Annotated in this window: 55 protein-coding genes and 2 pseudogenes (1 of these 57 running past the window's edge); 31 read left to right on the top strand and 26 right to left on the bottom strand. The window is 34.3% G+C overall.

Annotation, left to right across the window (positions count from 1 at the left end; translation table 11 throughout):
- The 4 genes from KO500_RS17015 to KO500_RS17005 all read left to right on the top strand — a co-directional run.
- A protein-coding gene (locus KO500_RS17015; protein ID WP_215957762.1) for a helix-turn-helix domain-containing protein crosses the window boundary here: on the top strand, positions 1–419 show its 3' portion. The gene continues 574 nt to the left of window position 1, outside the view; only the last 419 of its 993 coding nucleotides appear in the window; the start codon falls outside the window, past its left edge; its stop codon occupies positions 417–419.
- An 89-nt stretch (positions 420–508) separates the two neighbouring features.
- Positions 509–964, top strand: coding sequence for a MauE/DoxX family redox-associated membrane protein (locus KO500_RS17600; RefSeq protein ID WP_354668449.1), 456 nt, complete (start codon positions 509–511; stop codon positions 962–964).
- Positions 951–2,123 carry a hypothetical protein gene (locus tag KO500_RS17010; protein WP_215957761.1) on the top strand — a complete coding sequence of 391 codons (1,173 nt, stop codon included), beginning with the start codon at positions 951–953 and terminating at the stop codon, positions 2,121–2,123. Before KO500_RS17600 ends, KO500_RS17010 begins: the two co-directional genes overlap by 14 nt.
- Before the next feature lie 5 nt (positions 2,124–2,128).
- Complete coding sequence (locus KO500_RS17005) at positions 2,129–2,383, top strand: DUF6520 family protein (protein ID WP_215957760.1); 255 nt, start codon at positions 2,129–2,131, stop codon at positions 2,381–2,383.
- A 76-nt stretch (positions 2,384–2,459) separates the two neighbouring features.
- Here KO500_RS17005 and KO500_RS17000 read toward each other — a convergent pair whose 3' ends face one another.
- Genes KO500_RS17000 through KO500_RS16990 form a run of 3 tightly spaced genes read right to left on the bottom strand, consistent with a single transcriptional unit; the run spans position 2,460 to position 8,295 of the window.
- Positions 2,460–3,908 carry a TlpA family protein disulfide reductase gene (locus KO500_RS17000; protein ID WP_215957759.1) on the bottom strand — a complete coding sequence of 483 codons (1,449 nt, stop codon included), beginning with the start codon at positions 3,906–3,908 and terminating at the stop codon, positions 2,460–2,462.
- Positions 3,895–5,283, bottom strand: coding sequence for a RagB/SusD family nutrient uptake outer membrane protein (locus tag KO500_RS16995; protein WP_215957758.1), 1,389 nt, complete (start codon positions 5,281–5,283; stop codon positions 3,895–3,897). Before KO500_RS16995 ends, KO500_RS17000 begins: the two co-directional genes overlap by 14 nt.
- Positions 5,284–5,292: 9 nt before the next feature.
- Positions 5,293–8,295, bottom strand: a complete 3,003-nt coding sequence (locus KO500_RS16990; protein WP_215957757.1) for a SusC/RagA family TonB-linked outer membrane protein — start codon at positions 8,293–8,295, stop codon at positions 5,293–5,295.
- 805 nt (positions 8,296–9,100) lie between these two features.
- Between KO500_RS16990 and KO500_RS16985 the strand changes: the two genes are divergently transcribed.
- The 11 genes and pseudogenes from KO500_RS16985 (at position 9,101) to KO500_RS16940 (ending at position 22,264) form a co-directional block, all read left to right on the top strand.
- On the top strand, positions 9,101–9,388 hold the full coding sequence (locus KO500_RS16985; protein ID WP_215957756.1) for a helix-turn-helix domain-containing protein: 288 nt from the start codon (positions 9,101–9,103) through the stop codon (positions 9,386–9,388).
- Between the two features lie 714 nt (positions 9,389–10,102).
- On the top strand, positions 10,103–10,387 hold the full coding sequence (locus KO500_RS16980; RefSeq protein WP_215957755.1) for a helix-turn-helix domain-containing protein: 285 nt from the start codon (positions 10,103–10,105) through the stop codon (positions 10,385–10,387).
- 3 nt (positions 10,388–10,390) lie between these two features.
- Positions 10,391–11,143 (top strand): hypothetical protein, encoded by a 753-nt coding sequence (locus tag KO500_RS16975; RefSeq protein ID WP_215957754.1) that lies wholly within the window; start codon positions 10,391–10,393, stop codon positions 11,141–11,143.
- Positions 11,127–11,789, top strand: a complete 663-nt coding sequence (locus KO500_RS16970) for an ATPase (RefSeq protein ID WP_215957753.1) — start codon at positions 11,127–11,129, stop codon at positions 11,787–11,789. The genes KO500_RS16975 and KO500_RS16970 overlap by 17 nt, the downstream gene beginning before the upstream one ends.
- 55 nt (positions 11,790–11,844) lie before the next feature.
- A pseudogene (locus KO500_RS17460) lies at positions 11,845–11,982 on the top strand (ATPase); the annotation flags it as partial.
- Between the two features lie 162 nt (positions 11,983–12,144).
- The gene (locus KO500_RS16965; protein ID WP_215957752.1) at positions 12,145–14,241 is read left to right on the top strand and encodes an ATP-dependent nuclease; all 2,097 of its coding nucleotides are present in this window, start codon (positions 12,145–12,147) and stop codon (positions 14,239–14,241) included.
- Positions 14,242–16,032 (top strand): UvrD-helicase domain-containing protein, encoded by a 1,791-nt coding sequence (locus KO500_RS16960; protein WP_215957751.1) that lies wholly within the window; start codon positions 14,242–14,244, stop codon positions 16,030–16,032.
- 39 nt (positions 16,033–16,071) lie between these two features.
- On the top strand, positions 16,072–17,391 hold the full coding sequence (locus tag KO500_RS16955; RefSeq protein WP_215957750.1) for a hypothetical protein: 1,320 nt from the start codon (positions 16,072–16,074) through the stop codon (positions 17,389–17,391).
- Entirely contained in the window at positions 17,364–18,044 is a 681-nt protein-coding gene (locus KO500_RS16950; protein WP_215957749.1) for a hypothetical protein, read from the top strand. The genes KO500_RS16955 and KO500_RS16950 overlap by 28 nt, the downstream gene beginning before the upstream one ends.
- Entirely contained in the window at positions 18,034–21,333 is a 3,300-nt protein-coding gene (locus KO500_RS16945) for a hypothetical protein (RefSeq protein ID WP_215957748.1), read from the top strand. The genes KO500_RS16950 and KO500_RS16945 overlap by 11 nt, the downstream gene beginning before the upstream one ends.
- A complete protein-coding gene (locus KO500_RS16940) occupies positions 21,326–22,264 on the top strand; it encodes a hypothetical protein (protein WP_215957747.1) in 939 nt (312 codons plus the stop codon). The genes KO500_RS16945 and KO500_RS16940 overlap by 8 nt, the downstream gene beginning before the upstream one ends.
- A gap of 55 nt (positions 22,265–22,319) precedes the next feature.
- On the opposite strand, the gene KO500_RS16935 is transcribed toward KO500_RS16940, so the two are convergent.
- Positions 22,320–22,988, bottom strand: a complete 669-nt coding sequence (locus tag KO500_RS16935) for an N-acetylmuramoyl-L-alanine amidase family protein (RefSeq protein WP_215957746.1) — start codon at positions 22,986–22,988, stop codon at positions 22,320–22,322.
- A 189-nt stretch (positions 22,989–23,177) separates the two neighbouring features.
- On the opposite strand from KO500_RS16935, the gene KO500_RS16930 reads away from it, so the two are divergent.
- The 7 genes from KO500_RS16930 (at position 23,178) to KO500_RS16900 (ending at position 30,042) form a co-directional block, all read left to right on the top strand.
- Positions 23,178–23,465: a hypothetical protein gene (locus KO500_RS16930; RefSeq protein WP_215957745.1), complete on the top strand. Its 288-nt coding sequence runs from the start codon at positions 23,178–23,180 to the stop codon at positions 23,463–23,465.
- A gap of 302 nt (positions 23,466–23,767) precedes the next feature.
- Positions 23,768–26,173, top strand: coding sequence for a TraG family conjugative transposon ATPase (locus KO500_RS16925; protein ID WP_215957744.1), 2,406 nt, complete (start codon positions 23,768–23,770; stop codon positions 26,171–26,173).
- Between the two features lies 1 nt (position 26,174).
- Positions 26,175–26,762, top strand: coding sequence for a conjugal transfer protein (locus KO500_RS16920; RefSeq protein ID WP_215957743.1), 588 nt, complete (start codon positions 26,175–26,177; stop codon positions 26,760–26,762).
- Entirely contained in the window at positions 26,762–27,586 is an 825-nt protein-coding gene (locus KO500_RS16915) for a hypothetical protein (RefSeq protein ID WP_215957742.1), read from the top strand. The genes KO500_RS16920 and KO500_RS16915 overlap by 1 nt, the downstream gene beginning before the upstream one ends.
- Positions 27,587–27,606: 20 nt before the next feature.
- Positions 27,607–28,221: a conjugal transfer protein TraK gene (locus KO500_RS16910; protein WP_215957741.1), complete on the top strand. Its 615-nt coding sequence runs from the start codon at positions 27,607–27,609 to the stop codon at positions 28,219–28,221.
- A gap of 30 nt (positions 28,222–28,251) precedes the next feature.
- Positions 28,252–29,187 (top strand): conjugative transposon protein TraM, encoded by a 936-nt coding sequence (gene traM / locus KO500_RS16905; RefSeq protein WP_215957740.1) that lies wholly within the window; start codon positions 28,252–28,254, stop codon positions 29,185–29,187.
- Positions 29,188–29,202: 15 nt separating this feature from the next.
- On the top strand, positions 29,203–30,042 hold the full coding sequence (locus tag KO500_RS16900) for a DUF4138 domain-containing protein (RefSeq protein ID WP_215957739.1): 840 nt from the start codon (positions 29,203–29,205) through the stop codon (positions 30,040–30,042).
- Positions 30,043–30,345: 303 nt separating this feature from the next.
- Here the strand turns inward: KO500_RS16900 and map are convergent, their stop codons facing one another.
- The 19 genes and pseudogenes from map to KO500_RS16805 form a co-directional block, all read right to left on the bottom strand.
- Positions 30,346–31,110 (bottom strand): type I methionyl aminopeptidase, encoded by a 765-nt coding sequence (gene map, locus KO500_RS16895; protein ID WP_215957738.1) that lies wholly within the window; start codon positions 31,108–31,110, stop codon positions 30,346–30,348.
- A gap of 102 nt (positions 31,111–31,212) precedes the next feature.
- Positions 31,213–32,151, bottom strand: a complete 939-nt coding sequence (locus KO500_RS16890; protein ID WP_215957737.1) for a helix-turn-helix domain-containing protein — start codon at positions 32,149–32,151, stop codon at positions 31,213–31,215.
- A gap of 54 nt (positions 32,152–32,205) precedes the next feature.
- A complete protein-coding gene (locus KO500_RS16885) occupies positions 32,206–33,456 on the bottom strand; it encodes an MFS transporter (protein ID WP_215957736.1) in 1,251 nt (416 codons plus the stop codon).
- Positions 33,457–33,462: 6 nt separating this feature from the next.
- On the bottom strand, positions 33,463–34,293 hold the full coding sequence (locus KO500_RS16880) for an SDR family NAD(P)-dependent oxidoreductase (RefSeq protein ID WP_252732610.1): 831 nt from the start codon (positions 34,291–34,293) through the stop codon (positions 33,463–33,465).
- Between the two features lie 251 nt (positions 34,294–34,544).
- Complete coding sequence (locus KO500_RS16875) at positions 34,545–34,961, bottom strand: hypothetical protein (RefSeq protein ID WP_215957734.1); 417 nt, start codon at positions 34,959–34,961, stop codon at positions 34,545–34,547.
- A gap of 6 nt (positions 34,962–34,967) precedes the next feature.
- Positions 34,968–35,720, bottom strand: coding sequence for an SDR family oxidoreductase (locus tag KO500_RS16870; RefSeq protein ID WP_215957733.1), 753 nt, complete (start codon positions 35,718–35,720; stop codon positions 34,968–34,970).
- A 3-nt stretch (positions 35,721–35,723) separates the two neighbouring features.
- On the bottom strand, positions 35,724–36,194 hold the full coding sequence (locus KO500_RS16865) for a DUF1097 domain-containing protein (RefSeq protein WP_215957732.1): 471 nt from the start codon (positions 36,192–36,194) through the stop codon (positions 35,724–35,726).
- Between the two features lie 18 nt (positions 36,195–36,212).
- Positions 36,213–36,953, bottom strand: coding sequence for an SDR family oxidoreductase (locus tag KO500_RS16860; protein WP_215957731.1), 741 nt, complete (start codon positions 36,951–36,953; stop codon positions 36,213–36,215).
- A gap of 99 nt (positions 36,954–37,052) precedes the next feature.
- On the bottom strand, positions 37,053–37,967 hold the full coding sequence (locus tag KO500_RS16855) for a helix-turn-helix domain-containing protein (RefSeq protein WP_215957730.1): 915 nt from the start codon (positions 37,965–37,967) through the stop codon (positions 37,053–37,055).
- A gap of 171 nt (positions 37,968–38,138) precedes the next feature.
- Positions 38,139–39,389, bottom strand: a complete 1,251-nt coding sequence (locus tag KO500_RS16850; protein ID WP_215957729.1) for a type II toxin-antitoxin system HipA family toxin — start codon at positions 39,387–39,389, stop codon at positions 38,139–38,141.
- Positions 39,390–39,394: 5 nt separating this feature from the next.
- The gene (locus KO500_RS16845) at positions 39,395–39,682 is read right to left on the bottom strand and encodes a helix-turn-helix domain-containing protein (protein WP_215957728.1); all 288 of its coding nucleotides are present in this window, start codon (positions 39,680–39,682) and stop codon (positions 39,395–39,397) included.
- A gap of 367 nt (positions 39,683–40,049) precedes the next feature.
- Entirely contained in the window at positions 40,050–40,976 is a 927-nt protein-coding gene (locus KO500_RS16840; protein WP_252732608.1) for a helix-turn-helix domain-containing protein, read from the bottom strand.
- A 4-nt stretch (positions 40,977–40,980) separates the two neighbouring features.
- Positions 40,981–41,721 (bottom strand): SDR family oxidoreductase, encoded by a 741-nt coding sequence (locus tag KO500_RS16835; RefSeq protein WP_215957727.1) that lies wholly within the window; start codon positions 41,719–41,721, stop codon positions 40,981–40,983.
- Positions 41,722–41,939: 218 nt separating this feature from the next.
- Complete coding sequence (locus KO500_RS16830; RefSeq protein WP_215957726.1) at positions 41,940–43,520, bottom strand: type IV secretory system conjugative DNA transfer family protein; 1,581 nt, start codon at positions 43,518–43,520, stop codon at positions 41,940–41,942.
- A 5-nt stretch (positions 43,521–43,525) separates the two neighbouring features.
- Entirely contained in the window at positions 43,526–44,557 is a 1,032-nt protein-coding gene (mobB, locus tag KO500_RS16825) for a MobB family relaxase (protein ID WP_215957725.1), read from the bottom strand.
- Between the two features lie 11 nt (positions 44,558–44,568).
- Entirely contained in the window at positions 44,569–44,949 is a 381-nt protein-coding gene (locus KO500_RS16820) for a BfmA/BtgA family mobilization protein (protein ID WP_215957724.1), read from the bottom strand.
- A gap of 706 nt (positions 44,950–45,655) precedes the next feature.
- Complete coding sequence (locus tag KO500_RS17450; RefSeq protein WP_252732606.1) at positions 45,656–45,826, bottom strand: hypothetical protein; 171 nt, start codon at positions 45,824–45,826, stop codon at positions 45,656–45,658.
- Between the two features lie 302 nt (positions 45,827–46,128).
- Positions 46,129–46,482, bottom strand: a pseudogene (locus KO500_RS16810) (single-stranded DNA-binding protein).
- A 940-nt stretch (positions 46,483–47,422) separates the two neighbouring features.
- Positions 47,423–47,770, bottom strand: a complete 348-nt coding sequence (locus KO500_RS16805) for a hypothetical protein (protein WP_215957723.1) — start codon at positions 47,768–47,770, stop codon at positions 47,423–47,425.
- Between the two features lie 261 nt (positions 47,771–48,031).
- On the opposite strand from KO500_RS16805, the gene KO500_RS16800 reads away from it, so the two are divergent.
- From KO500_RS16800 to KO500_RS16780, 5 genes are all read left to right on the top strand, one after another.
- Positions 48,032–49,042, top strand: a complete 1,011-nt coding sequence (locus tag KO500_RS16800) for a tyrosine-type recombinase/integrase (protein WP_252732604.1) — start codon at positions 48,032–48,034, stop codon at positions 49,040–49,042.
- A 98-nt stretch (positions 49,043–49,140) separates the two neighbouring features.
- Positions 49,141–49,353: a hypothetical protein gene (locus KO500_RS16795; RefSeq protein ID WP_215957722.1), complete on the top strand. Its 213-nt coding sequence runs from the start codon at positions 49,141–49,143 to the stop codon at positions 49,351–49,353.
- Complete coding sequence (locus tag KO500_RS16790; RefSeq protein WP_215957721.1) at positions 49,346–50,188, top strand: hypothetical protein; 843 nt, start codon at positions 49,346–49,348, stop codon at positions 50,186–50,188. Before KO500_RS16795 ends, KO500_RS16790 begins: the two co-directional genes overlap by 8 nt.
- A 263-nt stretch (positions 50,189–50,451) precedes the next feature.
- Entirely contained in the window at positions 50,452–51,216 is a 765-nt protein-coding gene (locus KO500_RS16785) for a restriction endonuclease (protein WP_215957720.1), read from the top strand.
- A 213-nt stretch (positions 51,217–51,429) separates the two neighbouring features.
- Positions 51,430–51,807 (top strand): hypothetical protein, encoded by a 378-nt coding sequence (locus tag KO500_RS16780; RefSeq protein ID WP_215957719.1) that lies wholly within the window; start codon positions 51,430–51,432, stop codon positions 51,805–51,807.
- Between the two features lie 440 nt (positions 51,808–52,247).
- Here the strand turns inward: KO500_RS16780 and KO500_RS16775 are convergent, their stop codons facing one another.
- Together KO500_RS16775 and KO500_RS16770 are read right to left on the bottom strand one after the other, a co-directional pair.
- Entirely contained in the window at positions 52,248–52,889 is a 642-nt protein-coding gene (locus KO500_RS16775; RefSeq protein WP_252732602.1) for a TetR/AcrR family transcriptional regulator, read from the bottom strand.
- Between the two features lie 20 nt (positions 52,890–52,909).
- Positions 52,910–53,665, bottom strand: coding sequence for an SDR family NAD(P)-dependent oxidoreductase (locus tag KO500_RS16770; protein WP_215957718.1), 756 nt, complete (start codon positions 53,663–53,665; stop codon positions 52,910–52,912).
- Between the two features lie 328 nt (positions 53,666–53,993).
- Here KO500_RS16770 and KO500_RS16765 point away from each other — a divergent pair, with 328 nt between their 5' ends.
- The 4 genes from KO500_RS16765 (at position 53,994) to KO500_RS16750 (ending at position 57,127) form a co-directional block, all read left to right on the top strand.
- Positions 53,994–54,698, top strand: coding sequence for a hypothetical protein (locus tag KO500_RS16765; protein ID WP_215957717.1), 705 nt, complete (start codon positions 53,994–53,996; stop codon positions 54,696–54,698).
- Between the two features lie 172 nt (positions 54,699–54,870).
- Positions 54,871–55,425, top strand: a complete 555-nt coding sequence (locus KO500_RS16760; protein ID WP_215957716.1) for an NADPH-dependent FMN reductase — start codon at positions 54,871–54,873, stop codon at positions 55,423–55,425.
- A 183-nt stretch (positions 55,426–55,608) separates the two neighbouring features.
- Complete coding sequence (locus KO500_RS16755; RefSeq protein WP_215957715.1) at positions 55,609–56,112, top strand: hypothetical protein; 504 nt, start codon at positions 55,609–55,611, stop codon at positions 56,110–56,112.
- Positions 56,113–56,326: 214 nt separating this feature from the next.
- Positions 56,327–57,127: a hypothetical protein gene (locus KO500_RS16750; protein WP_215957714.1), complete on the top strand. Its 801-nt coding sequence runs from the start codon at positions 56,327–56,329 to the stop codon at positions 57,125–57,127.
- Positions 57,128–57,237: 110 nt separating this feature from the next.
- On the opposite strand, the gene KO500_RS16745 is transcribed toward KO500_RS16750, so the two are convergent.
- Positions 57,238–57,671, bottom strand: a 434-nt coding sequence (locus KO500_RS16745; RefSeq protein WP_215957713.1) for a transposase, incomplete at its 5' end; no start/stop codon positions are given.

The following is a 57,671-nucleotide window of genomic DNA, read 5'->3' as shown; positions in this document are numbered from 1 at the left end:
GTAGAAGAGGTCAAAAAGCGATAAGCAATGTTGCCAACAACCTTAAGCCAAAAGTGCATTTGAGTACTCAAGATATTTCAAAAATTCGTTCCGTACATCAATATCTTTTAACCCACCTAGAACAACAGACACCGTCACTTGTCGATTTGGCTCATATGGCAGGGACTAATGAACACAAGTTAAAAGTTGGTTTTAAAAAAATGTATGGAGAAACTGTTTTTCGTTTTCTATTACAAGAACGCTTACGCAGAGCTAGCATACTCATTCAACATTCCGACCTGCCATTAAAAGAAATTGCTTATTTAGTTGGCTTTAAGAGTATTCCCCATTTTAGCCGTTCTTTTAAGGAAAAATTCGGTTATACCCCGAGAAGTTTTAGGAAGGCTAATTTTTCAAACTCCTCTTCAAATTCAAAGTAGATACTCCTTTTAAGTCAATTTTCCCTCCTGATAAAATAATTATAAATCTCGAATTTTATAGCATTTAATATCAAACCCCATCAAATGCTATGAAAACTCAACAGAAATACCGCATCCTTTTCTTAAGTATTAGTTGCAACCTATTGATTTTATTATTTGTATATGCCGCAATAAGTAAGGTATTGGAATATTCCACTTTTAAACTCCAGCTAGGTCAATCTCCAATTTTAACTGCCCATAGTGATTGGTTGGTTTGGTTTGTTCCTCTTATTGAAATGCTCACCGTTATATGCTTGGTTCAATCTAATTTTCGAAAACTTGGCCTTTACGCCTCCCTTTCCCTAATGACATTTTTCACTACTTATATCATACTTATATTAGTTTTCAGCCCATATATTCCATGTTCTTGTGGAGGTATTCTAAGCACCATGGGATGGCATGCACACTTGGTTTTTAACAGTAGCTTTCTACTCTTAATTATTTACACAATTTACCTACATTCTTCTCTCCCTAATTTAAAACTAAAATCCAATGAAACTACCTAAAAAAACAAGTCAATTAATTGCATTAACTATAGTCCTTAGTAGTGGCATAATGCTCATTCTATTTGCGTACTCTGATCATATTATCCACAAACGGAACAGCTTTAAACGCTTGTTTCCTTCACATCCGATTCTATTTGCTCATCAATTGGATTTAAAACTTAATTCTTTTTATTTCGCAGGACATGGTAAACAATCCGTTTACCTCAGTAATCTTACGGCACCTTTATATCTAGTTCAAGCAGACTTACCCAATCTAGACACGACCGTTATTCGATTAAGAACCAACCTACCTAAAACTAATTTACTTCGTTCTCAAACAAAACTTGCCATTTTGCCTCCTAATTTTTACGTGTTGGATGGTGTCACCCCTAGAATTTTACAAGGAACATTGGACACCGGTATAGCCTCTTCCGTTCTAGAGCAACCTACTTATTTTAGCACAGCCACACCTGTAGATAAGCAAGAAATAGCAATTCGAGCGGTAAGCACTAAAACACACGAATATGAACTCGGAAAAATTACCCTAAATCCATACAAAACAACCTTGACTTCCGGTATTATAACCGCACAAAAAGAAGGTATTTTTAGTAAAGACGGAATACTGCATTTTAATCAACAACGGAAACAGCTGATTTATACGTACCGCTATCGCAATGAATATCTTATCGTCGATAATGAGCTATTAAAATGGAAAATTGGACACACTATTGATACCAATAAAATTGCCAAAATCGGCATAAACACCAGCAACGAAAAGACCCTTCAAAAAATGAATACACCACCTTTAGTGACCAACAAATTTAGCGCTACCTATGGAGATTACCTGTTTGTATGCTCCAATTTAATGGCGCAAAATGAAAAACGAGACCGTTTTAAAAACAATGATGTTATCGACGTGTATCATTTGGAAAAACAAACCTATGAATTCAGTTTCTATATTCCGAATTACATAGGCAACCCCGTCAATGACTTTACGGTTACCTCCATGGGTTTGGTCGCCTTACACCACCACTATATTGTGATTTATCAAATGGCACCTAAGCTTTTCCCCTTTATAACTAAGACAAAAAAGATTGAACATACTATGGCCATAGTACAGGAAGAAAGGGCTACAAACCTGTATAAAGAAAACAAGCCTTTAAGTTTAACTAAAAATTAAAAACAATGAGAAAAATGAAAATAGTATTTCCAGTAGCAATAATGGCATTAGCTACAGGATTAGCCCTCGCTTCGGCTAACACATCAGAAGAAGCTATTTCGGGAAAATTTATTCAACTTCCTGGTGAATGTAGAGCCGTTCCTGAGGCTGCATGCGGTAATGGCGATGCGATTTGCACCTATGAAGGACAACAAGTCTATGGGATTCAAAACGATGCTAATCCCACACAATGCACTTTTGAATTAAGAAAAAGTCTATAGAAATAAGTGCATTAAAAACTGGCAGGTCTTTCCTGCCAGTTTCATTTAACTAAAAAAACTAATGAGAAAAGTAATGTTAGTGGCTGTCCAAACTATCAATCTCAACTATGGGTAACGTCGCATCTGAAATCACCAAAACTTTAAATTCTTTTTTTGTTTTTTCAAGGGTAAAACCTTGCATGCTAAGAACTTTTTTAATCTCTTTAAAATTACTCAAATCAACATCTATAACGGGTACATCGATTGTTTTAGTCATTCCTGTTTCATTAATAATAGGTATTACCGAACCTAAATAAGGTGCCGTCATATGAAATATAGCGTTAAGGTATCTATTTACCGTAATGTTTCTGGCACCCATTCTCGTATGCCAATCCCCCAATACTTCAGCCTCTCCCCCATTCGAGGCCATTTGTGCTTTTGCCTCATCACTGAGCACAACACTCCAATAAGGGAGTACCCGGGTATCTACTCTTCCTTTATAACCAAAAAAGGTTTCAAGGTCATGTTGCATGATCGCCATTAAAGATTCTCGTTTGGTCAATCGTGGAGGAACTAACAAACTATACCAAAAATAATTTTTCCTAGGAATGGAATAACTAAAGTCTGTAAACTTCGTACTGTCCCTTAGCTCATAAATGGCCTGGTTATAGGTAGTATCGACATAACAATCCTCAAAATTATAGATCCTTCCCAAATACGCCAACTTATAGAAATCAAGTAAAGAACCTACTCCTTCCAATTTCCCAAAATAACTATACTGATCCACTGAAGAGGGCAGTATTGGCCCCGTAACAGATTCATTATTAAATGCGGCAATAAGCGAACGGTATAGAAAATCATCACTTTTACCCCCATTATTATCAACCAAAAAATCTTTATGGTAATCATAAGCATAGGGATGTTCTGATGCCTGCTTGAGTCCTTCAACAGATACATCTTCAGAGCGAAAAGGTCTTCCTTCTAAAAAAGCCGCTATCCAATTCTCATTTACACTAGAAGTTACCGCTTGCACCATACCTCGATCATCAATCCATACCACGGTTGGCGCATACCATGCTTTAAACTGTCGATATAAATCCATATCATAAACAGCTGGTAAAGACAGCTTCTTGACCAAAGTAGAACGCTCAAAAATAGCCCGCATCGTATCTTCTTCAACCTCGGGTATCACGTGCACTTTATCATTCACCCCTCCTATTGTAAAAATTTCCAATCGGTCCTCATATTTTTTCCTAAGAGCATCCATTGCATCAAATTGGGTATAGGAACCTGAACAATAGCGATGCCAAAACCAAAGGAGTACATGCTTTCCACGCAGATCCTTGGCTCCGATCTCTTTCACCTTGTAATGCTCTATATTTTTTAAATGAAATTCAGGAATAGGTTGTCCTATTCTGGGATACCCTCGCTCATCCGTTGTCTCCTGGCCATACCCTAGACTATAAAGAACCAAACTTATAAGGAAAAATAGTTGATGATTCTGTGTTAAAATACTTAATGTTTTAAATGGATTAGTAGCCTTCATTAGGTATTAAATTAGGGTTACTTAATATTTCTTGTTCTGGAATAGGAAATAAGCTATCACTACTTTGCCAGTTCTCCTTAAAACTCCCCAACACCTCATCAGCCTCCTGCCAACGATTTAAATCCATCCAACGATGTCCCCACTCCGTGAATAATTCTTTTCTTCGTGCTGTTTTAATAGCCGTCAAAATGGCGGCTCCAGACTCGGTAGCAATGGGTAAACCAGCTCGCAAACGTAGGGTATTCAAATCCTCTAAAGCACTTGTTCTATCTCCTGTATGATAGTTTGCTTCTGCCCGTATTAAATACAATTCTGCTAATCGAAGTACCACACTATATTCGGTAGCTTCACCTGTTGTAATTTGAACTTTGTATTTATAAGGGTAATAGAATGTCGCTGCATCACTTTCAAATGCACCAAACCAATTAGACTGACGTTTGTCCTCAACATCAAAAATACCGAAGAGGGTCTCATCTAAATACACTGGATTTATATAACTACTAATAGGCGACTCTGAAAGAATAAATAAATTTCCTTCATTCGTATAGCCATAATTAGGCTCTAAATGCCAGACAACTTCGGTACTGTTTTTTAAAAATACCTGATCCAATTCTTCTTCCAAAGCATATGTACTGTTATTGCTTATGACAGCTGATGCGAACAGAGCCGCTTTATCCCATTGCTCCGTATACAAATAGACCCTAGCGAGCAAGGCATATGCTACACTTTTATTACAGTATTGACGCGTATCTGTTCGGTAGGTTTCCTCTAGGCATCCAATCGCCTCTAAAAGATCTGTCTCCATTTGAGCAACCACCAATGCACTATCGGTGCGAGTAGCTAAGGCATTTTCTGTATAATCCGTACTTAAAATAAGGGGTATATCTCCATAAAGGTGCACCAAATAAAAATAACAAAATGTCCGAATAACTTGAAGTTCCCCCTGGTATTGCAAGGCCAATGTTTCGTTTACTACGGTCGTATTTTCTAAACCTTCTAAAGCGGCATTTGTTGCATAGATAATGCTGTACAAACTAGACCAAAGCGTATAATTCATTCCATTAGAAGTGAGAATTTCATTATCTCTAAATTGCCCTAAGGTGGGACTATAAGGGCTAGCGACTAATTCATCTGCCGCTAATCCTGCGAGTACCGTTACCGAGCTTTGGCTTCCCCCTGCAAAACTATTTAAGTTGGCCAATTGCTGATAAATACCATCGATGGCGGCTTCAGTCAACGTTGCACTTTCGAATATATCTTCACTAACGATACTCGAGTTTGAAGAATCGATGGCGACATATTCCTCACAGCCTGTTATCAACGTGCCGACTATTCCTAGGTAAAAAAGAAGTTGTAATTTATATAGTGTATTCATAGTTATTTTTTATAAGGTTAATTGCACTCCTAAAGTGAAAGTGCGAAGTGGAGGAAGCGTTGCTAAGCTTCCTGAGTTATTGGCAGGATTCCATCCTTTATCTTTAGTTCCAGTCCATAAATTTTGCCCATGGAAAAATATTCGACACTGTTGAATAAAAGCGTCCGATACTTTTCTCAGAGGCAGTTGATACGAAAGACTAGCCGTTTTAAGTCGTAGGTAAGAACTATCTATAATAGAAAGATCACTCTGAGCTATTCTACTATAAGGAGTATAACTATTGTAAGAAGAAAACTGTTGTACATCCGTAATATCTCCAGGGTTTTGCCATCGCTCTAACACCACTGGTGATTGATTTCCACCAATGATACCAAGCCTTCCTGGGGCAGTTTCAAAACTTACCAAATGATTTCTTCCCAGTTGCTTGACATATTCCAAAAGAAAATCAAAATGGAAGTTACCCCAATCAAACGTATTTTGAAATCCTCCATAATACTGCCTGTTCATATCTTTGGTGATGATTTTATCGTCAATAGAAAAAGAACCATCTTCATTCACATCCTTAACTTCGTAAAATCCCGTTTCTGAATTCACGCCCAAGCTTTCATATAAGCGTGTACTATTTAAAGAAGTTCCTACCTGATAGGTATTCGCATACGATGATTGTGCGATATTGGGAAAGTCGATAAGCTCATTTTTTGGTAATGATAAATTGAAACTTGTCCTCCATTCAAAATCATTTGTTTTTATATTTTGACTCGTAAATTCCAACTCCCATCCTCTATTTTCCACGGTAGCATTTTGATTCGCTTGTATGGAAGTAAACCCCGTTATTGCAGGCAAATAATAGCCTACCAATTGATTGGAACTGCGGTTGCGATACCAAGATGCATTCACCAGAATCCGATCTTTAAAAAAGCCTAAAGACATAGCCAGCTCTAGTTTTTTATTCACTTCCCAAGAATACGTAGGACTCCCCAACTGGGAAGGATATAAACCTCCATCAATTGTGGCTTCATAACTATTGTAGTACCCATAATCCGCAATCTGATCGCTTCCTGTAGTGCCATAACTTCCTCTCAATTTTCCAAAACTTACCAAAGGGAGGTGCTGCTTTAGAAATTTTGCTTCAGAAAATATCCATGCGACTCCTACAGCTCCAAAATTGGCGAAACGATTCTTTGGTGCAAAACGAGAAGAACCATCCCGACGTCCTGTTAGGTTGAGTAGATACTTTCCTTCCCAGTTTAAGCCTATTCTTCCGAATACAGCTTGGTATTTGTAGGGAATTTTTTCATCCACGCTAACATATACATTTTCAGCCATGGCTAGATTTCCGATCAAGTTTTCTTCTGCATAGCCATCGGAAGAACCTACCAAATGGGTATTTTCGGAATCTTGAAGGGTTATCCCTACCACGGCATCAAGACCTAATTTTTCTCTTTTCTGAGAAAATAGAAGCTGAGGCTCTAGTGTATAGGATTGTCGGGTAGTTACATCCCGGGAGGAACTATTGGTTACATATTGCCAAACTGTAGGGTTATAAGCGCTTAAGGGATCTATTCGTAAAGTTTCACTATTTAAACGTGTAAAACCCAAGTTGGTCTTTAGCTGAAAGCCTTTAAAAAATGAGTATGAAATACTAGCATTGGCCATTAAAGTATAGCTATCAATATTTTGCTTCCTACGCATATGGCTTAGTGGGTTGGTCCAGGTAGAATCTTCCCAATTTAAATCTCCCTCTGAGGTATATAATTCAGGGGCATTAGGTGCTAACATTACGGTAGTTTGAGGAATTTCTCCTCCATAAAACAAATCATTTGCATCCACGCCATATGTGGTTGAAAAATTCAAATGAAACTTTTGATCTTTGGAATGATGTCCTAAGTTTATAAACCCATTCGTTTTTTGATACCCAAAATCTCCAGGAAATACGGTTGTTTCTTTATAAAAAGCACCTCCCAACACAAAACTGGTTTGCCGGGACCCTCCAGAAAAGGAAAGCTGTGTGTTTGTAGTATATACCGTTTCTCCCATCAGTTCTTCTTGCCAGTTCACATCTCGACTAGAATCCCAAGCTACCAAATCAGGGGCATTACTCAAAGAGGGAACTACACCATCATTTTGTAAGGCTTCCGTACGCATTTCTATGTATTGATCGGTATGCAATACATCAATGGTGTTGGACAGCTGCCCAAGACCAGTATATAATTGCACTTCCATTTTTGTTTTTCCAGCTTTTCCTTTTTTTGTGGTAACCAATACTACCCCATTGGCACCTCTGGATCCATAAATAGCTGTAGCATCAGCATCTTTAAGAATTTCAATACTTTCAATTTGAGAGAGACCTAAAGTACTTAGCGGATCCATGCCGAGTGCTAAAAGTCCACTTCCACTAATTGGAGCAGAATTTATCGGTACACCGTCGATAATATACAAAGGATAATTCCCATCACTCCGCAAACTATTCTGTCCACGTATTTGAATTACGGGAGCACTCCCCGCTACACCTGTTGGTTTATTTACCACCACTCCTGCCATTCTGCCTTGAAGGGTTTCTAAAGGGCTTACCAAAGGTTGCAAGGCTATTTCCGCAGCAGTCACCTTCGTAATATTCCCTGTTTGTTCTCTTTCCTTCACCGTATAATATCCGGCATTAACCTCGACTTCGAGAAGTGCGGTAACTTCATGAAGTAATTGAACATCAATTACTTTTTGAGATCCTATTCGTATTTCCACGGGAGTATAACCTACATAAGAAAACACCAAAGTATCTTGAGGTAGAGCATCAATGCTATAATGTCCATCGAAGTCCGCTACAGTACCTTCTAAATTTCCTTTGATGAAAATAGTCACTTCCGGGAGTACACCTAGTTCATCTGTTACGGTACCTGAAATAAGTATTTTGTTTTGAGCAAGTTGTTGTTTGGTTTGAATAAAATTTGGAGCACTATATCCCAAAAGAGTATATAGTATAGTAAGTAAACATGCCTTTACATGATTTTTTTTCATAATTTTGAATTAAGTTAATTAGTATATTGACTTAAGGCTTCCTATACGCCGCTGTAAAAGTGTATTAGGAGGCTTTTTTAGTGCTACATTTTAGTTCTTCATAGGCTGGTTGTTTTAGGTTTTTTATAATTTAAATTTTGGCATTGCTTCTCTATTAGCGCTATTGACAGTATTCCAGTTGTTACTAGAAAGATCAAAAGGCTTTGAAAAGCATAAAATCAATACGCTTTTAAAGGGGATTTGTCCGGATACAAAAAAAAAGATTGAATCGTAAGTTGTGAGCTAAAAGAGTTTAACAAAATCCGGAAAAGGAATGGCGGTAATCTCACAACAAAATAGTTTATATCGGGTTCTTGGGTTTTTTCATGAAGAGAATATCAAACACTGTACACACCAACATAAAAAAATGCTGAACAGAATTTTGAAGTGCCAAAATACCCAATGTGTGTTTCATACCGCTTTGATTGAAAGAATCAAGTGCAACACTTCCTAAAACAAAACAACGCTAAGAACAAGATGAATAAACCTTTTGGAAATAAAAAAGGCATGGAACTCAGCTTATTGACCTTGAGGTACTGGTATACCTTGCAACAATAAGTGAGCCCACGCCAATAGACGTGAGCATCTTACTTATCCTCTCGTTGCAAAAATTACCAGTTTTCAAAGTCGAGATTCAAAGCGAATGCTTCTATTTTTTTCTTTTAGAAGAATCGCAAATTTAATATTACTAAAGCTAAAATAACAAAAAAAATTTAGTAAGCCAAATGGCTTACTGTTTTTTTAATCATTTTTACAAAATTGCACCATGTCCAGACTTTCAGATAATGATATCATTTTAGCAAATAAAATTGCAGACAGAATTAAAGCTTTACGTATCCAATGTACAGGAGACAAACAAGCTGATTTTGTGAAAAAATTTAATGTTGACAAACAAGATATTAGTCGTTGGGAGAATCATCTAAAAAAAGATAGAAAAACAGGTAAAATGAAAGGTAGAGGAATTACTATTTATACTATTCAAAATTTTTGTAATTTGATTGGAATAACTTTAGAAATATTTTTTAAAGATTCTTCTTTTGATAATGAAAATTAATAAAAAAATCACTCCTAAAAAATTTCAGAATTACCAGTAACTCTGCAAATAATCAACCTTATGTTATCAATTGCAATAGTTTTTTTATACCACTAATGCCAGAGATCTTTAATGAATGGCTATAAAAATATTGTAAATTATATTTTTTTTGTTCTAGTATTACTGGCCAAGGCATCTCTTCCGAACCTTTACCTAGCAAATTCACCATGGCTTTTTCCACCACTTTACCAGAAACAGCGCCAACAATTCTTGCTATTAGCTTAGAATTATTTTTAGTAATCCATTAATTATACATCTAGCAGCTTCTTTATTTAAAATCTCATTCATTATCTATATTAAAATAAGCATCTTACCCCTAATATTCTTTAAAATTTTTTATTTCAAAAACTTGCATAGGTTTTTGAAATAAAAAATTATAGTCATTATTTTAAGCAACCGTCTGACAATAGACCACACTACGAAGTACCTTCCCTATTCTTAATTCCGATGTATTATTTTAAATAATTCTTGCTATTCTAATGCTTTAACCCTGCTAAGCATAATCTAATCGTTTCAAATATTACCACTGTTAAATTTTAACCACATTACGAATCTACTACCGAATAAAAGCATTTAAAGCTTATCAAATTTGTAGAACGAAAGTCAAATCAGGTCAGGGACTATTAATTAAAAATATAAACCCAGATAGTCCCTTTCTATTAAATCCGTTCTATTATGCCAACAAGTATTATCACTACAGACGACCTTCGGGAATTCAAAATGGAATTGCTCGATGACATTAAAAAATTATTATCCAAACAAGCTACTGGAAAGTTGAAAAAATACCTCAAATCATCTGAGGTTATGGAATTGCTTCAAGTAAGTCCAGGGACTTTACAAAATCTTCGTATCAATGGAACATTGCCCTATACCAAAGTGGGGGGTATTATTTATTACGATGTCGAGGAAATTCAAAATGTAATGACTGCAAATCGCGTACAGCACGGTCTCAAAATGTAAATTATGAACTATATAAAGCTACTCAATGCGGCTTTTGAGAAGTTCTATTTTGATGACCGCCTGAATCCTACACATATTAGTCTGTATATGGCGTTGTTTCAGGAATGGAACAGTAGCCGTTTTACAGATGAATTTTATGTAAACCGTAGAGATTTAATGCGAGCTGCTAAAATAGGCTCAAAATCTACGTACCATCGCTGTGTCACAGATTTGGATTCGTGGCTTTACCTATGTTATTTCCCATCTAACAATCCATACAAAGGCAGTAAAATTAAGATGTCCATTATCGGTACAAGTGATGAACCGGATATGGGACGGTACAATCCCACATTAGAACAGCTTGCGGAACAGTACCATCCCATTCGTGAACCAGTTGTGGGACAGCACCATCCCATAAATGGACAAGTTATAGACCTACACCGTCCCATAGGTGGACAAGCATTGGTATCTAATACAAACAATACTAAACAAGAAAACTATACAAAACAGCCAAAGGGCAGGCAGGCGGTTATTTTATTTTTTGAAGAAAAAGGTTTTGATGCGGATGAAGGAAAAAAATTCTTTGGGCACTACGAAGCAAATAATTGGAAAACAAGTGATGGGCAAGCAATTAGAGATTGGCGAGCTCTAGCTACAAATTGGATGGATAGAACCGAATTATTTGACGAAAAAAACGAATCAAATAAAAAACAAGCGCCCCAAATCAAGGACAACTTGCGAACCACTAAAAACAAAGATTATGGACAACCCCTCTAAAATAACCGAAGGTGGCGTTGAATATTCGCTGGGTAAATTTGATGGCAAAAGTATACTCTATGACTTTCCAAAAATTTTGATTTATCTGAATGCTAAAGGAAAGCTACTTTTTGGTAAAAAATTCAAGATTTACGATGAAGACAAAGAGATTTTATTGAAGCTCTGTTCTTATTTTATAAAAGACAAAGAAAATTGCAAAACCTATGGAATTGATATTGACAAAGGCATTTTACTTTCTGGTCCCGTAGGATGTGGTAAAACCAGCCTGATGAAATTGCTACGCCATATTGTACCGATGCAACGACCTTACGAAATGATTCCTTGTCGGAATGTGACTTTCGGTTTCAACCATCTTGGTTTTAAAACTGTGGAAGAATACGGCAACACCAAATTCTACTGCTTTGATGATTTGGGCGTTGAACCTGCAGGACGGTTTTATGGTAAAGACCTGAATGTAATGGGCGAAGTACTCTTATCTCGATACGAGCTTTATCTACAAACCAAACATAAGATTAAAACCCACGCTACCACAAACCTAAATGCTGAAGAACTTGAAGAACGCTACGGAAATCGTGTTCGTAGCCGAATGCGAGAACTGTTTAATTTGATTGCTTTTGACAAAGGGGCTGGGGATAAGAGGAAATAAAGTGCTATTGTAAATTAAGTTTTGGCACAAACTCAATATTTTGCCAAAACTTAAAAAAATAAAACCCCACGCTCCCACAAACTTAAATGCTAAAGAATTAGAAGAACGCTAAGCAAACCGTGTTCGTAGCCGAATGCGAGAACTGTTTAATTTGATTGCTTTCGATAAAGAGAGTTTGGGTAAGAGAGTATAATCTTATAAGACAGATAATTAATTACGGAAAAGCGTAAGAAATTATGTTAAAATTTTAATATATTTAGGAACGATTACGCCAGAAATAGATTTATATAAAAGCTGATGGATTTTCATTGGCTTTTTTGTTGCTTTAATTTCAAAATAAAAGTTAAAAAACAAGATGAGAATTAAAAATATAAAAGTTAAATGCTTCAGACTCCTTGCTGATGTTTCTATTGACCTTGAAGATGACATAACTTTAATTGTAGGAAGAAACAATACAGGAAAAACTTCTTTACTTGAGGTTATTAAAATATTTACTTCAGGTGACGATTCTTTATCATTTGAAGATTTTTCTCAATCCACCTATACATTATTTAAAGAACTTTTTATTGAGTTTGAAAAAACATTAGTCGCTGGAATTTCAGAAGAGGAAAAGGAAAAAATAGAATTAGATATCGTAACACGTTTTCCGAAAATCCAATTTCAGATTGAATTTGTTTATGATAAAGCTAAAGATTCACTCATAGAACTAAGTGAGTTCATTACAGATTTAGATGATAAAAGAAATGATGGATGTGCACTCTTATCTTATGAATCACACAATACTTTAGGTTTAGTAAAAGCCTACATTAATAGAGAAGTAAAGGAAACAACTCTTATTGAGTATTTTAAAGAAAACCTAAACACTTTCTATAAATTAAGATGCTATGCTAAAGATGTGAAATCTGATTACTTACGCGAAATTGAAATTGGATATAAAGAAAAAATAAAGAAAGTAGTTTCTTTTGAGGATATCAAAGCACTAAGAATTTTAGATGATAAGAAAAGTGATAGTAATAAAACATTAGCACTAGGTTTTTCAAGGTATTATAATCAAAGAGACAAGACCGACAACAATGTAAAGGCGATAGAAAATTCCTTAAAAGATATTTCTAAAGAACTAAAAGAGAAATATAATGTAGTCTTACAAAAGATAATTGAAGACCTTAAAAAGTTTGGTGCTTCTACTCCAATTGCAATTCCTCCCATATCTATTGCATCTGAATTTGATTCTGAATCCGTAATAAAAAACAACATTAAGTATTATTATAAACAGGAAGAAATTGACTTACCAGAAAGTTATAATGGACTGGGTTATAGCAACCTCATTTATATGGTTCTAGAACTAGCCAGTTTTATCGAACGGTTTAGAAATGCAAAAGAAGAAAAGGTTTCTGAGTTCTTAGCTGTACTAGTAGAAGAACCTGAAGCGCATATGCACCCTCAAATGCAGCAGATATTTATTAGTCAAATAAAAGGAATTCTAAAAGACGCTGAAAAAGATAATATTTATGTCCAGTTAATAATTACTTCACATTCATCTCATATATTATCTGAAGCTGGTATTGATTCAGAAAAAGGATTTAAAAGAATTAGGTACTTCAATCGAATTAAAAAATATATAGAAGTACAAGACTTCAATACTTTAAATATTTCTAACGAAAAACAGACGGCTCGATTTTTAAAACAATATCTGACGCTGCATAAATCCGATTTATTCTTCTCTGACAAAGTGATTATTGTTGAAGGTACGACTGAAAGAATGTTAATGCCACAGATGATTAAAAAGTCAGCACCAGGCTTAGCAACTCAATATGTTTCCATTCTGGAGGTAGGAGGAGCTTATAGTCATAAGTTTAAAGAAATTCTAGAGTTTTTAAAATTAAAAACATTGGTAGTAACAGATATTGATTCAGTAGATGCAGCTACAGGAGAAAGATGTGAGGTAAATAACGGTATAAGTGGTGAGTTAACGTCTAATTATACATTAAAAGATTGGATTCCTAATAAGAAAACAATAGCCGAATTGGTAGCTGCAACTGAAGAAGAAAAAACCGATTCTAAAATAATTAGAGTAGCCTACCAAACTCAAGAGAATGGAATTACGGCAAGAAGTTTTGAAGAAGCTTTTATTAATTCAAATATTGAGTTACTGAAATCGACTTATACTGATGATGAAGGAAATTCAACAATTATTAAAAATCAGTTTAGTTTTTCTAGAGTAAAAAACGTAGATGATTTAATTAATAAGACTCCTTATCAATTAGCACCTATAAGCTCTAGTTCCAAAACAAATTTTGCTTTTGATATAATGTCATTCCCTGAAGAATTTGGTGAGTGGAATGTGCCATTGTATATTGATAGTGGACTTAAATGGCTAGAAAAGTCACTTGATAATAATATAAAAAAAGACAAAAATGATGATGTTGCAACCACTGAAATTTCAAAAGTATAGATGGAAGCAATAAATCAAATCAAAGAAAAAATAGAGACCCAAAGGAGTTATGTGTTAGAGGCTGGAGCAGGGTCAGGAAAAACCTATGCCCTTATACAAACCATAAACTATATATTGGAATTAAAGGGTAAATCGCTTCAATTAAAAAATCAAAAAATAGTCTGTATCACATATACTAATGTTGCTAAAAATGAAATTATAGAACGTCTAGAGAATAATCCATTGGTATTGGTTTCTACTATACATGAATTTCTCTGGGATTGTATTAAATCATACAACAAACAACTAATAATTGAATTTGATGCAATAAACACTATTTACCATGAAACCAAGCCTGATAAGTATAGTTTAATGCTTATTGAAAGGATTATCACTGTAGAGTATAATGACCGTGCTTATAGTGATTTTGAAAATGGAAAAGTAGGACATGACGATTTAATTAATTTAGCCAATAGGATGTTTTCTAATCACAATTTATTAACTACAATACTAGCATCTAAACATCCTTATATCTTAGTTGATGAATATCAAGATACAGCCCCAGAAACTATATATTCCTTACTAGATTTTTTGCTTCCAAGAAATAAAGAAAAAATAGTAATCGGTTTTTACGGAGACTCACATCAAAAAATTTATAATACGGGAATAGGTTCATTACATGCTTATGTAGACGCAAAAACAATTGATATCATAACCAAGTTGGAAAATTACAGAAGCTCACAAAGTGTAATAGGGTTGTTAAATAATGTAAGAACAAATATTAAACAGGTAATACCTGATGATATAAAAAAAATAGAAGGAAGTATTCAATTTATAAACTGTACTAATTATCCCGATAAGACTACAGGTCAAAAAGTAAAAGAATATGAGGACTCTTTAGTACCAATTAAGAATGCTAACTATGATACTTTAATAACTGAGCTAGAAAAAAAAGGGTGGAATTTTGGACCAGAAAGTGAAGACAAAATATTAATCATTGCAAATAGTAGGGTTGCCAAAAGAGGAGGATTTGGAAACCTATACAGTATTTATAGCAGGCGCTATGGTTTAGGCGGTAACGACGCACTATTAAAAAGGGAAAATCCAATTACAGCTTTTTTCGTAGGTTCTATGGACAAAAAAACATCTAACGAAAGGCGTACTGGAATAGAGCATTTGGTATCCTTCTTTGAAGAAAATAGTTATAGTGATATTGTTAATCTCTTAAAACGGAATGGAACACAATCTATAAATCTTAAAAAGCATCCAGACAAGAAGGTAATAACAGACAAGATTGAAGAACTTATTACTATTCGTAAATCAAAAACAGTAAAAGACGTTTTTGATTTTGCTATTGATAATAAACTAGCTATGCTTTCTACAGGAGTAATAAAGTTTTTAGACCGAATCAATACTCCTTTAGACAGTATAGAAGATGAACTTAAAATACGTATTGAAAAAGATATTATATTCCATAATGCTCTAATGGCAATGCCGTATTCTGAATTTATAAATCTATTTAAGCATACTCAAAATCAAAATGTGTTTTCAACAAAACATGGTACTAAGGGAGAGGAGTATCGTAATGTTTTAGTTGTTATAGATGATACAAGTTGGAAAGGGCAATATAATTTTGAGAATTACTTCAACGATACTGATGACAATATAGATAGAAAGGAAAGAACCAAAAACTTGTTTTATGTTTCTTGCTCTAGGGCAAAAGAGAATTTAGTGGTGCTTGCCTTATCTAAAATGGGAAATGAAGCTATGAGTACAATTCAAAATTGGTTTGGGAAAAATAATATAAAATGAATAGGTAACCCGATTAAGACAAAAACGATGCAATAGAAAATGAACAGTTTTAACCTATATAGAGAGGCCAAAAACCAATATGAAAAATTAATTCCAGAGAAAAACGATGGATTAATTCTTCTATCTCTATATGAAAAATATAAAGATAAAAATTTTACAGAAGAGAATATTTTATCAACGATTACTAAGGTTTTTAAAGACCAAGGTAATCCGGAATTAAGAACAGAATACAATAGAAACAACTCTATAATTCTAAGGTTTCAAGAGTCTTTTCTATGGCGAAATTCATCGAAAAAAACTTATCAATTCAAAAAATACGGATTGGAACTCTGTCAGAACATTGAGAAAAGACTTATTAAAAAATACAATCCAGCTAAGATTAAACGGTTTTTTGCTGAATTACATAAAAGCCTTACAGCAAACATTGATGAAGGTAGTGATTTTGAGGAATGGATTGTAGACCACTTTGATATAAGACTTCCGGAACTGACATCCCAAATAGAAATACTGGACCTCCAGGTAAATGAATCCGTAAAAGAGTTTAAAACAGGAATAAACCCTAATAATAAAGATGTATTAAATTCTTTAAAAGGAATTGAAATTCGGCTTGATATAATCAAAAAACAAGCTTCTGAGCTCAGAAATGCATTTCAAATATCTTATGATATTGATGACATCTTAATCGGGCTTCTAGAAAACAATCAAGAGCGAGATGATATTTCAAATATTCATAGAGTACAGAACTTTCACGAAAATTCTAGAAGCCAGCTAGAGCAGGTCAGTAAGAGGATTGATAAAATAAAACCGAGGATAAGAGAATTCATATATGATTTTAATAAAAAGAATTTTGATAGAAAAACTAATAGTTTCATTGACTTTCTACTCAAAGAATCTGTGGTTGTTAAGGACGGAAGTTCTAAAAGAATTCAGTTTCCCAGTAATCTTTTTGGATTGACCATAAAATCCGCAACTCATAACCCTACGTTCAATATTATACCGCTTAGGGAAATTAGCCATAAGCTACCTGTACCAGTAACAACAAGAACGGTAGATGTTAAAATGAGGAAAGAACTGCTAGAAAAGACGTTGAAATGGAAACACGATAAAGACAGAATTACATACTGGACTAAACTAGTATTTCAAGAATTAGAAGCAAAAGGCAACCTCGAATTTACACCTTATTTCTTTAAAATATTGAAAGAAGACCGACTTACAATTGCAGTCAAAACAGCACATAACATTATTAGAAGAAACACTACATACAGGAATAAATATCTAGTAGAAATCAAGAAAGAACCTGTACGCGACATTAAAAACAAAAATATATCCTTATGGCAGATGAAGCTTCAGAAAAGATAAATTTATATAGCTTTCTACATAATAAAAGGGCAAAAAGTATTTTTGCAAAACTCGACTATACACTTAGAGAAGGTATTCATATTCAAAGAGAATATCCAAGCAATGTAAACCTGTATAGATTCTTGAACGACTCAGATAATTATGAATCCCTTAAAGAGTATTACAAAGATTTTTTCAATTTGAATCTTATAAAAGAAGGCAACGACTTCAATAATTACTACTTCTTAAATTTCAATGAAGATGGTAAAGGTAATGTGCCTTCAGGCAACCGAGATTATTTAAAAAATGAATACATAATTATTGGAATGTTGTTTTTCAAAATGTTCAAACTAGATGGTAATATCGAGTTAGAAAGTGTTTCCGAATTTAAAGCTTTGTTATATGAGGAATATGAAGAGCAGAAAAATGCACTAAGGAAGCTCGTTAATGATAATTTCTCAGATAAAAGCACAGATTTAAGTGACCATAGATTTGAAGTTGTGATACAGAAATCATTTGAAAAATTCGGCGAATTAGGCTGGTTAATGTGGGACAGTGAAGATGAAAATGATAGATTTAAGATTATGCCATCTTTTGAACGTTTACGTTCAATGTACCAACCACAAATTGAATCTATTGATGATTTAATAAAACAAGTAAGGGATGCAGAATAATTATCCTCGTATTTACAGTCTATCAACAATAGGTATCAAGCAACATTATAATGCTGACTATCTTTTTCATCCCTATAGAACTGATTTCAGTGGCGAAAGCGGTAGCGGGAAAAGTATGATAGCGGATATGATTCAATTGATTCTAGTGGGCTCAAGCGAATTCAAATCGGCGACAGATGGAAATAAGTTAAGAGATGTCAAAGGGATGCTGATTTCTAATAAAGGGAAATCTTCTTCTAGAGGTTATATTTTTCTGAACATAGAAGTGAAGCCAAAAAATTACCTTGTAATAGGTGTTTATATTGAAGGCACTAGTAATGCAGCAGAAATGTTCATTATTCAAAATGGCTATGATTGGGGTGATTTGATTGCTCTAAATAGACCCATTTCAAATAAAGACCTTATTATAAATGATAAAGTAGATACCTTAAAAAATATTTGTGAGCAAGTCGAATTTGCTAGGATGAAATCCTTTAGACGCAAAAACTACCACCAAATCTTGTATGATAATAATCTCTTATCATTAGATTTAACAAAAGATGAAACCCTTAAAACATATGCTAACATTTTGAGGTCATTTTCTAGGGGTAAAGGTTTTAAGACGGAATCTGAAAATTTAAAGAAATTCCTATTTGGTGATGAAGAGCAAAGTGCCATAATGAATAAGTACAATGAGGAAGTCCATAATATAAGTAACGACTTCTTTGAGCATAAGAGATATTCTGATGAAATAGAACTTATAAATAGTAAACAAAACCTTCTGAAAACTGTCTTAGAAAAACAGAAAGAATATAAATCTATCTATACCGATTATCTAACTAAAAAGTTCAGCTACTGGAATGGTTTTAAGGACAAAACCGCAACTGAAAAGTCGGATATCAACAAGAAATTAGATAATAAGAACATTGAACTTGATTTCATTAACAACGAAATTTCAAGACTACAAATAGTTGACTTAAAAGAACTTATAACTATTAAGAATAAAGTTGTCAAATTAACTGACAAGGATAAAGATGATAACGATATAGCTAAACAATTTATAGATATAAGTCAGTCCATACGACAGATTGATGTTGCAGAAAAATGGCTTTCTTCCTACGATAATGAAATACAAAAGGTAAATGAATGGTTCAATGCTCAGTACGCCGAAAATAGTGATAAAATAGCCTTACAAGCCTTTATCAAATATCTTTCTAATCATAATATTATTGATGCTTTTAAGACATCCAACTGGCTAAATAATTATAAAAAAGAGATTGAGCAATTTCCTGTAAAAATCAAGGAATTGGAATTGGAAATAGCTGAACTAGAATCCTTATCAAGATTTTCAGACCTCAATAATCCTGAGTCATTGGTAAACTGGGCTATAGACAATTTAGAGTTCCCATTATCACATAATCACGAAAGTGTCTTGGTCTATTTTCAAAAGTATGGGAAGATAAAACCTTCACAGAATGAGCCGAACAGGTATGTGCCGTTTCCAGAACAGCTTTTTCAAAACATAGACTCGAATATTAAGGACAATAGCCAAGAAGGCTTTTGGTTTGACTTAGATGGTGTATTCGAGTTTATAACATATTCAGAACATCGTGTTCTCAATATAAAAGACCCAAAAAAGATTACCAAGTCATTATCCAAACTCAAAGAAGGTGTAGAAGCAAAACTATCTGAGCTTATCACTAAAAAGAATAACGAAGAATATCTTAAGAATACGCTATTCGAATATGGTAATCTAGAAAAGCAAATTGAACGTTTCAAAAGGCAAGACGGGTTATTAAATTTTGTAATTGATAAAAGTCTAAAAGACCTTACAGAAGAGTCATTTCAGCTTCACATAGCAGCATACAAAAGCAAAAACGACATCCTTGAAAAATACAAATCAATTCAGAAGGAATTTGAAGAATTTACAAATAAGGAAAATCTGTTACAAGGCTATAAAAAAAGGATAGAGCAATTTGAGAAAGATTATTTTGAAGATGACATCGATGTCAGCGCTGAACTTATAAAAGAAAGGATTGATGGTGAAGAAAGAAATTTGGCAAAACAAGAGGGATTTATAGACGAAAAGAAATTTGACAAAAAATCATTTCTCAAGTCTCAAACTAAAGAAATCAGCACTCAAAAAAAACTTATCGAATTAAAATATGAGTTTTCAGGCAATAAAAATGAGCTCAACGCTGAACTGGAAAAGAAAGAAGACCAACTTTGTTTAGCCAGCCAAGAAATTGAGCAAACCAAACTTTTAAACGAGCAGCTATTCAAAGGGACAATTCAATTTGAGGAAAACATTGAGGAAAAGACCAATCCAGATGATGGGGGACAAAATTCTTTGCAAAGTAAAGCTAACTCTGCCCAACAAGCGTACATCGAATATTTGAAGATAATAACCAAAGACCTTCCCTACGATGAAACTGCTTCGATAGGCCAATTAGCAAACCACCTCTTACCAACTGTATTTCCCTCATCAAAAGTAGATGAGGAGTTAATTTCAAATGATATTGTAGATAGATTAAATAAGCTAACACTTGATATTCAGGAAATTGGTTCTAGAAAAGTTGACATAATCGGTAGTGTTTTCAATGATGTTTATAATATCTATCGAGGATATTTAACTAAAATCAATAACATTAATGAGTACCTAAAAAAGGACAATAAAGAAATTACTGGTGGAAATAAAGCGTCGCTAACCTTTAAGAAGTCTATTCATTATCCAGAAAATTGGCTTAGTACTTTCAGAAAACAACTTCAAACTCAAATGAGTTATACTGGGCTGTTTAGTGACCTTCGTGATGAAATTGACATTAATAAAATGATGATTAAGGCATTTCAAAAATTGGGTGGAAGTTCTAAAGTTGAGCCTAAAGATTTGATGAACCCAACTTCTTATTTTGACTTAGTTTTTGAACTAAAACTTGAAAATGAAGACGTTAATTCTGGTAGTAATGGTCAAACATACGCGGCAAATGCCCTGTTATGCCTAGCTAGATTGTCTCTTATTGAAGAAAAAGGAAAAGGGGGCTTAAAAATTATGCCAATTGATGAGGCAGAAGGTTTGGGAAGTAATTATGATATGCTTCACGACTTAGCAAAGAAAGAGCAATATCAAATTATTACAATGGCTATTGAAACTGCAGGTGAAATTACCGATAACGGTCAATACATCTATATTATGAATGGAAATAATTTGGCAAATGTTAACAGCTTTGTACCACCGCTTGGGATATTTTCTGATGAAATAACGGAAGACATTGCGCAACACTACATACAATCCCTATCGGATAATGAATAAGAATGTTACTTGGAAAGAGCTGAAGGCTCTAGACGACATATACCGCCTTAAGAAATCTAGGGCTCTAATTCAAAGTCATCCATATATAAAACATCTTATATATGAGAAAGGTATTTTGGATTTAAAACCAGATAATATAAAGGTTATTGTTCCCACCGATAGATTTGAATCATTCTATGAAAAGGAATTCAAGAGAGCGTTTGAAGAATCAAAAAAGTTTCTTTTAAAAAATGATATTAAACCTACTGCTAATAAGGGCTTCACAATTGACGACATAAAAACTCTAATGTTTATTGCTGAGAATAAGGAAGAGCTCAGAAGTCACCCTACGACTATTGAGGATTTTTCCAATGAGTTTTTTGATATTTCTAAATATCTTAAAAACAGAAAAAGTGTACGAGATGCAGTATTCAAAATATTGAACATTGACAGGTTTTCTTTGGATATAAAAGAGAATCAATGGCGATTGGTTATCGATAATAAAAATCCAAAAGCAGTCATAATGTGCGAGAATAAGTCCTACTTAAAGCAACCTTGGATAGTTGAGGAAACACAAGTCAAGTTATGGTATGTTGGTGGGAACAATATTGCCATTATTGATGACATAGATGAATCTGACCTGTCAAAACCAATCTATTATTCGTGTGATTGGGATTTAGCTGGGCTACAAATTTTTATAAGAATTAAAGCTAAGCTCAAAAAAAGAAACACGGATATTCAGCTCTTATTCCCAAACGAACCCCATCAAAGAGTTAGCACTTATATTCCTTATCACAATAGCCATTGGGATTTATCAAAAACCCTCTCAGGACTTGAATTGGAAGGTTTTACTAAGAAAGAACTTATACTCATTAGGTCTCTAATTGAAACAGAAGAGTGGATTGAAGAAGAATCCTTTGATATAGTTGGAATGATAAAAGATGTTCTATAATTCCCTTTTTACAAAAAATGATTTATATATCTCTAAAATAATGAGCTTAATAATTTTAATGATTTTTGTTCCCAACTCTCTCATCACTTTTATATTTTTTGATTAAATTTTTCCATATCACTAGAGCTAAGACTTGATACGATTCTAGCTTTTGGTAATACTCACTTTCATCCCAATTACTCAAAAACCCCAATTCCAAAAGCACAGAAAGACAATAACCACCAGTTTCCCGCAACACCTGAAAATTCGAAAACTTCACACCTCTACTCTCAAAACCCAACTTCTTATTGAGCGTATATTGCAACTGAAAAGCTACCCAAGTAGACTCATCAGAATATTCTGAAGTAGCGTCACCCACATAAACTTCAATCCCTCTCGCATTCGGATTATCCGAATGGTTACAATGCAAGGACATAAATAAATCAGCATTCAAGGCTTTAGCCAATTTCGTTCTATCCGATAAAGAAATAAGCGTATCAGTATATCTAGTCAAATAAATATCCAAAGGGGTATCTAATTCATCATTTAGCTTTAAAATGGCATTAGCAATATTCATTACCACATCCTTTTCTTGGATGCCATTTATACCTATCGCACCTGCATCTTTTCCACCGTGTCCCACATCAATTACAATTCGTTTTTGAGCACTCGTTTCTTGACCAAAAATGATACATAGTTGCAGAAGCAAAAAGACAAAACTGACGTTTTTAAGTACTTTTTTCATTTTCAATTTTCAGGTTATCAACAACTTCCCTTTCAAAAATCATAGGATTTGATGCCAAATAATAGCAATTAAATTCAATTGATATCAAACAATATTTTATTCACAAATAATTGATTTTCAGTTATTTATAAACAAATATATGTAAATTTCACATAACGAAAACAACACAAAAATTTAAACTATTACGTTATGAAAAAATCAATCTATTTAGCGACCTTTTTGTCGTTGCTCTCCACATCACTTTTTGCACAAATTGGTGGTATCGAAGATTCTGTCAATGATGTCTCCGATACTATAAGAACAATTTTTCCAATCATTTTGGGGGTCATTTTTCTAGTTGGTTTCCTATTTAATGCAGGACACTTCTTTGGGGAAAACGCAGACCTTAAAAAAGGGATTACTCGCGTCCTTGTATTTGTTTTAATCGCAGGTGCGGTTGTTGGCATATTTACCTATCTGATTTCAATCGTAGTCTAACCTACCAAGAGAGATTTAATTACCAAGCTTTATGAAGCGATTTGAGGTTTATAGAAACATTAGAAAACGGGCTGTCATTTTTGGATTGCCCATTTCCTTATTTGCCTTAATGATGATGTCGGTACTCGCATCGTTAATGGTCATCATTTTCTCGTTCAGCTTTGCGATAATTATAGGTGTTGCCATTTTCAATGCAGCTTTATACATAGCCCTCACAAGGATTACCAATAACCCCCAACTGTTTCAGTTAGCAAAGGTCTTCCCTAAAATCATTAGTAACAAACGAAATTCAGGCATATATTATGAATAAGATTAACCTTTCGGCATATCAACCCATTGCAGATATTCAGGACCATATCATCTTTGCCAATAATGGTAATGTGGTGGTATGCTATGAAGGGAATCTACCAGAAATCTATTCGCTTTCTGAAAAGGATTTTGAGGATATACACGGTGCTTGGTTTCAAGCGCTGAAGTCTTTACCGATTGGTACAATAGTACATAAGCAAGATGTTTACCTGAAAAAATCCTATACTTCTGAACAACTTCCGAATACCACCTTTTTAGAAAAATCGACTCACAAGTATTTTAAAGGTCGTGGACACATAGAACATAAATGTTATTTGTTCTTCACCCTGACCAAAAACAAGGCGCTGAACAATCTAAAGTACGTCCATCCGTTCCGTAAAGTTTCAAAAGGAATCGTACAAGAATTAGACGACAACGTAAAAAGCTTCGTCAACTCGGTAAGCGATTCGGTTTCCTTCATCAATAATAGCCGAAAGATGGAATTCCTTCCCCTTAATGCAAAGGATATCCAACAGCTGACTAAGGACTATTTCAATGGCTTCAACGAAGGTTTTGATACCGATATTTTACTGAAAAAGAAAAGCGTCACTATTGGCGAAAACCATTTTGATGCCCTGGCCATCAATAGCGAACTGTGCTTTGGCGAAAGTGTACAGAGTAGCAAGACCAATGAGAAATTTACGTCAGACGATTTTGTGTTTCATCAAGGGTTTATTGATGGCTTAGGGCTTACGCTTAATGAAAACCACATCGTCAACCAGATTTTGTATTTAGATGACAAACAAAAGTGGCGCAAGCTGCTCGATAAGAAAGTTGAGGAACTGAACAAAAGTTCCAACTTTGGTTCTCAGAATAAGGTAGTCCTCAAGAAAATTCAGCATATCCTTGACCAAATCAATGCCGATGATAATGCACGAATTATTCGCGGACATCTCAATATTGTCTATTGGGCGAAGGAAGCCAAAGAGCTCGACAAAATAACATCAAAAATAAAGACTGAATTTAAGGAATTGGATATCATTCCCTATTATCCACGAGGCGAAGAACGGAAGAATTATATACTGAACAGTTACTGCTGTTTTTCGTCCAATTTTTCGAACAACGATGTATACGTTACTGATTTGAAACATGCCCTTTGCCTGTTCATTAACAACACCAATTACACCTCTGATTCCACGGGAATCATCTTTAACGACCGTGAACATAACATTCCAGTTTTAAAGGATGTTTGGGATGAGAAAAAGAAACGAATTAAAGCTCGGAACTTTGCCATTTTTGCACCTACTGGTGAAGGGAAATCCTTTTTGGCCAACAACATTCTACGTCAGTATTTTGAAAGTGGCGTTCGGTTGGTCATCATTGATTTGGGTGGCTCTTATACCAAATTCGCAAAACTCTATCCTAATCAATACACCGTGCTTCGCTATGAAAGCGGAAAGAATTTAGGCATCAATCCGTTTTACAGCAGTAATGAAAATGACCTCACTCCGGAACGTTTGGAAGACCTATCTGTTTTCTTATTTGAACTGTTTGCTTCAGATTTAAAAGTAACTAAAGCGCAATCGGTCTCGGTCAAAAAGATATTACGGCATTATTACAACAGCACTTCAGAAAATCACTCGTTGGATGGTTTTTACAGCTTTATAGAAAAGAATCAGAAAAACCTACTGGACACTTTAAAAATCCATCCCGATTACTTCAATATTACGAGCTTCTTGCACGTTATGTCCGAATATGTCGGCGATGGTCTATATAGCTTCTTATTTAAAGTCAGTAAAGACCAAACCTATAAAATCGAGGACAAACGCTTAATTGTTTTTGAACTGGATGAAGTCAAGGATAACAAGGAAATCTTATCCGTAATGTTGAAGCTGATTAAGGCCGCCATCCAAAGAACCATTTGGAAAAACAGAGCTGAAAAAGGTATCATTCTTTTCGATGAGTTTGCCAAACAATTAAAGTTCGATAACGTACTGGAAAGCGTAGAATTCTACTACCAAGCCATCCGTAAACAGAACGGTGCTATTGGGATTATACTTCAATCCATAAATCAACTTCCCAACAATTCAACCTCAGCAAGCATACTTGAAAATACACAGGTCATTTATAGTCTGAACAATGAAAAGGGCTATGATGAATTGGTCAAAAGACTTAATCTATCTAGTCACGATTTAAACCAATTAAAATCCATCAAGAACAATCTTTCCGGTCCACGGAAGTACACCGAAATGTTCATCAAAATAGGAAAGGAAAGCAACATTTTTAGGCTTGAAGTTCCAATGGAAGTGTATGCCGCCTACCTAACCGATGGACAAGAAAACGAGGCCATAATGGCCCTTTATAAAAAGACCAATGATATGGAATTGGCTATTAAAGAATTCACCTCTAAAACATATTAGTATGAACACAAAAATGAAAACAATTTTATTCGGGTTAATCTTAATGATTACTCTCTTATTGCCTGGCGGTGCTACCGCCCAGGGAATGCCTACGTATGACAATACCAATTTTATCAGTTTGGTAAAGCAGCTCGTAGAGTCTGGAAAGCAGACCGCTCAGATGATAAAGTCCGTACAGTTTTTGGAAGATGCAAAAGAAAGCATTGAGAAAGTATCAAGTGTGGTACAACAGCTAAAGGCTGTTGAGGAAATTGCACAAAGCAATCAACAGCTCATCACTATAATGCAAAGCGATTTACAGGATATTTTAAACTCGCCCTACATCAAATCAGAAGAAGTCATCCAGATTGCTTCATCTTTTGATGCCATAGTACAAAACTCATTGGACACCGTTGACTTTATGGGTGAAATTCTATCAAGCGATAATCTAAAAATGTCTGATGCTGAACGTGCTGAAATGCTAGAGGCAAAAGAACTAGAATCGAAACAAATGGTTTCCAATATCGAGACAAAAACGAAACGCTACAGGGATCTCATTTCTTTTAGAAAAATGCAGGATAAAGTCAATAACCGTGAAACAGATTACTAATGAGTTTTGGGCTTGAATATATAGATGCAGTCTTTCAAACGATAAAGGCAAGTGACTTTTCGCAATACACCATTGCTGGAATGAAAACGCTCGCCGTACTCCTCTTTTTGGTCAATATCCTGAAAAAATATAATGAAGGGGTTGCTGCTAAGGATGGCCATACTTGGGGATTGAGCCCAGGGGAATTGGCTAAGAACTTCGTCGTTGTTCTTCTGGTCATTTTTTCGACACAAGTTTTGGGCTTTTTTGATAGTCTCTTGGTTTCCATTGAAGGGCAATATCGGGGTACAGCACCTGCGTTATTACCTTTGCAAATGCAGGACATCCCTATTGAAGAGGACGTAAGTCTTTTTGATGCCGCCAGTGCAGCAATGACACTGTTGTATGAAGCCTTGGTCACACCACTTTACGGGTTTAAAATACTTGCATTTATCATTAGCCTTTTCCTCTGGATTTTGGATTTGTTCCTCTACCCGTTATTTCTTGCAGAACGCTATTTTTTATTGGGCATCATGCAAGCCTTTTTTCCATTGGTTATGAGTCTCGCGGTTTTTGAAAAATTCCGCTCGCTTGCCTACACATTTTTCAAATTGTATGCTGCGGTCTATATGCTGGTACCCGCTTTCTTTTTGGTCAATGTATTTGTAAATGCCCTCTATACTGAAATCAATACGAACTTCTGGACAAACCTATTCGGAACAGATGTTGGTCAGGGCTTCTTTGCACCTGTCGTGCAGCTTGGGTCGGTCGGTTTTATTGTTTTTTTAAAATTTAAATTATATAAACGTGCCACCTCGTTTACGCTCAGATTGTTTACTGCCTAAAGCAACTTAAAAATAGCACTATGAAAACACCCTATAAGAATATATACGCAGTCTTAAATTTGAACAGGTTTATTGTACTGGCAGTTGTCCTTTTTGCAATGCTATCCAGCACCTTTTCACTTTTTATGGCATTTACCACCAATAAAAATGCACTCAATAGTGCTTTTGCCATCAATACCGATGGCAGTATTATTCCGTTGAAGCTCGTTACACAAAAAGAAAATTTTAAGGTAGAAGCTTTGGCGCATTTAGAACTGTTCCACAAGTATTTCTATAACATTGATGCCAGTAATTATGAACGTAATCTGGAAAAGGCCCTTTGGTTGGGTAATAGTTCTGTGGACAATCTTTACCGTCAGAAAAAGGCGGATGGTGTCTATAACCGATTGCTACAATACTCACTAGTTCAGAAGGTGATCAGCATAGACTCACAAATCGAAGAACAACAGGATTCCTATGCCTTTAAAACGGTTACCGTCTTTGAAATCAATAGAGGTTCAATAATAGACACCTACGAACTTATTTCTAGTGGAAACCTAATTCCAGTTGATAGAAATTTCCCAAACAATCCACACGGATTGTTGATTACAAACTATTTCGAGAACACCTTAAAAAAATTAAACGATGAAAATTGAGCCGATAATCGGCATTTAAAAACCACGATTATGAAAGTAAAAAAAAACAAAATTGTCTTTGCAGCGGTATTGGTCGTGATTCTTCTATTCCTGATATCCTATGCCACGATGGTTATGGGCGATGACGAAAGTGAAAATGAAAACCTTGAACAAACCCTAGTTCCAGATTTGGAACAAAACCAAAAAGAGTATGATTCTAAACTGGATGCTCTTAATGACCTAAAAGAAGTGCGTGAAAATAATGCACCCAGCATCTACGATGAAAAACTGATTGATTCCTTGGGCTTTTACGACCCAGACCTACCCGAACAAGAAAAAGAACGCATTGTAGATAGTATTTATGAGGCTGGTAAAATTCAATATGCAGCTAGACCATACCAAAACATTGGACAAAGGAAAGTCGCTCAAAACAAAACGAAACAAAGTGAGGCCGCCGCTATTAAAAGAGCACAAAAAATTGAAGCCAAAGAATTAGGGCTAGAACATCAATTATTCTTTGCAGCTTCTCCTAAACCCAATGCCATTTCGAGTATGGGTAGTCCAGATGATAGTATCGCTGTCATCGTTGATGGCACCCAAATCGTAACGGCAAATACGAGATTGAGAATGCGCCTTACTAATCCGGTAATGATCAATGGTACGCTGCTGCCAAAGAATACACCTGTTTTTGGCTTTATTAGCTTTCAGCCCAATCGTGCGCTGATTGAAATTGAAAATATCAAGCATCATCCTACTAAGCTCAAAGCATTCGATTTGCAAGATGGTAGCGAAGGTATTTATGTCGAGAACAACTTTAGAGCGGAAGCAACCACCGAAGTTTTGGATGACGTTATTGGTGATATCAATATTCCTAGTGTACCACAAATAAGCGGAATTACACAAGTATTTCGGCGTTCTAACCGAAACGTAAAAGTGACCGTGCTAAACAACTACAGATTAACCCTAAAAGCCGATAATCGGCCATAATTAAAAGATTCTATTATGAAAACTTATATTATTAGTGCAGCTCTTATTGTTTGTTTCGCATGCGCGAAAGCAAATGCACAAACTACGCACGTACTCGATACGATTTATGCCAACGACACCAAAAACGTAGCGCTGTTTTTTCCAGAACCCATACGACAAGGGATAACCGGTTCGGATAATTTTGTCTTTACTTATAATCGTGAAAAAGAGCAGTATTTTGGATTGCTTCAGGCAACCCCTGGAAGGGAAAGTAACCTATTGGTAATCAACAGAAATGGCTTAGTTTTTTCCTATATTATAAGGTATAAAAAGCAGCTATCAAAGCTCAATTATTTCATCCCAGTATCAACCAGTATTGGAAATGAAAAGCCCATTGTCATCGATTCGATTCAAGCTAAATCTTCTGAAAAAAGTATTGCGAATAGAATGCGCTATTATAGAAAATTCTGTTCTTATCTTTTGAACAGTAACCAACGTATAGGTTCGATTAAAAAGCGAAGTCAAGATATTGTTTTGAGGGTTGAGAATATTGTTTTTGACAAAGAAGAGCTCTACTTCGTTATCCAGGTTAAGAATAATTCTACGTTGGATTACGATTTGAATTTCTTGAACCTTTCGATTGAAACAAGACAGAAAGGGAAAAAGAAATCTTTACAGCGTTTAGATCAAAAACCTATATACAAACACCAGCTGCCTTCAAAAATTGCAGAAGGTGAAATGATGCGATTCGTTTACGTATTGCCCAAGTTTTCATTAGCCAACGACCGTAGGGTACTTTTAGAAGTGAACGAGAAAGATGGCGAACGAAATATTATACTGAAAATATCACACAGCTTTATCAATAATCCAAATTAATACTATAATGTTTGACTCCGCATAGGATCTGTATCGCAATAATCCATCACCTTAAATTTTTAAGAACCTTCTACAATAAAATCACCCCACAAAAGTCATAGTGCTACCAAACATTCCTCTGGTGGAAAAATGAAAAACTGGTACTGCATTTACTTTTAATTTTTTCTACTCTGTGCTTTGGTTCCAGTGTAGTTGGTTACCATCGTTTGTACCGTTTTTTATACTATCTTATCAGCATCCAATGGGACTCTAAATTTAGGGCTGTCACTTTTTTCTAATTTTTTTAAGGTCTTACTGTGTTGTTTATTCCCATATTCCATTCGATCCTGTTAAAATAACAGGTTGCTTATCGGTTACTAAGATTGTATGTTCGTGTTGTGTTACATAACCTCCTTTATTGCCTACCAAGGTCCAACCATCTTTCAATTCTACCGCATTATTTGATTTTGTAGAAATAAATGTTTCTATGGCAACAGTGGTATTCTTTTTAAACCTTTTGCGGTTGGTTCTTACTCTATAATTTAAAATATTTTCAGGTTCTTCATGTAAACTTCTACCAACCCCATGACCTGCTAAATTTTTAATAACAGTATAGCCTGATTTCTTTGCCTCAGTTTCAATTAAGTAACCAACATCAGAAATTTTTACCCCTCCTTTTATACTACCAATGGCTTTTTTTAAAATTTCTTTGGAGGCGTTTACTAAAGGTTGATGATTATGTAAATCTTCCCCTATTACGAAAGAACCTCCATTGTCCGACCAAAACCCATTTAGTTCGGCAGAAACATCAATATTTATCAAATCTCCTTCATGTATTATTTTAGTTTCAGAAGGAATTCCGTGAGCTACCTCTTTATTTAAACAGATGCAAGTATATCCAGGAAAACCATACGTTTCGTAGGGAGCAGATTTCGCTCCAAAACTTTCTAAAATTTTACCACCATATTCATCTAACTCTTTAGTAGACATACCCACTTTAGCATACTCTCTCATTAGCTTTAGTGTTGTTCCAACAACTTTACTAATTTCTTTCATTCCGATTAATTCTGACTCTTTGGTTATTGACATATTTTTCTTAAAATAGATTTAAAAATTGTTACTTAAAAATTACAACAAGGAATATTGAGTAGGACTTAAATACACACCAAATATAATATTTTGTTCAATCTTTCAATTAAAAGATTGCCTGAATTCCTTAGGAGAAAAATTTGTTTTTGATTTGAATAACTTGCTAAACGATTGTGGGTATTCAAAACCAAGCTGAAAAGCAATCTCACCAACTGAAAGTTCCGTATTTGAAAGCCGTAGCTTTGCCTTTTCAATTAATTTATTATGGATATGCTGCTGTGCATTTAAGCCTGTGAAGGAGCGCAGCATGTCACTCAAATAACCAGGTGTAATATGAAGGCAGTTGGCTAAATAATTTACTGATGGCAGCCCAATTTCTAAGGGCTTTTGTTCATTAAAATAGGCTTCTAGTATCTCATCTACGTTTTGAAGCATGGTAATATTCACCTCCTTACGTGTTAAAAATTGTCGCTTGTAGAATCGGTTTGCATAATTTAGCAATAAATCGATTTGAGAGACAACCACATCCTGACTGAACTCATCTATCCTACTATCTAGTTCATCTTCTATAATCCTAAATACAGATAGTATAATTTCCTTTTCTTTATCAGACAGGTGCAGTGCCTCATTGACAGCATATGAAAAATAATTGTACTGTTTGATTTTTTTACTTAATGGATAGTTTAATAGAAAATCAGGGTCAATCAATAAGGTTATTTGTAGATTGTTGTCCTGGTTTTCGTTTGTACTATTTTGTTCTTTTAAATGACCTATGATTTGATTTGGTGCCGCAAATAGCATACCGCCTTCATTAAAATCAAAATGAGTTTGTCCATACCTAATAGTGCCACCCATACGAGGTCTGAACGAAATTTTGTAAAAATTTAAAATATGATTTTGGGTCGGTGTTTTGACCTCTATAGAATTATCTATTCCATTTATCAGTGTAATTAGCGGATGTTTAGGTCCCGGTAGCCCCAGAGTATGTAATGCTTCCGATAGTGATTTGAACTGTCTTGGTCTGGAATTATTTTTTTTCATTGTAAATCTTTATATAACAATATATTAATTGGGGGTCAGTTAAATGCTAACTTATTAAGTAGTGATATGATTCGTTTTTTCAGCATTCCTATCTGCTTTTCTAAATACAAGAAAACTGATGATTCCGAGTGATAAAAACAATATCGAATAAAGCTTGAAGCCGCCAGAGTAATCAAAATTACGAATTATTGGTTGAGATAGTATCGGGGATATAAATTGACCAACGAATAGCGCGGTAGTGATCATTCCTGAAGCAAAACCGTGTCTTTTTGAGGGTGCTATATCCAAGGCAATACTGAAAAAAATCGGTGTAATCAATCCCGTTGCAGCACCTATGAAAAATGTAGAAGCGAAAACAAGAAATAGGTTACTGCTGGCCAATGAAAGCCCTATAAAGCCTAACGCAAAGATAGCGAATCCTGAAGCAAATGTTATGGCACGTCCAAAACGTTTACGAACAGCACTGTACATTAATGAAACTGTACCACCTGCAAGGAGAACAAACGCCAACAAGGCTGCAGCTGTAGAAGGCTCTGGATACCCAATTTTTACAAGATAAAAAGGAAGGCGTGTAGGTATAATATAAAAACCTGCTAAACTTAAAGTGCATATAAAGGCAATACTTACTAATGTGAGCACCCAGTTTTTTGAAACATGAGAATCTTCATGAATTTTAGGCTTTTCTATTTTAACTATGTTAGTTGATTTATCCGACCGTTTTTTTACTGTTTTAAAAAATGCCAAGTATATGACAGGCACATACAGTAGTGCTATTAAATAAATGGCGAATGGATAGAATGGGTTTTTATTTGCCAACCAGCCAGCAATGATAATAAAAATCAAACCACTAAAATTAGTAGCAGAAATCTGGACACCCATAAATTTATCTCTTGCTTGACCTTTAAAATATTCTCCAATCAATGCCGTTTGAGCTGTCATCATCAAGGCTATACTTATCCCTAAAAAAAAGCGACTCACCAAAATTGATTCTAATGAACCCAACCACAAACCAGCACTACCCATACTAGCGAACATCACTACCCCTATCATTAATTGTAGTCTCCGATTAAATTTATCGGCCATGACACCAATTAACAGCGCGGAAATAGCTACCATTAATGAAGGTGCTGTAATCAAAAACGGCACAGTAAAATCAAGATTAGCTTGACCTTGGAAAGCTTTTTGAATACCAGGTAAGGATGGGCTAATAAGCGTATTTGATAATATGGTCAGTGATGCTGCCAACAACAAAGCCACCGCCTGTAAATTACGGAATATGGAAAACATACTTTTTCTACCTTTCATAAATACTTAACCTTGAACTGCATTTGAAACGGACTCCCATGCCTCCCATTCTTTTATCCGTGCTGCAAAGGCATTTTTTACTTCTGGTAAACTTTTAGTACCAAGAAATAATCTCAATGGTGGTTCTTCAACATCCACGACCTTTAAAATTGCTTTAGGTGTTGCTTTTGGATTGCCGCGTTCCTGGGTTTTCAACCTTTCCATAATTTGATTTTTCAAATTATCGTAAACTTCTAATTTATTCGCGAATTTTAAGGATTCAAGGGTCCCAAATTCAGTAGCATAAGCCCCAGGTTCAATTATGGTTACTTTTATTCCAAACTGTTTCACTTCAGCCGCAAGACTTTCATGGATTGCCTCAAAAGCCCATTTTGAAGAGCAGTAAAAACCTATTATAGGATATGTCACAAAACCTAAACTGCTAGAGGTGCCTATAATGTGACCATGACCTTGCGCTCTTAGTAATGGCAATGCTGCTTGAATTACGGAAACAGCTCCCAATATATTAGTTTCATAGAGCTCACGAATTTTAGCTATACTCGCCTCTTCTATGGTGCCTACTAAAGAATAACCCGCATTATTAAAAACCACATCCAACCTTCCAAAATGTTTGTAGGCCTCTTCGATTGCTGCCTTTGCTTCAATAGGTTTGGTCACATCCAACTTAAGAAGTAGTACGTGTTCTCCATATTTTTCTTTCAAATCAGCAATACTTTCTAAGCTACGGGCAGTTGCTGCCACTTTATCACCACGTTCCAATGCTGCTTCTGTCCAAATACGACCAAACCCACGTGAAGTTCCTGTAATAAACCATACTTTCTCTGATTTCTTTTTCATCATAAACCTTTTAAATTAAACATGGTACAAAATTCAGAAGATTGAGTTTTGCATTTGTAGCCTAATTGAGGATGGTTGTATCCGAATTGGATTTTTTGCTGAAAGTACTATTGAATTAAGTGTAGGTTATCATCTAACGAATGGCAAATTGGTTTTTGATTTTTAGTGAAGTACATATTCATGAAAATCAAGTCACCTTTACTTTAGCAAGAAATAGCAATAAAATATAACTTCTTTGTTATATGCCGTTTTTATTCCGCTTGCCCAATTTCCAGTTTATAAAACTTTCCGTTTTCATTGCTATGAAATTTGAAATAAGTTTTGAAATCCCCCCAAGTATCGCTGTGAAGTTTGCCATAAACACTCAAACTATTGTCTTCAATTTTATCAATACTTGTGAAATATTCGTTACCAATTGCTTTAGTGCTAAATTTTAGAAAATTTCTAGGGTTTCCATCATCATACAAAGTAGCATCCTTTGTAAATAGAAAAAACCATTTTTCTGAATCTGCTTTTTGCCAAGTTTCAATTGCGTGTCTTACATTGGCATTGGTGATTTCATCATAATTTATATTTTTCATTTCTGTATGCTCGTGATTTCCTATTTGTCCGCAAGCAATGAAATTACTTGCGGATAGTATTAGGATTAAAAGTTTTGTTATCTTCATAAGTAATTATTGTGTAGCACCTCCGTTAAGTAATAAATGTTGTCCGTTTACAAAAGAAGCCATATCACTTGCAAAAAACTCAGCTACATTTGCTACATCTTCAACTGCTGCCAGTCTTTTCATAGGGCAACTATCTATTAATGATTTTCTTAACTCTGGATAACTGTTTTCTTCTGCAAAAATTCCTGAATGGTCTACTGCAAAAGGGATGATTGAATTTACGGTAACACCTCTATGACCAATTTCTTTAGACAAAACATCTACCATATATTTTGGTGTCGTTTTACTGCCTCCGTAAATAGCCATTCCAGCGACAGGAAAAACGGTTGTACTAGAAGCGATATAAATAATGCGACCATTATCTTCAATCTGTTTCGCTGCCTGTTGCATTGTAAAATAAGCTCCTTTGGTATTAATTGAAAATAATTTATCAAACTGTTCTTCAGTAAAATCAATTACTGGTGTTTCCACCATTTCAATACCTGCATTGGCGATAACAATATCTATCTTCCCGAAAGCTTTCTTAGCTTCTGAAAAGAGATGCTTAATATCTGCAACCTTACTAACATCTGCTTGTACAGAAAAAACACGAGCTCCCATTGCTTTTATGTTTTCTTCAACTTCATCTGCAGATGCTTTGTCTCTCGAGTAATTTAATACAATATCTGCACCTAAAGCAGCATATCGTTCTGCTATTGCTTTTCCAAGTCCTCTACCAGAACCAGTTATTATAGCAACTCTATTTTTTAAACTATTCATATTTTAATTTTTATGTTCTTTTGAAATTATACTTGTTATGGTATCATTTATAAAGGCAAAAGAGATACCTGCTACTATTGGAATGAATAGGCTTAATATTGGTTTAGGTTCTATATGTGGATGAACGCCAAAGAAAATAATGAGTCCAATAAACCAAGCAATAATATTGCTAAACCATTTAATTTTTGATAAGTATGTTAGTGATGTAATCAATAAAAATACGGCTAAAGAAAAGCCAATAGCTCCAAGATATTTACTAAATATTCCACCAAATATTTGAATTATTACACCCATTAATATCCCTGCAGTTATCGGTATTAATGCATACAATGCAGACCTTAATGATTTACCAAATAGATAATAACTTACCCAAGCTATAAATAAAACCCAAGTAGGCCAATGCAATGAAAATGATGTAAAAACAGCAAGCGCACCACAAGCACCCATTGTTATTGCTTTTAGAAATTCTTTCATAATGTTTTTGCTTTTTAGTTATGCCATTCCTCCATTTGCACCTATGCTTTGTGCAGAAATCCATTTGGATTCATCACTTGCTAAGAACACAACTATTTTAGCAATGTCTTCTGGTGTTCCTAATCGATTGAAGGCATTAGTACCTGCTAGTTTAGCAATTACTTCATCGGGTTTTCCTTTTAAAAACAATTCGGTACTTGTTGGTCCAGGCAACACACAGTTTACATTAATGCCTCTGCTGCCTATTTCTTTGGCAAATACTTTACTTATTTGTTCTACCGCAGCTTTAGTAGCAGAATAGATGCCATACGTTGGAAAAATTGTTCGTGTAACCGTAGATGAAAAATTGATGATGCTTCCATGGTCTGCTAACTTGGTTGAAGCTTCTCGAAGTGTATTGAATACTCCTTTTACATTAACGTTCATTTGTTTCTCAAACAAGTCATCCGCGGCATCTTTAATGGAAGAATTAAGCATTAACCCAGCATTGTTCACTAGAATGTCAATTTTACCGAAATGTGCTATTGTTGCATCGAACAAACGTGCTACATCTTCAGGTTTGCTAACATCCGCTTGTACAGCAATGGCTTCACCACCTTTTGTTATAATTGCATGAACAACTTCTTCCGCTTTTTCTTTACTTCCGTTGTAATTTATCACAACTTTAGCTCCTGATTTTCCGAATTGTTGTACTATTTCGGCACCTATTCCTCTCGATGAGCCTGTTACTAAGGCTACTTTATTGTTTAATATTTTCATTTGACTCTATATTTAATATTTATAGTGCAAATGTATTGGGAGCTTTAATGTGTATTGTTGCAAGAAATACAGTATTGATTGCAAATTTTAAAGAGAGGACTATAATTTTCTGAATTGATTTGGCGACATACCAACTTGTTTTTTGAAGTAATTACTGAAATGTGCTGTTTCCGAAAAACTTAGTTTATGGGCAATCTCTTTGATAGAAAGCGATTTATTTTGCAAAAGTGTCTTTGCTTCAATAATTGTTTTTTGAGTTATCCAGTCCGAAATAGTTTTGCCAGTTTTCGTTTTTATTACATTGCTTAAATAATTAGGATGCAGGTTTTGTGCATCTGCATAATCCTGCACTCTAAAAACAACATCAATAATACCTCTATTCAAATCCCGATAGTGTTTTTCAAGTTGAAGTTTAAATGACTTTACAATTTGAGAACTTCTATTTCCTTCGTAGATAGGATTATAATTTTGCCAAAAATAAGCCTTAATTTTATAAAGCAATACAGCTAATAAGTGGCCAATAATTTGATGCTTTTCTATAGAATCTTCTTGATACTCTTTTTCAATTTGAAGGTATATTTCTTCTGTGGTTTTAAAAAAATCATCAGCTGCAACTTTTGGACTTAAAGTTTCTGTCAATAAGAAAGGGAATGAACTGAATATATCTTTTCCTACATACTTTTTTAAGAAAGTTTCGTCAAAGGTTATTAGATAAGCTTCTTCTAGTTCATCCCAATGAAATGTTCTATGATTACTCGGATTTGTAAAATAGATAGAATGGGTCTCGAAATTAAATGTATGTTCATCAATGGAATATTTTCCTTTTCCACTTTTTACAAAAAGGAGAGAGAAATAATTAGGTCGAAAAGAAGGTGACTGATATGGTAATTCAAAAGCAATATCTTTTAGATTATTTATAGTAAATCCTTTAATTGGTTGAATCCAATCAATACGAAGATTTAATTTTTCATATAATTCAAATAAAGAATTTGATTCAGGCTTTTTACTCTTCATTTATCTGTAGTATTTATTTTAAATGGCGTATAGTGGCTTATATGACAAGTTACGGGTTAAACTTTTTTTTTGATTTGGAACGGATGTTGGCAATACCTTGTGGACTCAGACATAGTCTAATCCACCGTAATTTGATGTTATACATCTTACATTTAATTTTTTTTGGTTCTCTTACCACTTGAAAGCCCCAGCCATCAATTCTATTTCTGCGTTTTTAATTCTTATTTTCTTTGCGATACTTTTCCATTCTTTAATTACAGGCAACACTTCATTTAAAATGGTTTTCATTTCTTTTTCGCTTAGCCTGAAATATTCGCCAACACTTTTAGCTAAATCAAAGTTTAAAGCATTATCGTCCATATCTATATTTAAAGACAAACCATCTTTTTCTATCGAGGGATTTAAATCATAGGCAGGCGATAGAATCCAACCCTTTTCAGTTAAAATAAATCCGTGATTTCGTAGATGGTCATCCGTATTTGAAATAGCGATATTAAACACCATTCTTCGCCATAGTTGGTGTAAATTAGCTTCAACATCTGCTCCATAATTCTCAATAAATTCAACAATTTCTAAATAACTAGGTGTTGTATCTCTGATGGTATCTTCTGTATTTCCGGTCATTGTCATAGCCGAGGCAAAGTGAATGCGTTTGCCATTATCCCTATCAAATCGTTTGGTCAGGAATGTATGGTAGTGACCGCTTACGTTTTCTATTTTAGAATCTGCCATATCTATTCCCGCAGCAATGGCTAATTGATAGGCTAAAAATTCCCAAGCAGCTTTATCTACAACATCCATTTTAGAAGGAAATTTGGCTATCCACAAGTTCTTCTGGGCATCAAGTATATTCGCTTTTGGTCGTGCACCTCCTAGAGACGAACCAGGTGCAATCAAAACTGCTATCCATTTTCTAATAGCATCACTTTGTTCATCATTTTCTAACTGATTTACGGCTTCTTGAAGTTCGCCAAGTGATGACCAAGGTGGTGTTGGACTCTGTGCATCGTTATCTAAGAAAGCACCATCCAAATCCGTTTTAAAACGTAATGCCCCCATTCTGCTTTCATCAAAAACTCCAAGCAGATAATCTATTTCATATAACGTGTCTGCTTTTTCATTTTTTGCCCTGGCCTCTTGAGCAGCTCTACGTTTCATTAAAGTCCTACCCCAAGTGTCTGGCATACTATCTAAAAAGATTCCAAAATTCTCTTTATTTGCAGGGTATTGCGGGCCTGAATAAAATTCTATATCTGGATCTAGTAATCGTTGTGCATCGGTCTTTAACCAATCTTTGTCATATTCAAAACTGAACGCCTTTTTACCCTTGGCAAAATGCGCAGAAAGAATCCCAATGAGCGTAGCAGATTCTAAACCAATCCAATCGGCAAAAACATATATATCAAATTTTCCTCCAGCCATATTTTTTATAATAAATCAAGGTCTTGCAATTTTCTTCCGAATTCATCATCCACAGCCAATTTTAGAAAATCATCTTGAAGGTTAAGCACTCTAAAAACATTAAAATACAATCCAATAGCAACTGCAGCGTCCCCTTTTTCTATGCGATAAAGGGTAGCCCTGTGAATACCGGCACGTTCAGAAACTTGTTCTGTCGTTAACTTTCTTCGCTTTCTTGCTAGCTTTATATTCTCCCCTATCTGTTCAAAAACTTTTTGATATTTTGGAAGAAGAATAGTTTTCTTAGAATTCATTTTGTTGCTTATTTACGACAAATATATCAATTTTGTTACAAATAAGCGACGTAAATAGAATTACTTGATTGTTTCCTGTTTAAAAATAGACCTCACTCCTACGTAAACCGGCTCAAAATTCTCCGCTAAGTTCAACCGCACTTTCGTATCCTTCCCAGCAGCATAGGTTACAAACTCGCTTTACTTTAATCCATATAAAACGTATGCTTTAATTTTTATAATATCACGATTGTTACTCCTAATTTAAATATCAAAATCTTTATGGTAGTTAAAAAAAATGAACAACGAAAAGTAGGTAGCGAAAAAGAGCCTTTTTACTATATTCCTTGTTTGGTTATTTACTGGGACTTTTGTACTGTGTTTCGTTTCAGTTGAACGCTTGTCTAAATTCCAAAGGTGAAAGGCTTGTTTTTGCCTTAAACAATCTACTAAATGACTGCGAATGCTCAAAACCCAGTTCAAAAGCAATTTCTGAAACGGATAAATTAGATGCTGCTAATTTTTCTTTCGCTTTTTCTATAATAGCATTCTGAATATACTGCTGTGTGTTCAATCCTGTCAGTGAACGAAGCATATCACTTAAATAGCGCTGTGACAATTTTAGCTGCGTACTGAAATAACTGACAGAAGGTACCCCGTTTTTCAGGCCCTTATTTTTTTCAAAATAGTCGAACAATAGTCCGTCCAAAGAAGTTATAATATTGTGATTTACTGCTTTTCTAGTAATGAATTGTCTATGGTAAAAACGATTGCTGTAATGGAGTAGCAATTCTATTTGAGCTACTAGGACATCTTGACTAAAATGGTCCATATTATTGTTTAACTCATGGGCTATTGAAGCAAACAGATGGGATATGATTTCTTTTTCATTTATGGATAAAAACAGGGCCTCGGAAACATCGTAAGAGAAAAATCCGTATCGATTTATTGTATTGCCTAATGGGTAATTTAGAATAAAATCAGAATGGAAATACAAAGCTAAACCAATATAGTTTTGTATTTGTTCTGGAGAAATAACTATTTGTTTAGGTTTTAAAAAAGCCAGCCCGCCTTCTTCAAAATCATAATATCCTTGTCCATATTTTGTTTTGCCCTTGTACGTTTTTTTGAATGAAATTTTATAAAATTCAAGACTTATTTTTTGTCCTTTTGGAAACATTTCAAGCGAAGCCTCATGGTAATCCACCACTGCAATCAAGGGGTGTAATGGTGGCGAAAGCCCTAATTTCTGGGTCAATTGCGAAATGCTTTCAATAGGTACTATGTTCGATTTTCGTTTCATTTTAAATTCCATATAATTAATGTTGCTTTGCAGGACGAATAACAATGTCTCCAACTTCAACATCTTTGGGCTGGCTGATAGCGTAAATCACAGCATTAGCAACCGCCTCGGGGCTTATTGCCAATGATTTAACAGCGTTGGAAGCGGCGGCTTTCAAATCTTTGGTATTTACGCTTTTTACAGCAAAATCTGTTTTTACATATCCAGGCGAAATACCGGTAATCCGGATGCTTCCATCCGATTCTTGCCGAAAAGCTTCGGAAATTGTGCGTACAGCATTTTTTGTTGCGGCATAAACGGCTTGTGTGGGCACAATTTTTATTCCCGAAGTTGAAATGATATTGACAATGTGTCCCGATTGTTGCTGTTTAAAAACAGGAATTGCCGCTGCCATTCCGTACAAAGTTCCTTTTATATTAATGTCAATCATTTCGTCCCAGCTGTGAACATCCAATTCGTCAACACGACTGATACCTGCAACACCTGCATTATTTACCATAACATCTAACTTTCCATATACTGTAACTGCTGCATTTACCAACCGAGCCAAATCAGCTTTATGGCTCACATCGATTTTTACAAATGCAGCTTCGCCACCCTTACTTCTAATTTCTTCAACAACCTTTTCCAAAAGTTCGGTATTTCTCGCACCTAATACAACTTTTGTTCCCTTTTCCGATAATTTTACTGCAATGGCTTTACCAATTCCTACATTTGCTCCTGTAATGGCAACTACTTTTTCTTCAAGATTTTGCATCGTATTTTATATTTTAATTCTATAGCAAAGTTCTTAGTTGTTCATTTTTAAAAAGTAACCGAATTGGTGTTTGTTGTAATCAAATTATTTTTAACGGTATAAAGTGTTGCTGGAATATTTATAGGAAGAAATGTAAGGAAATAAAAGAGAACTCGTTGTATCTAAAGTTTTTTACCTGCAGCACTAAAACACATGTTCAAATTCCCAATGATAGTAAGCTAGTTAAATATAGCCTGAACCTCGTTATAAATTTTTTCAAAATTAGACTCCAAATCTCCCGGAGAAAACTGTTTCGATTCCTTTGGTAATGCTCTTTGAATAGCCGCTAATTTAAACTGCACCTTCTGATCTTTTCCATCGGCATAGGTAATAAACTCCCCTTGCTTTAATCGAAAGAAAACGTCTGCCCTTATCTTTGGGATTTCCTTTTCTCCAGTCGTAATGCGTGTATCAAAATCAAGATTGTGTCCACGACTGATGCTTTTCGTTGGGTCTTTGATGATTTCAAAAAAGCGCTCATAGTATTTGGCGGTGTCCGGGTCATTGACCTTTCCGAAGAATTGGTAGGACAGGTTGCTTAAAATGGCTTTGCTTGCTTTGTCGCCGTACATCATATCGTTCTGTATTTTGTCCTGCATCACATAAATCGTAGAGATATTGTAGCTTCTCAATGTTGCTGGAATGCGGTGCATATTCAAAAGTCGTATGGTAGGCGCTTCTTCCATTACTAAAAAAGACGGTCGCTGCCCGCGAACACTCATTTGTTTGATAATGGTGTGCATAATCGCAGCGATGACAGGCGCATACGAAGTTTCAAATTTTGGATTGTTCACGATTGAAATCACGCAGGGATTTTCTTCGTTATTTATATCGAGTGGCACTTCATCTGCGGACAAGGTCATAAAAATCCGTTGTGTACTAATTCGTTTCAGAGCGTTTGCCAAGGTACTTTTCACACCAGCGGTCTGTCTATCTGAATCTTTGCCGCTAATAAATGCATCAGCCATCGCTCTTGAGGTGGTATTGGTTGCCAAAAACTGAATAAGGCTGTCAGTATCCAAGAATTGATAAATCGCAATTAAATGGGGTAGCGTACAATAGTTGGGATAGTCGGTTTTCAGTTTCCAAATCAAGCCACCTACCAAACCTTCAGCTGCGTCGTTGAAGAATTTTGTTGTTCCCGCTGCACCACTTTCTCTTTGTTCTAATAGGTTTTCTATTAATACCCGTGACACCTCGTTTACGCTTTCCTCGTTCTCTAAATAACGGGGTGCAATAGGATTTACCCGATGAGTGATTTTATCAAAGGAAATGACCTTAAACGGAACATCATTATCCTTAAAAAGTGGATATGCCATTTCGGTCAGTTCAAAATCTTTATAGTCGTGAATGATGCCGCAAAAGCTCTCTTTTTGGAAGTGTTTCAGAAAGCCATACACCACACTTTCGGTTTTTCCACTTCCTGCAGCACCAATGACCGATGCACCACGTTTAATGTTCGCTAATTTGAAATTTCCTTTGGTAGTCGCAAAATTAACTTGGTATTTGCTGCCGCCATTTTGCGGATTTTCGGTTTTATGAAGAAAAACATAGAGTCCTGTATTAATTAATAGTAGCGGACAAACCAAATAGAGCAAAATAGACACCAATTCATTTCCTTGAGCAACGTAGAACACCAAAAATGAAAGTATAATGATATTCAAAAGAAACGCATATTTTGATATCCGAAATGTCCCATAGAAAACAGTACTGGCCAAACCAACAATTGAAAGTACTATTATGAGATTATCTATTTGCATAGGTTTTAGATTCCAATGGAACTTGATTTTATAGCCACTTCTGCACCACGTCTTAACCGTTTGAAAACTCGAAGTGCAATTTGTGCTTGACTTGTTGGTATATTTGGTATTGCTGGCAAACCTGTTTTTGTAATCATTTTGAAAGCCAATGCTTTTTCATTGGCAGGCAGTTTCATCAAAGCGGAAAAATATAGGTTTGGGTTCTTTACAAAGGTCTTTTTAGCTTTGTAGGTCTCTGCGTAATTGCGCTTATATCCAAATGTCTTATCAAATGTTTTTTCCGCTTTCGTGAAAAAAGTATCTCTATTAAAACCACGCTTCACTTTTTTTCCGTGCATCTCTACTTCAGATGCTTTGTGCTTACTTCCTGGGGAAAGGCTAACAGAATTTGAAGTATCCTTCCGGCTCACGATGATATGAATATGACTTTGATTTCCTGATTTTGGCATACCTTGAATAATCCGTTTTCCATTTTGTTGATGTGGTGCTTCTCGTTCTAGTTTAGCAATTTGCTTTTTAATTTTTTTAATATTGCCGTTCAATCTACCGTCTTGAATATTTCGTACTTCGCTTTTAAACTGAAGTATTTTTGAAGCGTAAGGTTGATTTTCTTTAACCTGTTTATCTGTTCCCTTAAAGATTCTTTGATGTTCAATTTTAGCGTAGTACTTTATATCGTTTATACAAATTGGTTTACCATTAATTTCACGATTGAAAGAAGCCACATAATCTTTCATCAGCTCTCTGGTGTACTGTTTTAAATCTTGACTATTATTCTGGAGTTTACGTAATTCGTATTTTGAAGGACTTACCGTAATGGAATAAAATTTAGGTTCTTTCTTTTTTAATTTTGCGGTGTTTCCATCAATTTCCTTTACCACTTCTTCTGCAGAAATTTCATCTCCATATTGATTAAAAAAATGTTCCATATCCCGTAATTCTAAACCTTCATTTTCTTTCTCTAAATAGCCCACAAAATCAACTGAACTTTGGCTATAATTACCTCCCATTTTTTGAGCTGTGATGATGATGTACATAGCACAAATATTTATAGTTGGTTACTCGGGTTTTGCTTTTCTCGAAAGCGTACTTCCTTTTTTTCTTCGGCATATTTCTTTTCTACTATCAGCGGTTTTTTGGTGGGTTCTTCTGTTTCAAAAAGGGCGTGTAGCATCGCTACCGTAGGTTTGGTTTGTGTCTTTTCGACATCTCTCATTATGGCAATGACTGCATTGATTCTTTTTAAGAGTTTAGCCTCAATGGTTCGCCCTGTCGGACCTAATTTTTCTCTTGGCGAAATTTCATTGTAGCAAAAAAAATCTAGCATTGTAGCCATCGCCTCGGTGTGCGATTTGAAGTATGTGCGTGAGAATGTTTGGAAACGTTGTGCTGTTTCCTTTTTAAATCTAATTCCAATAAATGAGTCCATAATTTCGCCGATTTGTCGCAAAATCTTCCCTAAAAATGGGCGTTTACAGCCCGTTTGTCGCAAATCGTTGATTGTTAGCAAATTAAAATATATTCAAAATGCTGATTATCAGCTATTTGAAAACGAAAAGGAATCCGAAACATCGCGCAGCGTGTTACCCTCTTGCTATTCCTTTTCGTTCGCTATAGGCGAACAAAAATCCATACAACCCAGCTCAAACGCTGATTGCCATTTTCAGGAAAATAATTTTCCGATATGTTATTTTTCGATGTGTAGGGTTACCGGCGAAAGTCAAAAAATGGATAACCTTACTTTAATTTACGTGCTGTATTTCCAGCCCTATAAAGATACGTTATTTTCTTGACTTGAATTGAATTGCATAAAAAAGCCCCACCAAAATTTAAAGGTGCCTGTTTTAATTTTAAAAATATTAGCTATTGAAAATGAAGTTCTAGAAACACAAAATTAGAAGGGCTTCGTTGTCCATCATCGTTTCAAAACACGTGTAATTTTCCGTTATGTATTTGCGAATGCCACCGCCAAATTTTCGTTCCACATCTATTTTTGAATTTTCTACAAGTTGGTTTTGAGCCTCTTCGCTCAGGTCTGTAAAATTGAGATATACCAAAGCTTTACATTTTAGTATTCGCCTGGTATCCACAGTGTATCATTTACAATAAATAAACGCCATTCATCACGTGGAAAATCAGTTACGCGCTATCCATGTTTTTTCGAGCATATTAACGCTACCACCGGTATAACTAATTTCAGCTTCATAACCTGTATCATCCTTGTTTTCTTCATCCCGTCTTTTGAAGTCTATAATCATATAATCGCTTCGGTTCATCACGCTTTTTGTGATTACGGATGTGTCCATAATCAGCCAAAAACATGCGGGACCTTCTGATAAATGTTTTAGTCCGTCGGTAAATCGAGTTCGTAATATGGAATAGCATAGCACATTACGGTACCGCGAAAATAGTATACCCCTTCTTTGATTTCGATACTTAGTGCTTGAGGTATTGGTACCTATTTATTATGGTACTCGTGGAGCACGAGAAAAAGAGCTTAAAATTGCGGTTGATATGTATAAAATGATGGCTGCTCAAGTTACTTTTAAGGTTTTAATGAAGAAAAGAGGGCGTACCTTTCGACCGTTAAGCCCTCTTTTTTTTAGTATTAGTTATCGTTTTTACTTCCTAGTAAAAGGATTTCGTTCGCTTCGATTTCCGTTATACTGCGTTGGTTTCCGTCATCGGTCGTGTAGGTCCGACTCTTAAGTTTTCCAGTTACTCCAATCATTTTACCTTTAACAACAAATTTCTCAAGGATTGTGGCAGTCTTGCCCCAAGCAACTACGGTGTGCCAGTTGGTGTCCCTTTGCTTTTTGCCTTCGCTGTCTTTGTAATACTCGTTTGTTGCGATTGAAAAACGGGCTACGTTCTTTCCGCTTTCAAGGTTCGTAACGATTGGTTCTTGTCCAACGTTTCCCGTTCATTGTACGTGATTTTTAGAATACTCATCATAACATATTTAGGTGATTTATAGCTCCCCTATGGATTTAAAACAGATTAAATTTTAAGGGGTGTTTGTTCTTTTCTTATGTGTGTAACACCATGGATAAAGTGGGTTTGGTCAAGACTTTTAGAGAATAAATCAGGTGTGTTTGCGACGTAGTAAAACCCTTGGGTTTTCAAGGAAGTAGAAACCTTATTTTTTACTAAAACTTGTATAGTCTTGACAAGTTCCATAAGGGCATTAGCAATTCTTTTAAACGCAGTTGCGTTTGAGCGTACCGATAGTTAAGCGAGATAAGCAATTGGGGGTAATCTAGAATTGGTTCTGTCGTGCCTGTTTTTCGGTACAGCGAAAAACAACAAAGGCTTTAGCCATTAGAAACCCCTTAAAATCTATACGGAAGCGCTTCGGTTTTTAAGGATTTTCGAGTGAAGGCTCAAGAAGACTTCACCGATAATCCTGTTAAGAAAATCGAGAAGGTGGCTTTCTGTTGAAAAAGCGGACTTGATTCACGATTTTTGCTCAGGAATGTAGTGTTCCTTCCCAGAGCATCGGGAAGGAGTAACGGAATGGAAAGCTGAAATTGGGGATTGTGTCCAAGTCTTTTGTAGGGAAGCTCTTTTCACGGAATGAAGCTTTACGCGAAATGTAGGGGAATGTGCTAACCGGACTTCACATTAAATGGGTATACTAGGAATAGAGTGTTTCACTTTTTTTTAGTGGGGGGGGTAATGAAATGAAAATAGAAAACTTTATAATGGTGAAGTTCAAGGTTCAATACGTGAAAAAATAGAAAAACAAACTAAAAACACCTGATTAACAATATTTTAAACACTTTTAATTCTCTATGATTCACCAAATTGTAGACTTAAGTCAAATCAAACTATTTAAATACAAATTATATTCTTTTTATCGTTATAAAGAGAACTAATTATGGTTGAATTAGATCATACTATTATTGTTTTCTAATGATCAAAATTTCATCATTTGAAAATTCCATCCAAGCAAGATCATAAACATAATTATATATTTTCCCCTTACTATTTATATGTAAGTGTGTATGGTACTTGAAAGTAAATTTCTTTTTTTCAAGCACTACTCTATCCACAGTTATCTGTCCTTTTCTTTTACCTAAAACTTCCAAAAGAATACTTCTGTTTCTATGTAGCAGCGTATCCAATTCTTTTACTTGCCTGTCTGTGACCTTTCTTAAATTAACATGATAATAATTTTTGCATTTTACAGAACAGAATTTTTTGTCACTTCTTCCGAGAAGAATCTTATTACAAATTTTACACTTCATTTTATTTATTGTCGTAGAAAAGCTATTTAACTTATTGAATTGTAGTTTTTTAAAGCTATTCGTTTCTAACGGTTAAAGTACTATTATTTCTAACCAAGCCCAATAATGTGTTTACTTTTTAAGTACTTTTAGTTGGATCATTAAAAAAATGTAACTTTCACTGTATGCGACCTATTATAAATCAACCATTGAAACAAGCCAAGCGGATAAAGGTTTTTATACCTTATGATATGATTCAAATTAGAGAAGCTTTAAAAAAAATTGGATAGTAGTTTTTGGCATCCGCACCAAAAACTGTGGTCCGTTATCAATACAGTTGAAAATTTTGAAGCTTTAAAAAAATTATGCCATGGAAATTATAAAATTGAAAAAGAGGTTCGTTTTACTGCTGTACCTAGTGTTGAGCTAAATCAAAATGCACTAGGATCACTTTTCGAACTTGAGAAGGCCTTAGTTTTAAAGCAGTACAGTGATTCAAGTATTCAAGTTTATAAAAAAATGTTCAGTGTTTTTTTAGGGAAATTTATGCACCGTAATCTTAAGGATGTCACAAAAGAAGATATTGAAGGTTTTGTATATGAACTTATTAAAAAGAGTAAGGTTAGTGAAAGTTATCAAAATCAATTAATCAATGCCATTAAAGCCTATTATGAACATGCGCTTAAGATGCCCAGAGAATATTATGATATTCAAAGACCAAAAAAAGCAGTATCTATACCGAATGTATTGAGTAAAAAAGAGGTGCTAAATATTATTCAATCTCCCGAAAATATTAAACACAAAGCTATTTTACATACCATTTATGGTAGTGGCTTGCGCATATCAGAACTTTTAAATTTAAGAATTGTAGATGTTCATTCAGATGATGGTTATTTATTTATAAAGGATAGTAAAGGTAAAAAAGATAGAAAAACGATTTTACCCAATCAGTTATTGCTATTATTAAGAACATATTATAAAGCATATAAGCCATCTTATTGGCTATTTGAAGGGCAGACAGGGTGCAAATACAGTACTAGTAGTATACGATCTATATTTAGAAAAGCAGTAAAAGACACCAATTCTAATCCATGGGCAACCGTACATACCTTACGCCATTCATTTGCTACCCATTGCATAGAGAACAATATAAATATTCGCCATTTACAGAATATGTTAGGGCATAGTTCGCCTAAGACAACTGAAATTTACACCAAAACAATTGAAATTAATAATAAGACCATAACAAGCCCTTTGGATTCTTTATTAAAAAAGAATACATTGCATGGATAAACGATATAACTACAATAGGAGTACAATTCATTGTAGTTATACAAGTGTTCTACACAATTATAAACAAACATTGTGCTTAACATTAAAATTTTAGAAATATGCCATTAGAAGTTGGACAAAAAGCGATTTTCACTCTGCCAAACGGAAAGCAAGAAGAAGTGACTATATTGAAAAGAGCAATTGATTATGAAAAAGGATACATCGACGAATTTAATGTTAAAGGTAATTTTGATTATTTTGTATCAGTAATTAGAAACTCAAAAACAGAACAAATTTTTTGCAACGAAAGTGAATTAACCCAATATGAATAAAAGAGATTATTATTCGGTACGTACTGGTAAAATCAAGCCGAATGAATTAATCGACTTGAAAATTTTAAAAAAGCTATTCCTAATCATCTATCGAAAATTGGAAGACGATGGTTATTTCCAAAGATATTTCGGATATTATTGTGTTGACCAAGATGAAGTCGCTGGAGAATTAGGAATTGATTTGGACTCTGTTCTTTTTATCCACTTAAAAAAAGAAAATCTTTATCCAATTCATTCACAGATTGAGAGCTACAGCGAAGATGACTTATTCGATGTTTTGGAATTTCTTCACGATTACTGTTCAAAACCTATCGATGGTTATTATCACCAGCACAATGGCTGTGGCTATCATTACGAAGAATTTAATGACAAAGAAGGTCAACAGCATTTTAGGTCTCACGTAAATCCAATCTTAAAAGATTTTGATAAAGGATTTGAAATATCAGATGATGGAGAAATTTTACAACTCGCAGATGCTGGATTATCCTTTCTTTATGACGCAGATGTACCAACTAAAGACAGCGAAAATATTGAAAGTAAGATTAATAAAGCTGTCTTAAAATTTAGAAGATATAAATCCACAATGGACGACAGACAAGAAGCAATTCGTGAACTTGTCGATGTACTTGAATTTTTAAGACCAAAAGCCAAAGAATATTTAGAAAGCAAGGACGAATCTGACTTATTCAATATTGCTAATAATTATGGAATAAGGCATCACAATGACAAACAGAAATCAAAATACGATAAAGCAATTTGGCACAGTTGGATGTTTTACCATTACCTTTCGACAATTCACGCATTATTGCGAATAATCAAGAAACGTGAAAAATAACTGTGTAGAACAACGTATATAGCTCATAGCTAATTAGTTGCTTAATCGAAGTTAAGGCATATTTGGAAAGTCGCCAAATTTTTAAATTTGACGATTTTCAAGAAAAAAGATAAATAGTAAAATTTAAAAATCTGGCTTGTGCTCAACCGAAAGGAAACAGCCTTTTTGCACGCTACGAGCCATATACAAGACCGTTGTACACAATTGCTCAAAAAACGCAAAGAATTAATTTATAAATTCCCAAATAACAAACTCAACTATTAATGATAACCAAAGAGCCTAAAGATTGGCAAGATTTACAAAACAAAGTCAATTTAATCCTAAATGATATAGGCTTGGACTCTAATAAAGAGGTTGAATTAAAAACCCCAAGAGGAACAGTTGAAATTGATGTATATGCAATTGACCCTAAAAGCATTGATAAAATTAAATATATAATTGAATGCAAAAATTGGAATAACAAAATTCCTCAGACTGTAATTCATAGTTTTATCACAATTATGAATGAAACTGGAGGAAATATAGGTTATATAATTTCAAAAAAAGGATTTCAAAAAGGAGCTCTAGAATACTCAAATAGCACTAATATTAGATTATTCTCTTACATTGAATTTCAAGAGCACTATTTAATGCTTTGGTATGAAAAGAGATTTGCAAAAAGCATTTATGAAATTAGCTCTGATTTGATTTCATATACAGAACCAATAAACTCAAGAAGATTTAAATATCAAGAAAAACTTACTGATAATAGAGCCGAAAAATTTAATAACCTATTAGATAAATATTCAGATTTTGTCACGATGTTAATTCTTATAGGTTCTAACTCTTACAAAAGGATATTTTCAAAAGAAAAAAATACTTTTTTCAGTATTGAGAAAATTAAAGTTACCGTATTTGATTTGTTGAAAATCAAATTAGAATCTGAGAATTTCCAAGATTTGTTAATTGAATTGAATGGTATAATAGAAGATAGTATTTCTGAATTTAATAACGTGTTTGGGAAAAATATATTTGCTGATGAAAATTAACTGTGTACAACACGGTGTATAAAACATAGCTCATAAGTGCTAAATCAAAAGGTTTGTGCTTATTTACAAAGACCGCCAAATTTTTAAATTTGGCTTTTAAGATTGATAAGTTAAAAACAAAACATAAAAATTCGGCTCTGTGTTTACCCGAAAAGCTAGCGTTTATTTACACGCTACGTTTCATACACAATACCGTTAGGTGCAATTTGAAAAATGACAAATATTCAAGCAATAAAAAAAATTGAAAGTATATTAAACTACAGTTATCATTTTACTGATTATGACTTTGGAGGAATGAACGATTTTACTGGCGAAAAATGTCCGCGTCCAGAAAAAACTGAATGGTTAGTTGAGCATTTTACAGTTTTAATGAATAGGTTAAAAGAGGAATTAAAGAAAGGACCAACAAAACCTGAATTAAATTCTTTCGTTTTATCTGAACTTAAAAAATTAGATTCAAGCTTATTTCTAAAAAGAGAGTTTGAACTATTAATATATAAATATGGAGAAATATTATTCTTTGGGTTGGGTAATAAAACAGCTTATGATTTCATAGAGAAAAACAAAAACTCACTAAATTACGTAATCTAATGGCAACTCAAATCTGTCCGAATTGTAAAGTAGATAATTTCAATTGGAAAGTTGACGAAGAAGAATCACCTCTGACAATTTGAGACTGTGGAAACTGCCAATATAGAGCATTCGAGAATGAATCTGACGAGCGGAATTGCTCAAATTGCAGAAAGAAAACGGAATCTAAATTAAAAGATAGTAAAAACGAATATTGGTGGTGTTCGAATTGTAACACAGCCAAAATAGTAAAAAGCACCTAACACTATATATAGCAAATTGGGCGATTAGTTTTTAATCCAAAAGTAATTCTCTATTTGCAAAGTCGCCAAATCTTTTGATTTGGTATTAAAAGAGAAAAATTAAAACAAAATACAAAAGATTTGGCTTGTGGCAAAACTGAAAGTAATCGCTTATTTTCTGCCCAACTTGCCATATATTTAACGTTAGCATACATTTGGTCAAAATAATAAAGACAATGCAACTTTAATAGAATCAGTTAATTCCTTTTTGTTTGGGCGAACCTTGGAAACAACTCGAATTCCATTATACAAAGTATAAAAAAGAGTAGCCAGAGATTTTAAGTCTTGATTTGTTTTTAATTGACCGATTTCCTTACCTTTCTTTAAATATTCAAAGAATATATTTATAAAATCTTGCTTATTTATTTCTAAGACTTCATTTAAACTTTCATCATTTGGGACAAGCTCAGTAATAGTATTTACAACAAAACAACCTTTTCTTTCTTTATCATTAATAGCTTCTTGAATCGCATTTTTAAAAAGTTCTGAAAATCCAATTTTAACATTCTGTTTGTTTTCAAAAAACTGAATTAACCCTTCTCTACTCTGCTTACGATAAAGTTGAAATGATTTTTTAAAAAGTTTGTCTTTGTCTCCAAAAGTATCATAAATACTTGCTCTATTAATACCTAAATGGCTTACTAAATCTTGAACAGATGTTGCAGAATATCCTTGCTTCCAAAACAAATTCATTGCTTTGACTAACACTTCATTCTCATCAAATAACTTTACTCTTGGCATATAATAAAATGTGGAAGTGATATTATCACTTCCACAAAGATAACTTACTGGAACTATCATTCCAAAAAAAGCTAAAAAAATTAGCCTAAAAGAGGGTTAATATTAATTCCTCCATCAATATTATATTCACTTCCTGTTATAAAAGAAGCATCATCGGAAGCTAAAAATGAAACCAATTTAGCAATATCTTCTGGCTGACCGAAACGTTTTAAAGGAATACGTTCTTGCATAGCTTGAGCAAAACCATTCAATTGTTCTTCTTCCATTCCCGTTTTTCCAAAAATTGGAGTGGAAACTGGTCCAGGATTAACTGAGTTTATTCTAATATTTCTAGGTGCCAATTCAGTAGCTGCAGTACGAGTATATGAATTTAAAGCTGCTTTAGATGCTGCATAAACAGCTGTATTAGGCATACCTGTATAAGCATTTACAGAAGACAGATTAATAATTGACGCTCCGTCATTTAAGATAGGTAGGAATTTCTCTGTAGTGAACAAAGCTCCTTTAAAATTTATCCCCATTTGATGGTCAAACATTTCTTCGCTTATTTGACCAACTGGTGCAGGCTGAAAAATCCCTGCATTTACAAATAAAACATCAACTTTTCCGAATTCAGATTTTACTTGTGACACCAAATCATCTATTGCTGAAAGTTTTTTCACATCAGCAACAATTCCTTTGACTCCAAGTTCTTCTGACGCTTCAGATACTTTTTCTGGATTTCTCCCTGTGATTACAACAGTTGCTCCTTGACTTTTTAATTCTTTAGCTGACGCATAACCAATTCCACTATTACCTCCTGTGACTATGGCAATCTTCCCATTTAATTTACTCATTTTTTATGTTTTTAATTATTAACAATAACAGAACGTTCATTCTGAATACAAACATACAAATAACAGAACGAATGTTCCAAATAAGTTTGAACTTAATTTGTGAAAAGAAAAAAACGTATGCTAACAATGTATAAAAAACATAGGTCAATTAAGGCATTCCGGAAGGTCTGTATTTATTTACAAAGTCGCCAAATATAAAATTTGGCATTTTCAACAAAAAAGATAAAAGCAAAATACTATATTTGGCTTAGTACCAAACTGAAACATATCGCTTATCACCTGCCCTACGTTTCTTATACTGAACGTTGTGTGCAATTTGACCAAACCAATGAAATATATTTTTTTAATCATAATTTTTTCCACTTTTTGGGCTTGTAATTCCAAAAAGGATAATGCGGTTTCAAAAATCAAAAACTCAAATCCAGAGAAAGTAATTCAGAAAAAATTGAGCGGAAAAGAAGTCGTTGCGGAATTGGAGAAATTAAGTTATTTTAATCTGACTAGCGAATCTGAATTGGAAACAGTTAAAGCTGATTTTGAAAAATCTTATTCGGACTTGAAGTTTTTTCAAGGACCAATGCGAGGAGAAACGCTGAATTTTATGGACAATCGCTATCATTGGGTAGATTGTGAGGAACTTTTTGAGATTGGTGGATTAACAGAATATTTGACTCAAGTTAAACCGACTTTTGAAAAACTAGAGCTGGAATTAGAATACGCAAACGAAAAAAGCGAACACGACCAAAATAGTTGGAAACACACAATCGAACTGAACGGAATTCAATACACAGCGTTTGAAGGACAATTTTCTGACCTGGATTGGGGAATTGCATATATCAATTTTATAGAAATGTTAAACGCTGAATTAAGAAGACAAAATTCGGACGAACAGTTTTACCCAATTAATTGCGGAAATGATGGAATGTTCGTTTTGCTAACACCAAAACAGTTTGACTTTGTAAATCGGAATTATCCTATCGACAATGAACATCCAACAACAATGGGTAATTGGAAAAGTAGAAATGGAATATAAAAAACTGCACACAACACCGTATAAAAAAAATTGCTAGTTTTAGCTAAACCAAAGTTAGTTGCTCGTTTGCTAGCTTCTGATTTTCCTTCGGAAAATCCTCGCACACAAATACGCAACTTTCCTTATACATAAACGTTACCATCAAGCGCAAATGCACTCGAATATAAACTCAATGATAGAAAAGAAAAATATAATCGGAATTTGTGGAAGTGCAAGTCAAAATTCGGGAAATCTATCTATTCTTAAGTGGATATCTGAATTAGAAAAAACTGATTTTAACATAGAAATAATAGATGATTTAACCAGTTTACCGCATTTTAGAACGGAATTAACTGACAAAAATGTCCCTGAAAAAATCATTGAATTTCGAAATAAAATCTCTAATGCAGATGGAATTATAATCTGTACACCCGAGTATGTTTTTAGTATTCCTAGTGGTTTAAAAAATATGATTGAATGGTGTGTATCAACAACTGTTTTCTCTGACAAACCAATTGGAATTATAACAGCTTCCGCAAACGGTGAAAAAGGACACAAGGAATTGAAATTGATTATGGAAACTATCCAGACAAGATTTACAGACCAGACAACACTTTTGATTCAAGGTATAAAAGGGAAAATTGACAAAAAAGGAAAAATTATTGACGAAAGTACGGAGACTGAATTAAGAAAACTGACCGAGTCTTTTAAAACTCTGATAAAAAAGCCTGCTGGTAACAATGTATAAAAAACATAGGGAAGTTTAGGCTTAACGAAAGTTCTGTGTGTGTCTATAAAGTCGCCAAATATAAAATTTGGCATTTTCAATAAAAAAGATAAAATCAAAATATTATATTTGGCTAAGTGTCAAACCCGAAGTGTAGTACTTATCTTCTGCCCTACGTGTTTTATACTAACCGTTCTAAGCAATTTGAAAAATAAACCAGTACATAAAATCCAACAAAACTTATTATTCCCTTTAGGAGTAATATTGGTCATAGTCGCATCTGTTTTTGGACTTTTATATCTGGTTGACTTTTATGGACATCCACCGAGAAGTTGGAAAAATATGATTCTTGGTATTGCAACAATAGGTTTGACCTTTCAAATCTTTCTACGCTTATCTGCTTGGGAACTTATTTTATATGATGACAAAGCTGTACTTAAAAAACCTTTTGGAGTATTTAAAAATAATCGAAAGGAATTTAAATACAACGAAATCGAAGAAGCTGGATTTCTTCAAGGTTTTCGTATGAATACCAGTCTAAGAGTTGATTTTAAATCAGGAAATAAATATAACATCTTTTTAGACAAAAATTTGATAGAGATTTCAAAGGTTTTGATTTTTCTTGAAAATTCAGATGTAAAGGTTGAACTTTATTGTGATAACCGAATTAAGAAAAAGCTAAAAAAGGATGGACTAAAAACTGCTTAGAACAATACCTATAGCAAATAGGGCATAAAGTGCTAAATTTAATGGCTTTGGCATGTTTACTAAGTCCGCCAAATCTTTTGGATTTGGCTTTTAAAATGAAAAAGATAAAAACAAAACAAAAAGCTTTGGCTACGAGCGCAGACGGAAACGAAAAGTTTCCTTGCCTGCCCTACTTGCCATAGCCGAGACGTTAGGCAACATTTAAAAAAAATCGATGACAGAATTTATCGCAATCATAATAATCATCATTGTTATTGCCTACTTTATAGGTAAAAACAAATCGAAAAAACCAATAAAACAGCAACCAAATAAAGTTTCTTCTTCAAAACCATCTAAAGTAAAACCAATAGAAAAAGGAGAAAACGTACTTTACAAAAAGAAAGGTATTAAAGCATTCGATATGAAAGGAATGTTTTATCAAAAACTGAATCCAGAAACGGACAATGGACAATTTATTGGATTCGCAAAGTGCGAAAACAATTCTCACGATATGTACGCTGTCGGAATTTATAATGGAGACGGTAAACTACTTGGTTACACACCCAAAGGAAACAAGAGATTAAATTTATCGTTGAAAGAATGGCATAACGGAAAAACGGTAACTTGGGGGAATCTACGACACGATGATTATGATGATAAATGGTATGGGACTGCATATATTCCCGTAGGCTTTACATTAGGTCAAATAGAAAAACTAGAGCGGATTTTAAAGCTAAAAAGAGAAAATGAAATTCAAATTAGGTTAAAGGAAAAGGAAACCGAAAAATATTTTGAGATTTTAAGTAAGCATCGAGAAATAAGTAAACTTTTAGCTGACATAAAAAATCCAGAGGAATTATTTTATTCATTTCCAAAAAATCTGATTCCATCAATTTCAAGTCATTTAGAAAAGGAAAAGAACTGGGAGAAACTCATAGAGTTAGAAAAATATCAGGATTTGATAAACGAACTGAGTGAGAAATTTAAAGAAACTACGTTGAAAAGAATAAACATTGCGAAAGAAAACGTTGCCTAACAAAGAACTGAGGTGAAAAACAAACAAAATCTTCGTTAAATTTAGATACTATTATTCTAGGCTTAAACTTTGGTTTAAGCTTTTTTTATGCTTGTTTTTTTATTTAAATTTTACTTAAGCTTTAAAACAGAAACATAGGTTTCATCATAAGGCATTCCTGATTTTGCAATAGCAAAACACTGTTTTAATAACTTATTAGCTACTGCTATTAAAGCTAGTTTTTTACTTTTTCCTTTATTTACTATCCGATGATATAGTTCTCTGCAAGCTTTGTTGTGTTTACAAGCATTAAAAGCACATAAAAACAAAAGATTCCGAAGCTTTCGATTACCTATTTTACTAATTCTAGCACGGCCTCTAACACTACTGCCAGATTCTCTAATTGTCGGTGTGATTCCTACATAACTACAGAGTTGTGATGCAGTTTCAAACTTATCAAAACCATCGGTAACTACAATTAAAAACAAAGCTGTTTTAAGTCCTATTCCTGGGATGCTTTGTAACAAGGTTAATTGTTCTTGTTGCTCTTGTTTAACTAAAGAAA

The organism is Cellulophaga baltica (assembly GCF_018861125.1).
GTDB lineage: Bacteria > Bacteroidota > Bacteroidia > Flavobacteriales > Flavobacteriaceae > Cellulophaga > Cellulophaga baltica_A.
The sequence above is the reverse complement of the archived record's forward strand: the minus strand, read 5'-3'. Positions and strand labels throughout refer to the sequence as shown.

Bases quoted from the DNA above. Each gene is read 5' to 3' on its own strand.
- mobB (WP_215957725.1), bottom strand. From the start codon at position 44,557: ATGTACATCATCATCACAGCTCAAAAAATGGGAGGTAATTATAGCCAA.
- KO500_RS16835 (WP_215957727.1), bottom strand. From the start codon at position 41,721: ATGCAAAATCTTGAAGAAAAAGTAGTTGCCATTACAGGAGCAAATGTA.
- KO500_RS16775 (WP_252732602.1), bottom strand. From the start codon at position 52,889: ATGATAGTTCCAGTAAGTTATCTTTGTGGAAGTGATAATATCACTTCC.
- KO500_RS16935 (WP_215957746.1), bottom strand. From the start codon at position 22,988: ATGAAAAAAGTACTTAAAAACGTCAGTTTTGTCTTTTTGCTTCTGCAA.
- KO500_RS16970 (WP_215957753.1), top strand. From the start codon at position 11,127: ATGGACAACCCCTCTAAAATAACCGAAGGTGGCGTTGAATATTCGCTG.
- KO500_RS16995 (WP_215957758.1), bottom strand. From the start codon at position 5,283: ATGAATACACTATATAAATTACAACTTCTTTTTTACCTAGGAATAGTC.
- KO500_RS16845 (WP_215957728.1), bottom strand. From the start codon at position 39,682: ATGAATTCTAAGAAAACTATTCTTCTTCCAAAATATCAAAAAGTTTTT.
- KO500_RS16960 (WP_215957751.1), top strand. From the start codon at position 14,242: ATGGAAGCAATAAATCAAATCAAAGAAAAAATAGAGACCCAAAGGAGT.
- KO500_RS16950 (WP_215957749.1), top strand. From the start codon at position 17,364: ATGGCAGATGAAGCTTCAGAAAAGATAAATTTATATAGCTTTCTACAT.
- map (WP_215957738.1), bottom strand. From the start codon at position 31,110: ATGTCAATAACCAAAGAGTCAGAATTAATCGGAATGAAAGAAATTAGT.
- KO500_RS16965 (WP_215957752.1), top strand. From the start codon at position 12,145: ATGAGAATTAAAAATATAAAAGTTAAATGCTTCAGACTCCTTGCTGAT.
- KO500_RS16795 (WP_215957722.1), top strand. From the start codon at position 49,141: ATGCCATTAGAAGTTGGACAAAAAGCGATTTTCACTCTGCCAAACGGA.
- KO500_RS16890 (WP_215957737.1), bottom strand. From the start codon at position 32,151: ATGAAAAAAAATAATTCCAGACCAAGACAGTTCAAATCACTATCGGAA.
- KO500_RS16955 (WP_215957750.1), top strand. From the start codon at position 16,072: ATGAACAGTTTTAACCTATATAGAGAGGCCAAAAACCAATATGAAAAA.
- KO500_RS16980 (WP_215957755.1), top strand. From the start codon at position 10,103: ATGCCAACAAGTATTATCACTACAGACGACCTTCGGGAATTCAAAATG.
- KO500_RS17010 (WP_215957761.1), top strand. From the start codon at position 951: ATGAAACTACCTAAAAAAACAAGTCAATTAATTGCATTAACTATAGTC.
- KO500_RS16945 (WP_215957748.1), top strand. From the start codon at position 18,034: ATGCAGAATAATTATCCTCGTATTTACAGTCTATCAACAATAGGTATC.
- KO500_RS16830 (WP_215957726.1), bottom strand. From the start codon at position 43,520: ATGCAAATAGATAATCTCATAATAGTACTTTCAATTGTTGGTTTGGCC.
- KO500_RS16940 (WP_215957747.1), top strand. From the start codon at position 21,326: ATGAATAAGAATGTTACTTGGAAAGAGCTGAAGGCTCTAGACGACATA.
- KO500_RS16990 (WP_215957757.1), bottom strand. From the start codon at position 8,295: ATGAAAAAAAATCATGTAAAGGCATGTTTACTTACTATACTATATACT.
- KO500_RS16930 (WP_215957745.1), top strand. From the start codon at position 23,178: ATGAAAAAATCAATCTATTTAGCGACCTTTTTGTCGTTGCTCTCCACA.
- KO500_RS16855 (WP_215957730.1), bottom strand. From the start codon at position 37,967: ATGAAGAGTAAAAAGCCTGAATCAAATTCTTTATTTGAATTATATGAA.
- KO500_RS17600 (WP_354668449.1), top strand. From the start codon at position 509: ATGAAAACTCAACAGAAATACCGCATCCTTTTCTTAAGTATTAGTTGC.
- KO500_RS16750 (WP_215957714.1), top strand. From the start codon at position 56,327: ATGACAGAATTTATCGCAATCATAATAATCATCATTGTTATTGCCTAC.
- KO500_RS17005 (WP_215957760.1), top strand. From the start codon at position 2,129: ATGAGAAAAATGAAAATAGTATTTCCAGTAGCAATAATGGCATTAGCT.
- KO500_RS16760 (WP_215957716.1), top strand. From the start codon at position 54,871: ATGATAGAAAAGAAAAATATAATCGGAATTTGTGGAAGTGCAAGTCAA.
- KO500_RS17450 (WP_252732606.1), bottom strand. From the start codon at position 45,826: ATGGACACATCCGTAATCACAAAAAGCGTGATGAACCGAAGCGATTAT.
- KO500_RS16785 (WP_215957720.1), top strand. From the start codon at position 50,452: ATGATAACCAAAGAGCCTAAAGATTGGCAAGATTTACAAAACAAAGTC.
- KO500_RS16920 (WP_215957743.1), top strand. From the start codon at position 26,175: ATGAACACAAAAATGAAAACAATTTTATTCGGGTTAATCTTAATGATT.
- KO500_RS16865 (WP_215957732.1), bottom strand. From the start codon at position 36,194: ATGAAAGAATTTCTAAAAGCAATAACAATGGGTGCTTGTGGTGCGCTT.
- traM (WP_215957740.1), top strand. From the start codon at position 28,252: ATGAAAGTAAAAAAAAACAAAATTGTCTTTGCAGCGGTATTGGTCGTG.
- KO500_RS16925 (WP_215957744.1), top strand. From the start codon at position 23,768: ATGAATAAGATTAACCTTTCGGCATATCAACCCATTGCAGATATTCAG.
- KO500_RS16875 (WP_215957734.1), bottom strand. From the start codon at position 34,961: ATGAAGATAACAAAACTTTTAATCCTAATACTATCCGCAAGTAATTTC.
- KO500_RS16885 (WP_215957736.1), bottom strand. From the start codon at position 33,456: ATGAAAGGTAGAAAAAGTATGTTTTCCATATTCCGTAATTTACAGGCG.
- KO500_RS16860 (WP_215957731.1), bottom strand. From the start codon at position 36,953: ATGAAAATATTAAACAATAAAGTAGCCTTAGTAACAGGCTCATCGAGA.
- KO500_RS16870 (WP_215957733.1), bottom strand. From the start codon at position 35,720: ATGAATAGTTTAAAAAATAGAGTTGCTATAATAACTGGTTCTGGTAGA.
- KO500_RS16900 (WP_215957739.1), top strand. From the start codon at position 29,203: ATGAAAACTTATATTATTAGTGCAGCTCTTATTGTTTGTTTCGCATGC.
- KO500_RS16805 (WP_215957723.1), bottom strand. From the start codon at position 47,770: ATGAAGTGTAAAATTTGTAATAAGATTCTTCTCGGAAGAAGTGACAAA.
- KO500_RS16820 (WP_215957724.1), bottom strand. From the start codon at position 44,949: ATGGACTCATTTATTGGAATTAGATTTAAAAAGGAAACAGCACAACGT.
- KO500_RS16915 (WP_215957742.1), top strand. From the start codon at position 26,762: ATGAGTTTTGGGCTTGAATATATAGATGCAGTCTTTCAAACGATAAAG.
- KO500_RS17000 (WP_215957759.1), bottom strand. From the start codon at position 3,908: ATGAAGGCTACTAATCCATTTAAAACATTAAGTATTTTAACACAGAAT.
- KO500_RS16850 (WP_215957729.1), bottom strand. From the start codon at position 39,389: ATGGCTGGAGGAAAATTTGATATATATGTTTTTGCCGATTGGATTGGT.
- KO500_RS16975 (WP_215957754.1), top strand. From the start codon at position 10,391: ATGAACTATATAAAGCTACTCAATGCGGCTTTTGAGAAGTTCTATTTT.
- KO500_RS16910 (WP_215957741.1), top strand. From the start codon at position 27,607: ATGAAAACACCCTATAAGAATATATACGCAGTCTTAAATTTGAACAGG.
- KO500_RS16765 (WP_215957717.1), top strand. From the start codon at position 53,994: ATGAAATATATTTTTTTAATCATAATTTTTTCCACTTTTTGGGCTTGT.
- KO500_RS16840 (WP_252732608.1), bottom strand. From the start codon at position 40,976: ATGGAATTTAAAATGAAACGAAAATCGAACATAGTACCTATTGAAAGC.
- KO500_RS16780 (WP_215957719.1), top strand. From the start codon at position 51,430: ATGACAAATATTCAAGCAATAAAAAAAATTGAAAGTATATTAAACTAC.
- KO500_RS16790 (WP_215957721.1), top strand. From the start codon at position 49,346: ATGAATAAAAGAGATTATTATTCGGTACGTACTGGTAAAATCAAGCCG.
- KO500_RS16985 (WP_215957756.1), top strand. From the start codon at position 9,101: ATGTCCAGACTTTCAGATAATGATATCATTTTAGCAAATAAAATTGCA.
- KO500_RS16880 (WP_252732610.1), bottom strand. From the start codon at position 34,293: ATGAAAAAGAAATCAGAGAAAGTATGGTTTATTACAGGAACTTCACGT.
- KO500_RS16770 (WP_215957718.1), bottom strand. From the start codon at position 53,665: ATGAGTAAATTAAATGGGAAGATTGCCATAGTCACAGGAGGTAATAGT.